Source organism: Halobaculum sp. MBLA0147 (assembly GCF_041361345.1).
Lineage (GTDB): Archaea > Halobacteriota > Halobacteria > Halobacteriales > Haloferacaceae > JAHENP01.
This window is the reverse complement of the sequence record NZ_JBGKAD010000003.1, coordinates 57672-115342: the sequence shown is the minus strand read 5'-3', so window position 1 is coordinate 115342 and position 57671 is coordinate 57672. Positions and strand designations below refer to the sequence as shown.

Here is a 57671-nt window from a genome sequence, read left to right as displayed (position 1 = left end):
AGTTCGCCGCGTAGCTCTTGTAGTGGTGGCCGTCCGGGTCCAGCTCCTGGCGGTCCTCGACGAACTCCACGTCCTCGAGCTGTTCCAGCCGGCGGTAGATCGTCGACCGGTCGGCTCCGCAGTCGTCGCTGATCGTCTTCACCGACTTCGCCTCCTCGCGGGTGGCCTCGAGGATCGCCCAGACGTAGTCGTCGCTCAACAGGTCGACGACCGCCTTCTCCTCGTCGCCACCGTCGTCTGCCATCGTCACACTCGTCCGATCCAGCGGACAAGAAGGTGGTGATCCGACCACTCCACGGCGAGAGCACGTAGACGACGGCACCGGCGACTCGAACGAGACGGGCGCGACGGACGCAGCGTGCTGGAGGTGGTACACACGAGTCGCCGTTCGGGCCCCCAGTACCTGACCCTCCTGGCCGTGTGTCGGGACGACAGATCGCCACCAACGTTTATTACGAGCCACGGGCCACACCGAGACAGATGCGTACCGTCGACGCCCGTCCGGGGGCCCTCCTCCGCTCCGTGGTGAGCGCACCGGTCCGTCCGCAGACGTACAAGAACCTCCTCTACCTCGCGTTGGCGTTCCCGCTGGGGATCGCGTACCTGGTGTTCGCCTCAGTCGGGTACACGCTGGGAGCCACCGCCGCGATCTTCGTCGTCGGGATTCCGGTGCTGGCGCTGGTGGTTCTCTGTTCGCTGGCACTGGCCGGGTTCGAGCGACGACTCGCACGACTCCTCCTGGGTGTGGACCTCCCGGACGGACCGGGGCTGGAGGGTGACACGCGCCGCGAACAGGTGAAGACGGTCGCGACGGACCTCCGAACGTGGCTCTCGGTGCTGTACCTACCGACGAAGTTCGTCGTCGGGACGGCCGCCTTCGTCGTCATCGTCACCGTGTTCACCACGGGGTTGGCGATGTTGTTCACGCCGTTCTACTACGACACACCCGGGCTGTACGTCGGGTTCGTCACCGACCGGCCGGTCGAACTCCACCCGGCGCTGTACGTCGGCTGGAACAACCTCCTCGTCGGCGTCGAGACGGTGGTCAGTGTCGGGAGTTACCGCGTCACGACGCTCGCGGAGTCGCTCGTCGTCGCGGCCGGCGGCCTCGTCTTGTGTCTGTTCGGGTTGGCGATCGTCAACGCGATGGCGTGGGTGACCGGGTGGTACACGACGCTGATGCTCCGCGACGGGTTCGACGTAGTCAGAGCCGTTCGCGGGAGTTGAGACCCCGGACGGCTCTCACCGTCGGCGAAGAGGAGGTGGGAGAGAGAAGAGCCACCCTCAGTCGTCCGTCCCCGCCACCGCAGTCGTGCCGCCGCTCGCGACCGCCTCGTGGTCGCCGGTGTCGAACGCGGCGGTCAGTTCCTCCAGTTCTGCCGCCCGAGCGGCGAGCCGTTCCACCTCGTCACCGACGGCGGACAAGGAAGCCGACTGTTCCTCTGCCGCCGCGGAGACCGACTGTGCCTCCGCGGCGGTCTGCTCGCTGACTGCGGCCACGTCCTCGGCCGTCGCCACGACCCCCTCGGCGGTGCGCGCCTGCTGGTCGGCCGCGGAGGCGATCGACTGGAGCCCGTCGTCGACGGTCTCGACGCTCTCGACGACACCCTCCACGGCCTCGGCGGCGTCGGCGACGGTGTCGCGACCCGTCGCGACCCGCTCGCGTGTCTCGACCACGTCCTCGACGGCCGTCTCCGTCGAGTCGCGCACGTCGGCGATCAACTCTGCCGCGCGGCTCGTCGCCTCGGTCGTCTCCGTCGCGAGCGCCTTCACCTCCTCCGCGATGACGGCGAACCCGTCGCCGGCACCGCCCGTCCCGGTCGCACGAGCGGCCTCGACGGAGGCGTTCAGCGCGAGCACGTTCGTCTGTTCGGCTACGTCGTCGATCAGATCGACGATCTCGCCGATCCGATCCACGTCGTCGGCGAGGTCCCGGATCGCCGTCTCCGTCGCCCGCGTCTGATCGGCGACGGCGTCCATCTCCGCGACGGCGTCCGTCGCCAACCCCGCCACGCGTTCCCCTTCCTCGGCCGCGTCCTGCGACCGGCCCGCCATCTCGCGAGTGGTGCTGGTCACCTCCTCGACGGTCGCGGAGAGACTCGCCATCTCGTCGGTGAGCCCGTCCAGATCCGCCGACTGCTCGGCGGCACCGGCGGAGATCTCCGTCGTCGAGTCGGCCACGTCCTCGGCGGCCGTCTCGACCTGTGCGACGCCCGCCGCGGCGTCGTCGCTCGCGGTCGCCACCTCGTCGGCGACTGCGTCGACGCGGCCCACGGTGGCTTGCAGGCGGTTGAGCGTGTCGTCGACCGCGTCCGCGACCGCCGCCATCGACTCGTCTTCGACCGCGTCGCGTGGGTCGAGTCTGACGGTCAGATCCCCGCCCTTCACGCGGTCGAGGCGCGCGGCAAACTGGTCGGCGATGTCGGTGAGGCGGCGACTCCGCCGGTCGGCCGCCTCTCGTTCCTCGGCGGCCTCCTCGCGGGCCGTCTCCGCCTCCGCGAGACTCGAGGCGACGGTATCTGCCATCCCGACGAAGGCGTCGAACAGGTCGCCGATCTCGTCGGGGCGCTCCACGTCGAACGCCACGTCGTACTCGCCCGCCTCGACGCTGTCGACCCCCTCGGTGAGACGGATGAGCACCCAGTACATCTCACAGTAGGCGAGGAAGCCCGTGAGGATCGTCACCGTCGAGAAGACGACCGCGGCGGCCGCGACGCTGTCGAGGAACACCACCGCCGCGCCCGGACCGACGACGATCACCATCCCCGCGAGGACGAACAGTCGGAACGCGAAGTTCCGTCTGATGACCGCGGGGTAGAACTGTTCGATCCGCACCGCGAACCGTCCGATGGCGACGAGGAGCCGCCTGAAGAACCCGGCGCGTCGTCGCGCCCCGGCTCCAGTTACGTCTGACATGTCGTGTGCCTCTCCGAGATTGTTGTGTGTCTCACGCTCACACGGTTTACGATTGGCGGTCCCTCTCGCCGTCCGGTGACGAGCACCCCAGCCACCTTGAGACGGTCACTCCTGTGTCGTCCGCCGTGCCAACCCCCGCACGAGGTCCCGGGTCTCGCGGCGGTGGCGCTCCGGCTCGACCGCGGGAACGGCTTCGTCGGTCGCCAGGGCTTCCGGGAGCGTCGTCGGGAACGCAGTCCCGGCGAGCAGGAATGTCCGGTCGGTGGGCCACAACGTCGCCCTGACGCGACACGACACGTCGCCGCGCTCGTGAGGGTACGTCGTCTCGTACACGAGCGTCCGGCCCTCACAGGTCGGGAGCCGCGCACGCTGGCGGTCCACCTGCCGGACGCCTCGGAGTCCGTCCTCGCGGAGGCCGTCCGCGAACTCCTCGCCGGCGTACGTGGCGGCGGGGCCGACGACGGCCGAGGGGACACCGACACCCGGCACGTCCGTGATCGGCGGATCGAAGGCCAACTTCGTCGCGAACGCCGAGCGCGGGGGCTTGGCGGGACCGGCACCGTCGAGCACCGGTCGCCAGGCGGGGTGTTCGTACAGCCGCGTCAGCGCCGTGACCGTGACGACCGGCGCGGAGACGGCGACCTCGCGGTCGGTGCCCGCGTGTTCGAGTCCGGTGTCGGCGAGCGACGACTCGTCGTACCGCGGCGCCGAGACGTTCCGTGACACGCACGTCCGTTCTGGCTGCGACTTCGTGAACGGTGTGTGTCGACCCGTCGCGTGGGGACGGCTGGACGGAAGACCAGTCGACGGGTGGCGTGACGACGCGGAGGACTGCTCGACGAGTGGTGTGACCGACGAGTACTGTCGAGAGGTGACGGGGCTGCAAAGAGTTATGTGGTGTCCGGTTCCGGATTCCGAGCGTGCCTATCCAGAAACGGTGGACGAAGGCGACCGTCGAGAACGTCGAGAGCCGTGTGCCCGAGGGGAAGGGAGTCTACGAGTTGAAGTCGTTCGGCGAACTCGTCTTCGTCGGCTACAGTCGGTTCCTGCGGCGCGACCTCGCGGAGGTCGTCGGTCGACAGACGCCCAACTACTTCCGGTTCCAGCGGGTCGAGTACCCCGAGGAGGCGCGTCGGGTGGCTGCGCGTCACTTCGACCGGTTCGTCGAGACGAACGGGTCGCGACCACGCTGGAACACCGAACGGCCCTGACACGGCGGGTCGTCCGACGAGTCCGTCGTGCGGGGGTTCGTCCGAGCACTCGTGCGGCGACCCCTTCGGACGACTCAGGCGGCGACCTCGTCCGACGGCTCCGTCGCACGCGGGAGTTCGATCTCGACGGTGGTCCCACGCTCGCCCGGCGACGCGACGGACACGGAGCCGCCGTAGTCGTCGACCAGCGTGTCGACGAGGTACAGCCCCATCCCGGAGCCCTCGCCGACCTCGGGGTTCAGCACCTCGGGGAGCAGCCGGTCCGGAATCCCCGGTCCGTCGTCGGTGACGACCAACGTCACGGTGTGGTCGTCGAGCGTCGCAGTCACGTCGATCGCGACGGTGTCGCGGTCGTGGTGTCTGACGGCGTTCGACAGGACGTTCTCGACGACGTTCGAGAGCAGTTCGTCGGCCCGGACGACCGCCGTCTCCGGCACCGAGACACTCACCTCCACACCGCGGTAGCTGTCGTCGAGTGCCGCCACCGCCTCGTCGACGACACGCGACACCGACACCGGCTCTCGGGAACGGTCCGCCGTGACGGCTTCGACGGCGACCTCCACGTCCGCCAACAGGGTGAGAATCTCGTCGGTCTGTCTGTCGATGGCTGCCAAGTGCGGGTCGTCGTCCACCTCGAGTTCGTCGAGCAACAGGTCGAGGCGGCCCGAGAGCACGTTCACACTGTTGCGAACGTCGTGTCTGACGAGCGAGTGGAGGGTCCGGAGTCGTTCGACCGTCTCGTCCGGTGTCACAGGTTCGTCTCCCGCCGGCGATCCCACTCTTCTCGTCGCCTCCTCGGTGGCTGTCGGGGGCTCCTCGGCAACCCCGTGCTCCGTCCCCAGTCGGGCCGGGTCCACCGGCTCGGTGCGGGCCGAGTCCACCGGCTCGGTGCGGGCCGAGTCCGGTGTCGGGAGCCGAGGCGGCGCAGACTCGTCGCGAGTGGCGCCGGTGGTTCGGTGGTCGGTGCCAGAGCCGTCGCCCACCGTCACGGACGGCGGGCCACGCCGACCCAACGGGACCGCGGGGAGCCACACCGCGGCCCCGAGTGCACCGAGTAACGCACCCTCGGTCCCGGTCGCGACGAGCAGGAACAGTCCCGTGTCGAGCGTCGCGTCACCGATCACCAGCGGGAGTACCACCAGCGTCGTCGTCACGCCGACGACCGCACCCGTCGCCGCGACGACGCCGATCCGCCACACGACCTCGTCGTCTAGCCCCGCGGTCTCGAGCCAGTACCCCGTGACGGCGTGGCCCACCGCCGGGACACCGAGCAGCGCCACCTCCCACGCGACCTCCGGCACGCCTCCCCGCGTCGACACCGTCGCCGTCGCCAGCGCGTACAGACAGTAGAGACCGGTGGCTACGCCGACCGCGGTGAACACACGCGGCGAGATCAGTCGACGGCCGGGAGCCAGACGCGTACCGGTTGTCACACTGGTGTACACCCCCCGGCGAACTTACTTGTAACCTTCGGTCCGCTAATTGCCTCGCATGTTAGAATTGACAGTAGTTTCGAGTTTCAAACCAGAATTGCGGCGAAATCACCCAGCGACCCTCGTTGCGGGCCGAACGCCGTCCGGACCGGGAGAGTAGACGAGCCGGCGGAGGCTGTCGACACCACTCGGGGAGTCACTCCGAGCGCTGCTCGGACATCGTCTCCCAGACCTCGGCACAGCCGCAGCCGGGATCGACGTCGTCGAGGTGTGAGCCGACGTCGTCACGCTCCGCGGGCTCCTCGTCGGCGTCACCGTCGGCAGTCTCTTCACCGTCGTTGGCGGTCGCCCCTTCGCCGTCGTTGGCGGCGATCTCGGCGGTGTCGCCGGGACTCGGACTCTCGGCACTCGTCTCGGCGGTCACTCCGTCGTCCGGCCCTCCCGTCATCCGTCCCACTCCCAGTCACGGTCTCTCGACGACCCGGCGTCGAACAGCTCCGGTGCCACGTCGGCCGAGACGTGCTCTCGCGGTCGGGTGTCTCCGTTCACGGAGGGTCACACGAGTGGTACCACTATCAACGTACGGACGGACACAAGCGTCTCCGTGGAACGGGGGTACGGGAAATCGTTGCTGGTTCTCGTGACTGCCGAGAACCCGGACAATCGCAGTACGTGGAGGTTTCGAGTGCCGAATCGAGTGTCACCGGTTCCGTTTACCGTTGTCGAGACCACCGAGTGAAAGTGCCTGGACACCGAAATGTGTCGCGTGACGGTCTCCGTACGTATCCTCGACGACGGCGCGTGGCTCTCCGTCGACGACGACCGCACCGTCGGTGTCGGCGGGCTCTGGCGGCTCGGCGGCTTCTGCGACTGTGCGACGGCGGACTTCGTGCTGGAGGGGTTCACTCGTGTCGGGGTCACCGGTCGGACGGTCGAGGTCCGCGCGTACGGAACCTGTATCCAGTGTGACGAGAGTGCGACCACCGACTGGTTGCCGGTCGGTCGGATCGTCGCGGACCCAGACCCGGACGCCTCGGTGGACCGACGGGACGGCGAGACAGACGAGCCGAACTCTCACACACCCGAATCGCGGGTGTTCCGCGAGGTCGCACCCGACGCACCCGCCTCTGGTCTCGGGTCGCGGCGGCCCGGCAAGTAACCGGCGACTGTTGCCGATTCTGTGTAGAACCCGTAACGATTGGTCGGGTGAGACCCGTTTAGGCGCCGTCGGTCGTGAGGTGGTGTATGCCCACCGACGTGGAGGAGTGGAAGTCAGAGGTCTACGGTCAGGAGATCCGCGAGCACTTGATGGAGTTCGCAGAACGGGGGTGGGAGTCGATCCCCGAAGACGAACACGACGCCTGGTTCGAGCGCTTCAAGTGGTGGGGGTTGTACCACCAGCGCGCCGGGCAAGAGAGCTACTTCATGATGCGGATCGGGACGCCGAACGGAATCTTGGAGCCGGGGCAGCTGGAAGTCGTCGGCGAGATCGCCGACGAGTACGCCCGCGGTCCGGCGGAGAACCCCGAGTTCGGCGCCGCCTACGCCGACTTCACGACGCGGCAGTCGATCCAACTCCACTGGATCAGACTCGAAGACGTCCCCGAGATCTTCGACAAACTGGAGTCGAACGGCCTGACGACCCAGCAGGCCTGTGGCGACTCCTGGCGCAACATCGTCGGCTGTCCGGTCGCCGGGAAGGACGCGAACGAGGTCGTCGACGCGCTCCCGGTCGCCGAGAACCTCAACGAGACGTTCAAAGGCGACGAGGATCACGCGAACCTCCCGCGGAAGTGGAAGGTGTCCGTCACCGGTTGCCGCGAGGGGTGTGGACAGGGTGACATCAACGACCTCGCCTTGGAGCCCGCCGAGAAGGACGGTCGGATGGGGTTCAACGTCCGCGTCGGCGGCGGCCTCTCGCGCAACGAGCCGCGGCTCGCTCGCGACATCGACGTGTTCGTCACGCCGGAGCAGGCCGAGGCCGTCTCGGGTGGCCTCTCGCTGTTGTTCGACGAGTACGGCGACCGCGAGGACCGCTACAACGCCCGAATGAAGTTCCTCGTCGACGAGTGGGGCCCGGAGGAGATCCGCCAGACACTCCAGGAGGAGTTCGTCGACTTCGAGTTGGAGCGGGCCGGCGAGGACCTGCGCGACCAGTACACCTACAACGCCGGCGACGGGCCGGGCGCCGGCGGCCACGACCACGCCGACGGCGCGGCCGCCGACGGCGGCGTCGCCGCGCAGTACCCCGGCGGCGACCATGACCACGTCGGCGTCCACCGGCAGGACGACGGCAACTTCTACGTCGGACTGAACGTCCTGGTCGGGCGGATGGGTGCCGCGGACGTACTGGAGTTGGCCAAGTTGGCCGACGAGTACGGCAGCGGCGAGGCGCGTCTCACCCAGCGGCAGAACGTGATCGTCACCGACGTGCCCGAGAGCGACCTGGAGGCGTTCCTCGACGAGCCGCTGTTGGACGACTACGCCCCGGACCCGAACCCGTTCATGCGCGGGTCGGTCGCGTGCACCGGGACGGAGTTCTGCTCGTTGTCCATCGTGGAGACGAAGAACCGGCAGGTGCGGTACGCGCGGTGGCTCAAGGAGAACGTCGAGTTGCCCGAGAGTGTCGAGGAGTTCCACGTCCACCTCTCGGGGTGTACGGCGTCGTGTGCCCAGCCGCAGATCGCCGACGTGAGTCTCCGCGGGATGAAGACGCGGAAGGACGGCGAGGCCGTCGAGGCGCTCGACGTGGGACTCGGCGGCGGTCTCGGCGAGGACCCGCGGTTCGCCGACTGGGTCGCCCAGCGCATTCCGGCCGACGAGGTGCCGGGTGCCATCGAGAACCTCCTCGACGGGTTCGCCGAGGCACGCGAGGACGGCGAGAGCTTCCGCGAGTTCGTCGAAGAGCGCGACGAGGAAGCCCTCGCGGAGTTGGTCGAGCCCGAGGAGACCAGCTACGAGGACCCGTACATGCACAACACGAAGACGACGTGGTACCCCTACGCCGAGGAGGACGGGATGGACGACGGGCCGGCGCCGGTCCACTCCGACGAGTACCCCGCCGAGGCGGACGACTGACGGATGCCGGACCGACTGCTCCGCGTCAACGCCTACACGACCAACGACGTGGCGGACGTGACGACACTCCGTCGTGTCGACCCGTCTGGGGGCGCAGCCACTGCAGAGTCCGCGGCTGCCGCAGAGTCGCGTGGTGACGACGGTGGGAGTGGGGGACCGACGGCGACCCGCGGCACCGACACCGAGGCGGGCGCGAACTACGACGAGACCGGTACCGAGGCGGTGCGGACGCTCGGTGTGTTGAACGTGACCGCCGACAGGACCGACCCCGACGAGGTGCGACTGGAGGTCGAGGCGGACCACACCGAGACCGGCCTGCCCGCACACGCCGAACGGGTCCACCTCGACCCCGACGAGGCCAAGGCGGTCGCCGCGGCACTCGAACGCCACGCCGAACGTGTTCGGGCCGCCGACGGCGAGTGAGACGGGTCACGTCCGACCGCGCGAGTCCCGCGTGGTTTCCGACCGACTTCTCCGACGGTGAGACGCTCTCGGCGGAGAGCCGACCCGCCCGTGAGACGGTGCCGCAGTGACCAGTGTGTCCGGTGCCCGACGATCCGTGTTGGCTCGGTGACACGGTGGCGTAGACACCGGGGTGAACCACCGCCAGTTACGGTGGGAGTCACCCGAACGACGGACGGGTCTCACCACCACACTCGCGGGTGAGAAGTCTGTAACGGTCGACTATCGGTGATTCGCGAGACTCGGCGACGGAGCCGTGGCTGAAATTCGAATTTCAGCCATTACAACCGCTCACTGGCGGAGTGGATCAAAGAGATTATATACGGCAAGGTGGAGCATACGAGTGGATGACACTCCCACACAGACGTGGTGACGACAGAAGTATCAATCGCCGGAAGTGGCTCGGCGCCATGGGAATCGGCGGAGCAGCCGCACTCGCCGGCTGTTCCGGTGGTGGCAGCGAGGCGACCGAGACCGGTACGGCAACCGAGACCGATGGCGATGCCCTCGGGACGGAGACGGACACGCCGACCCCACGAAGTGACCTTCCGGAAGTCGGTGGGACGTACACTTCGGTTATCTCGAGCCCGATCGAGACCCTGAACGGGATCTACAACACGGAGAACACGGCAGCCGGTGCCATCGCCCAGACGCTGCTCACGACGTACGGCTTCAAACCGGGGACTCGGTACCTCGGACAGGCCTGGGAGTCGCTCGAGACCGACGACGGTGGGAAGGTCTGGGTCGCGTCGGTGCGCGACAACATGAAGTTCAGTGACCCGTACGGCGAAGTCACCGCCGAGGACTTCGTCTACCAGGTCCAAGAACTCCAGCAGGCGGAGTGGACCGCGACCTCGGACAGCGACTCCTGGGGGAGCGACACGGTCGAGTCGATCCAGCAGACCGGCGAGTACGAGATCCAGATCGAACTGCCGGAGGCGAACCTGCTGTACCCCGAGACGTACGACCCGATCCTCTACCCGGTCCCGAAGGGACTGCTGGAGCCGTACGTCAACGAGGAGGACGCCGAGGGGCTCAAGCAGGACGAGGAGCTCAACAACCTGTCGTTCACGGGGAACCTCGGGCCGTACAAGCTCGAAGAGTGGAACCGTGGTAACGAACTCCGGTTCACCCGCAACGACGAGTTCTTCATGCGGGAGGCGACCGACGAGTTCGAGCTGTTCGAGAAGGCTCCGTACTTCGACACGTACCGACTCCGCGTCGTTGAAGAGCAGTCGTCGCGACTCGGTGCGCTGGAGACGGGCGACACCGACTACGCCGCCATCCCGCCGAACCGCGTGTCGAAGTTCCGTGACCTCGACAGCGTCAACGTCGAGATCATCCCCCAGCCGTACAACGTCCCGCTCGTCTACAACATGCGGGCCAACGGGTGGAACACCGGTCCGGGCAACCTGTTCCGGAAGCGGAAGTTCCGCCGTGCACTGGGGTGTGCCGTCGACAAGAAGCGGCTCGTGAAGGGTGTCTACCGTGGGCTCGCGGAGCCGGAGTACACCTGGCAGCCCCGCTGGTCGAAGTGGTACCCCGAAGAGCCGGTCGCGGAGTTCGGGAACCCGGACGGCGACCTCTACGGCAAGGAGGCGACCCAGAGCCGGATCAAGGAGGCCATCGCCGACACGGACTACGCCTACCAGGGAGACACGCTGGTCAACCCCGAGGGCGATCAGGTGTCGCTCAACCTCTTCCACAGCGCCGGACAGAACACGGAGAAGGCGACGGCTGAGTTCGTCGCACAGGAGTTCTCGAAGAACGCCGGTATCGACGTTCGCGTCGAGGCCATTCAGGGCGCTCAGTTCGCGAACAAGTACTGGCAGCAGGAGATTCCGGACAACGCCGACTCCCTCGAGTGGAGTAACGGGAACTACAACGCCGGGCCGCGGACGAAGGCGACGAGCCAGAACGGCTGGGACATGTCGCTGGTCTACGGGCTGAACACCTACCCGCTGAACCCGACCACCGGGTCCGTGTTCTTCATCAAGGACTCCTTCTACAACCCGTACGGGTACTACCCGTCCTGGAACGCCAAGGAGCTGTTCAACCAGGCGTCCACGGCGTCCAGTGAGGAGGAGCTGAAGTCGACGTTGGCAGAGATCTTCACGAAGATCGCCGAGGATCAGCCGATGGGGATGCTGGCGTTCACTCCGGATCAGTCCGGGTACTCCAGCGACATCGTCGGTCCCGCCGAGAACTTCTTCAACGGCTGGAACGGCGACGCCTGGTACCGAGAGGAGTAACGCCTCTCGCCCCCGTCCGTATCGTTTTTCAACGACCGTCGAGAACCACTGTTTGACAGGAGATTACACACATGGGAATGGGATGGTACGTAACTAGACGTGTCGCATGGGCGTTCTTCGTGACGTTCATCATCGTCTCGATCACGTGGGGCCTGTTGGCTGCTGCGCCGAACCCGGAGGTTCGAGCAGCGTCGACACAGGCGGCACTCGAGGGCGGTAACCCGAACGAGGCGCGCGAAGACGCGAGGCAACGACTCGGGCTCGACCGACCGCCGTGGGTGCGGTACGTCGACTACGTGTCGAGTATCTACACCCTCCAGTGGGGGTGGTCCGACACACGGAGTCAACCGGTGACAGAGGCGATCCTGAACGCCCTGTTCTACACTGCGCAGTACTCCATACCGTGGACGCTGCTCACTATCCTGATCGGTCCCGTCGTCGGGCTGTACTCGGCCGCGAACCAGTACAGCTGGCGTGACCACTTAGCCACCGGCTTCGCGTTCTTCGGGTACGCCATCCCGAACTTCTTCTTCGGGATCATACTGCTGTTGGTGTTCGGGGTCGAGTTGGAGTGGATCCCGATCATCTACGACACCGACGTAGCCGTGTTCAGTTGGGACAACTTCGTCCAGTTGGTGGTCCCCGTGTTCGTGCTCGTCACGGGGTCCATCGGTGGACTCATGCGCGTGTCGCGCAACGAAGCCGCCGAGTACGTCAACGCGGACTTCGTGAAGACGGCGCGTGCGAAGGGGGTCTCGATCTACCGGATCTACTTCCGGCACGTCCTCCGGCCGACGCTGGTACCCGTCTCGACCACGCTGGTCGGGTACCTGTTGTACTTGTTCACCGGAGCGTCGCTGTTGGTCGAGGTCGTGTTCGGGATTCCCGGGCTCGGGAGGCTCCTGTTCAGCGCGCTCATCGCTCAAGACACCAACGTCGTGCTCGGATCGACACTGTTCTTCACGTTCGTCGCGACCGTGGGGAACCTGCTACAGGACCTCGTGTACACGGTCCTGGATCCGCGCATCGACTTCTCTGACAGATAGACAAGCATGGCAACTCAAGATTCCAACCAACGATTCGACGAGGTCGACTGGGAGGAGGTCAGCCAGTCGAGTGGCAGAGGGTTCTCGGTGAACTTCCTCGGGACCGTCGTCACGACGCTGGCGATTCTGGCGCTGCTCGCCTACGACTTCGTCGCACTCGGACAGTACACCCCGACCTTCGAGTTCGTCGGCTGGGGCTACGACGTGTCGCAACTCGACTACCTGTTCAGCCTCTCTCTCGTCGTCTTCGGGTTCTACGGGGTCCTCCCGTTGTACCAGAACCCACGGATGACGAAGTACTACTGGCGACAGTTCAAGAAGAACCGCCCGGCACTCGTCAGTCTCGGGTGGCTCCTGTTCATCTTCCTGGCTGGGATCGTCGGTCCCGTCTTCCTCTCGGCGCCCGAAGTGGCGCTGTTCAGGAAGTACCAGCCGCCGATGTTCATGGAGGTGAACACGAACTTCGTGATCAACTGTGTGGGTACCGTCGCGGGCGGTGCCTGCCAGGGGACGTTGGCACACCCGCTCGGGACGACCCAGCAGGGGCGTGACATCTTCAAGATCATCATCTACGGGATGCAGATCAGCATGAAGATCGGCTTCATCGCGACGCTGATCGTGATCACCATCGGGACCGCCGTCGGGACCACCGCCGCGTACGCCGGTGGGCTGGTCGACGAGATCCTGATGCGGTGGGTCGACATCCAGCAGTCGTTCCCTACGTTCATCCTCTACCTGCTGATCCTCTACATCTGGGGCGGGGGCCTGTTCCTGTTCATCGTCTTGTTCGGGCTGTTCTCCTGGGAGGGTACCTCTCGGTACGTCAGGAGTAACGCCCTCTCGAAGGTGGAAGAGGAGTACATCAAGGCGGTGAAACTGAGTGGGGCGAGCACGTACCGGATCGTTCGGCGACACATCGTCCCGAACACCGCGAGCAGTATCATCACCGACGTGACGCTGTTGGTGCCGGGGTTCATCCTGGCCGAGGCACAACTCGCGTTCCTCGGCCTGGGTGACTCCACGGTGCCCTCGTGGGGACAGTTGATCTCGACGGGCCGCGACGACCTCGGGTTCGCCCCGTGGATCACGCTGGCTCCGGGGATCTTCCTGTTCCTCACGATCCTGGCGTTCAACTTCCTCGGTGACGCACTGCTCGACGCACTGAACCCCGAAGCGAGCGCGGAGAACGAATCATGAGCGGGACACCCCCACTACTCGAGGTCGAAGACCTCACGACGACGTTCGACACGGACGGTGGCACAGTGACGGCAGTCGACGGCGTCGACTTCACCGTCGCGGAGGAGGAGACGGTGTGTATCGTCGGCGAGTCCGGCTCCGGGAAGACGGTCGCGACGGAGTCCGTCTCGCGAATCGTCAAGAGCCCGCCGGGCCACATCGAGGGCTCGATCCGGTTCCGTGGCGAGGAGGTCACGGAGATGGACGACGAGTCGCTCCAGGACCTCCGTGGCGGAAAGATCGCACACATCTTCCAGAACCCGCAAGACGCCCTGAACCACTGTTACACCGTCGGGTGGCAGATCGTCGAGGCGGTCCAGATGCACGAGGACGTGTCCCGCGAGGCGGCGCGCGAGCGTGGGATCGAACTCCTCTCGGAGTGTGGGATCGCCAACGCCGCCGCGCGGTTCGACGACTACCCGCACGAGTTCTCCGGTGGCCAGAAACAGCGCGTGATGATCGCGATGGCGCTGGTGACGAACCCGGACCTGTTGATCGCCGACGAGCCGACGACGGCACTGGACGTGACCGTCCAGGCGGAGATCCTCGACCTGCTCGACCGGCTGCAAGACGACTACGGGATGGGTGTGCTCTTCGTCACGCACGACCTCGGTGTGGTCGCGGAGATCGCCGACCACGTGGTCGTGATGTACGCCGGGAAGGTGATGGAACGTGGCGACGTGTTCGAGGTGTTCGAGAACCCCTCGCACCCGTACACGAAGGCGCTGATGGAGTGTCTCCCCGGCAGGAGCAAGGCGGTCGAGGGGATCGGCGGGTCGCTCCCGAGTCCGGTGAACGTGCCGGACGGCTGTCGGTTCGCCCCCAGGTGTGACTACGCAGTCGACGCCTGTCACACGGGCGAGCACCCGCCGGAGCACGAGGTCGCGGACGACCACAGTGCCTCCTGCATCTACTACGGGCCGGGGTACGACGAGTCCGTGATCACCGGCGACGACAGTGGTGCGGCTCGCAGCGGAGGTGTCGCGGATGACTGAGGAACCGATCGTCTCCGTGCGGAACCTGAAGAAGCACTACCCGATCAAGAAGGGGATCCTCAACCGGCAGGTCGGCGCGGCGAAGGCGGTCGACGGAATCTCCTTCGACATCCAGCCGGGCGAGACGCTCGGGCTCGTCGGCGAGTCCGGGTGTGGGAAGTCGACGGCGGCCTCCTCGATCATCCGCCTGGAGGACCCGACCGACGGGGAAGTGATCTTCAACGGCGGCGGTCGCGGCGGCAAGAGTCGCAACGCCGACGGCACGCACCCGAACGACATCACGGAGTTCGACGACCAGGAACTGAAGCGGTTCCGTCGGGACGCACAGATGATCTTCCAGGACCCGTCGTCGAGTTTCGACCCACGGATGAAGGTCGGGAAGTCGGTGGCGGAGCTGCTGGAGGTCCACGGGATGACCGACAGACACCGTCGCCGAGCCATCGTCGAGGACCTGCTGGAGCGGGTCGGACTGATGGCGAGCGACTACGACCGGTACCCTCACGAGTTCTCCGGCGGGCAGAAACAGCGTATCGCGCTGGCTCGGGCACTCGTGTTGAACCCGGACTTCATCGTGGCGGACGAGCCCGTGTCCGCGCTGGACGTGTCGATCCGCGCGGAGATCCTTTCTCTCATCAACGAGATTCAAGAGGAGTTCGGGCTGTCGATGCTGTTCATCAGCCACGACATGTCGGTCATCCGCGAGGTGTGTGACAGGGTCGCGGTGATGTACCTCGGCGAGATCGTCGAGTTGGGGCCGACCGACCAGGTGTTCGCGGACCCACAGCACCCGTACACGGAGGCGCTGCTGTCGGCGATTCCCCAGCCCGATCCGCGTGCCGGTCGCGAGAACATCGAGTTGAACGGGACGGTCCCGAGTCCGACGGCGCCGCCGGACGGCTGTCGGTTCCACACCCGGTGTCACCGCGTCATCATGCCCGACGAGTACGATTTGGACCAGGAGGACTGGCGGGCGCTGTTGACGTTCCGCGACAAGGTCCGAACGGGCGAGATCGACGTCGAGAGCACCCGTGCGGGGCTGGCCGCGGAGAGCGAGAGCGCCGAGGCGGTGTCCGACGAGGCCGTCGAGACGGAGATCCGCGAGGAGTTCGAGCTCCCGACGAGCGCCGACGACCCGACGGTCGCCGAGGCACTCGACGAGACGTTCGAGCAGTTGCTCGCGGACGACCAGCCCGGGGCCGCGGAGACGATGATGCAGTTCTCGACGCCGTGTGAGGAGACGAACCCCGAGTACACCGATCACGGCGACGACCACAAGTCGGCGTGTCTCCTCCACGACCGCGCCGGCGAACAGGACCTGCAGACGGCACCCGCAGACGACTGAGGACGCGGGCGCTTTTTCAACTTCGGCCGTCGGTTCCGGCGCGACTCCGCCGAGGCGACACGTCGCCGAAGAGCGTGGGGTTTTGTCGGTCCAAGTCGTAAGTCGTTCCGTGACACGAATCGGAGTCATCGGAGCCGGCGCGGCGTCCGCGGCGGCAGTGTTCCAACTCGCAACGTCGGGTGTCGACGCCGAGGTGACGGTGTTGGAGAAGTCTGGCGGCCTGTGTGGGCGTGCGGCCACGCGCCGGCACGAGGCGTTGACCTACGACTACGGCGCGAACTACGTGAAGTCCGCCGACGACCGCGTCGTCGACCTGTTGACCGAGCGCCTCGACGACGAAGGGCTGGTGGACGCGAGCGAACCAATCTACACATTCGACGCCGAGGGCGACGTCTCGCCGGGGCGCGACGCCGACGACCACAAGTGGTCCTACGAGGCCGGACTCACACAGATCGCCAAGCGACTGTTCGGCCGGACGGACGCGACGGTCCACCGGCGAACGCGCGTCGAGACGATCGGACACGACGCCGAGGCGGAGACGTGGTCGCTGGTCGACACCGACGGAGACCGACACGGCCCGTTCGACGTGCTGTTGGCGAACCCGCCCGCACCTCAGACTGCCGAACTGCTGGAGACGGCCGAGTGGGACTCGCCGGCTCGCGAGCGACTCGTCGACGCCGCGAGCGACGTGTCCTACCGGACGATCTGGACCGCGGTGCTCCACTACGAGTTCCCACTGGACGTGCCGTACTACGGGCTCGTCGACACGACGAAAGAGCACGCGGTCGGCTGGATCTCCCGCGAGGAGTGTAAGGCGGGCCACGTCCCCGATGGCGAGTCGCTGTTGATCGTCCAGGCGAACCACGAGTGGTCTGTCGAGCACTACGACGACGACCCCGACGAGAACGTCGACCGGCTCGCGGATCACGCCGCCGACATCGTCGGCGACGACCGACTCCGAGACCCCGACTGGACCGACAACCAAGGGTGGCGCTACGCGCTGCCGGAGGACGAACTCCCGACTGCGGCCCGCGAGGCCGCCGAAGAGGAGGGGCTGTGGGTACTGGGCGACTGGGTCGGCGGCGAGGCACGACTCCACACGGCGCTGCGCAATGGGTTAGAGACGGGAGACCGGCTGGCGGACCGTCTCTGAGCGGACAGGTCGGTCCCGGTCGTCTCGGATCGGTCTGATCCGTCTCGGATCGGTCTCGGTTGTCTCGGATCGATCTCGCCGCTTTCAGTTCGACTCCTCGCCGGCGAGCGCCTCGTCGCGGAGGGCACGACAGCGTTCCCCCTCGACGGTCAACTCGGGGACCTCCGTCGGGAGCATCTCGTCGTCGACGGCGACGAAGACGAAGTACGAGTCCGTCGTCTGTTCGCGCTCGCCGGTACGGGGCGACTCGCGGAACGCCCGGAGACGGACGCGGACGCTCGTCCGCCCGGTGGCGTAGGCGTACGACTCGACGACACAGGTGTCTCCCTGCGGGATCGGCCGTTCGAAGCTCAGACTGTCGATCCGGGCCGTGACACAGGTCGTGCCGGCGAGTCGCATCGCCGACAGCGCCCCCACCTCGTCCATCCACTTGACGACGTTGCCCCCGTGTGCGGAGCCGTAGTTGTTCGCGTCGTCCGGCTGGACGCGCTCTCTGTTCTCGATGTAGGTGTCGCTGACACTCGGCACGTGGTCACTGTGTCCCCGGCGGGGATAGCCCTGGCGGCGTGGTCGAGTCGCCGACTGCGGGCCACCGACTACGACGAGACTGGACCGACGTGAACGCGCCGGAGAACCGACTTTCACCGACAGAGACGTGACCCGAACATACTTGCCCGCCGCCACACTCCGGGTATCACGATGAGTGACGACGGCGACGACTTCGATGTCGACGTGAACCCGTCGGGGTCCAGTGGCGGTGGCGCGCGTGGACTCGTCGGCCCGGCGGTGCTGCTGGTCGTACTGCTCGGCGTCGGCTACTTCGTCAGACCGTGGCTCCACGGGATCGTGATGGGGGTGTACACGACGCCGGAACTGCTCGTCGCGGTCGCGGTGGGCGGCGTCGTGCTGTACCGCCTCCGCGGCCGGTTGTCCGGCGAGGTGGGCGTACAGTTCGCCGGTGGTGTCGCCGTCGTGGTGTTGCTCGCGGCGTTGACACTCGGCGGGTACTACAGCGCCGCGGCGCTGGGTGCCGACACGGTGGCGGACGCCGAACGACGCGCGAGTCTGCCGGAGATCGACGCCGACCACCCGCGGATCGTCCCGCGTGCGGTCGCGAACCGCTACGCGAGCAACTCGCTGCAGACCTCGCGGTTCAAGGCGACCGGCGGCGACGTGAGCGTGGTGAACGGCACCACCTACTGGAGTTACGCGCTGGCACCCGACGGGACGCGCAACACCTTCCTCGAGAGACAGAACGGCACCGTCCTCGTCAACATGGAGACGAAGGGGAAGGACGTGCGCGTCGTCGAAGGTGAACTCGACACCGGGATCGGGATGGGCGTCACGGACTCGTACGGCTGGCAACTCCGCAAGTCCGGTCCGTACCTCGTGGAGTACCAGGACCCGTTCATGGTCGTCCACGAGGGCGACCAGTACATCGCCGTCCCGTACACTGAGCCCGTGTTCGAGTTCCGGTTCCCGATCCCGTTCACGCGGCCGTCGTGGGGTGGCGTCGCCCTGATCGACTCCGACGGGAACATCCAGCACCTCTCACCGGAGGCCGCACGGGAGAACGAGGTGTTGTCCGACCAGCGACTCTACCCGTTCGGACTGGCGCGCCAGCGGGTGGCGGCGACGCGGTACCGCAACGGGATCGTGAACACGCTACCCGTCGTCGGCGCCCACGAGGACGAGATCGAACTCGCCCCGCTGCCGGGTGAGGGGAACGAGCAGCCGTTCCTCGTGCGGACGGACGAGGGGTTGACCTACTTCGTCGCCGCGGAACCGTTCGGGGAGACGCAGGGGCTCCGCGAGGTGTGGGTGATCGACCCCAGATCCGGCGAGTTCGAGTCGTTCCGGACGGCCTCTGGCGATACGTTGCTCGGCCCGCGGAAGGCACCGGACTTCGTGCGGCAGGCCGCACGGACGACCGACTGGAACCGGTTCACCCCGAGTGAGCCGATTCCGGCGGTCGTGAACGGGACGCTGTACTGGGAGTTGCGGATCGTCCCGACGGACGCCTCCGGGATCAGCTACGTCGCGTTCGTGAACGCGCAGTCCTCGGACGTGACCGAAGCGGAGACGACCGGTGCGATCCGGGCGTTCCTCCGCGGGAACACCACCGCGGCGGCGCCCGACAGAGCCGGTGACGGGGCGGACGACGACGGCCGCGAGCCGACGCTGGTGATCGTCAAGCGCAACGACCGCGGCGAGGTCGTCGAACGGCTGTTCGTCTACGGCAACGAGACGGTGGAGATCCAGCAGGGTAACGCCACCGCCGGAGGCGGCGGGAACGAGACGAGCGGGGCGATCGGCGGCTGACCTCGCCCGGTGGCCGTCTCACGCAGGTCGTCAGCTCCCGGGGTGGGACACGTCGTGTCCGGGCAACCGGGGGAGACGTTTTTCCGGACAGCGACCCCACGAGTGTGTATGCGAGTCGTCTCGCTGCTGCCGTCGGCGACGGAGACCGTCTGTGCACTCGGTGTCGACCCGGTCGGCGTCACTCACGAGTGCGACTACCCGCCACGCGTCGCGGCCCTGCCTGACGTGGTCCACTCGCGGATCGACACGAGCGGCACCAGCGGCGAGGTCGACGACGCCGTCCAGTCGGTACAGTCCGAGGGAGGTGTCTACGAGTTGGACCGCGACCGGCTCCGCGAGTTGGACCCGGACGTGGTCGTCACGCAGGGGATCTGTGACGTGTGTGCCGTCGACGAGAGCGTCGTCCGCGACACCGTCGCCGAGTTAGAGTTGGACGCGGAGATCGTCACCAGTCACCCACACACGCTTGACGACGTGTTCGACGACGTGGAGCGGTTGGGTGCGGTGCTGGGTCGCGAGGAGACCGCGACGGAACTGCGCGCGGAGTTGGCCGAGCGCGTGGAACGCGTTCGCGAGCGTGTGGCGGAGGCGGACGAGACGCCGACGGTGACGGTGCTCGACTGGCTCGAGCCGCCGATGGTGAGCGGCCACTGGGTGCCGGAGTTGGTCGAGATCGCCGGCGGCGAGTTCCTGCTCGCGGAGCCGGGCGAGCGGTCCGGCCCCGTCGAGTGGGCGCGACTCCGCGAGGCGGACCCGGACGTGCTCGTCGCCGCGCCGTGTGGGTTCGACGTGAAACGGACGGTCGGGGAGCTCCCCGCGCTCGCCGATCGCGAGGGGTTCGCGACGTTGTCGGCAGTTCGCGAGGACCGCGTGGCGGTACTCGACGGGAACCACTACGTGAACCGACCGGGACCGCGACTCGTCGAGACGCTGGAGTACCTGGCCAGTGTGCTCCACCCGGAGCTGTTCTCGGAGCCACCGGCCGACGCCGTGCGGCGGGACCCGCTCCCGGCGACGCCCGTCACCGCCGACGACTGAGCAGTGTCGCCGCTCGTGTGGGTGTCACCCCTCCTGTGGGTGTCACTGCTCGTACGGGTGGTATCACTCCTCTCGCCCGGTCGGCCCGTCGGACTCCGTCGCGTCGCGCACCAGTCCGCGAGCGACGGCGTCGATCACGAGGTTCCGCGTGTCGTGGTACAGTTCCTCCCCGAGATCCGCGCGGTGGAGCGTGAGGAACGTCACCGCGCGGACGGCGTTGGCGACGGTCTCTGGGTCCGGCCCCCGGACGCGACCGGCTTCGTACCACGCCTCGACGTACGGGAGCAGGTACCCGAGTGACTGCTCGCGTTCGGCCGCGACACCCTCGACGCCGTGGAACTCGCGCAGCCGCTGCATCTCGTCGGTGTCGACCAACAGCCGCTCGATCAGTGGGTTCGTCTCGATCTCGTCCATCACCGTGCGGAGGAACGCCGCGATCGCCGGTTCCGGGTCGTCGTGTACCTCCAGCGGGGCGAGCAACTCCGGGGCCAGTCGCTCCCCTTCGCGGTCCAGCACGTCGGCGTACAGCGCCAGCTTGGAGTCGTAGAAGCGGTAGAAGGTGCCGTCCGCGATCCCGGCCGCGTCGGTCAACTCCGCGATGGTGGTCTTCTCGCGACCGTACCGGGCGAACTGCTCGCGACCGGCCTCAAGCAGCGCCTCGCGGACCCGCTCGCGCTCCTCGTCGCTGAATCCGTCTGGCATCGACTCACTGCACGTCCTTGCGACGGAAGAGCGTCGTGCTCGTCGTCGGGAATCAGTCTCCGCGACCCGCGACGGAGCCACCCGGGCCGTGGCGCCTCAGTGTTCGGCCTCCGCGTGTTCCCGAAGTGCTTCGAGTGTGTCGAACGTCTCGCCACAGTCACAGACGTGGTCCTCGTCTTCTCCGTCGGACATACCACTCGGTCGTCCGGCCGCGAGTGGTCTCAAGCCACGGCGTGTGTGTTCTTCACGCACACGAACGGACGGGTCGGCAGGAGATGACCGCGCAGGTGCCGCCGTGTGCGCGGTGCGATCACGAGAGAGCCGTCAAGCGGACTGGCTCCGGTCGTCGCGACGGGCGTCTCGTTCTCGGTGTGGAGAACTGCGGGCCAAGCGTTTTCACTGCCCCTGCGCCACCGACGCACGATGGACGCCAACGAGTCGACGGACGGGAGTCGTGGCGAGAGAGACGTGGGCGACGGCGAGCGGACGGCCGGCGTCACCGACGGCGGGGTCAGTGCGGGTGACGTAGCCACGCTGGCCGAGGACCACGCCGAGTTACTGTCGCGGGTCGGCACGGAGTTGAGCGACGCGGAGGACGTGATCGATCAGCTGTCGCGCAGTGCCACCGATGCCAACGACAGCAGTACGGCGGTCGTCGAGCGTGCCGACGCCGCACGCGAGACTGCCGACGACGCACAGTCCGACATCGAGACGGCCGCCGAGTCGGTCGCCGCCGCTCGCGAGGAGTTGACCACACTCTCGGAGACGGTGGGCCGGATCGAGGAGATCACCCGCGTCATCGGCGACATCGCGGACCAGACGAACATGCTCGCGTTGAACGCGTCCATCGAGGCCGCCCGCGCCGGCGGCGACGCGGGCGACGCGGGCGACGGGTTCGCCGTCGTCGCCGACGAGGTGAAGGAACTGGCCGGCGAGGTCCAAGACCAGGCGGGCGAGATCGAGTCCGTCGTCGCGGAGGTGCAAGCCGCCGTCGACGACACCGCCGCCCACGTCTCGACGGCCGAGGAACACACCAACGGTGCCGCGGCGTCGATCGACGACGCCGTCGCGGAGATCGACGACATCGCGGAGCGAGCGAGCGAGACCTCCGAGAGCGTCGACGACGTGGCCGACGCGACGCAGCGACACGCCGACGACGTGGAGGTACTCGCCGACGACCTGATGGACGCGATCAGTCAGGCCCGCGAACTCCGCGATCGGGTTTGATCCCGTCACCAGAAAGTACACCACAGAGACGTTCCTGTGTCGGTCCGTGACCGACCAGCCGTTCGGGGGCGCACTGAGTGCGCTGACACACGAGATTCGTGTCGACATTCTCCGAGAACTCGCAGCCGCCGGCGAGCCGGTCCCGTTCAGCGACCTCCGGGACCGCGTCGGCGTCGCCGATCCCGGCCGGTTCAACTACCACCTCCGGGAGGTCGCGCGGCACTTCCTCACCGACACCGGCGAGGGGTACACCCTGAACTACCGCAGCGAGTCGCTGTGGGTCGTCGCCGAGGACGGGGCGAGTGTCGAGTCCGCCGACGGGGAAGCGGCCGACCGCGTCCGTCTCGAGACCGACGAGTGTCCCGTCTGTGGGGAGTCGGAGTGTGACCGGTTGGTCCACGTCCACCTCGACGGGGTCTGACGCCGTCGCCGCCACCCGAAGAGTCGTTACCTGTCCCTCCGGCTCGTGACGCATGTCGACAGAGCCGACGTTCGAGGTCGTCGTTGAGCCGGATACAGAGACGGGCGACAGACTGGTGGTCGGGCTCGCGAACCCCGGCGTGGTCGGACTCACGGTGCTCGACCACGTCGTCCGCGAGTTCGACGCCGACCAGATCGGACACGTTTGGACGCGGAACGTCGCCACGGTGACGCCGTTCGCTGACGGACGGCCGCGGCGGCCGATCCGACTGTACGCTGTCCCGGAGTTGGACGCGACGGTCGTCCTCGCAGAGATCGCCGTCTCGCCCGTCGCGGCGGAGGCGTTCGCCGAGGCGCTGTTCGGGTTCGCGGACGACGCCGATCTCGGAGAGGTCACTGCGATCAACGCCGTCCCGTACCCCCACGGGCCGGCTGACCACGCCGTGTTCGGCGTCGCGACGGACGACTACCGCGACCGGCACCCGGCGGTGGTGTCAGCCCCCTCGGACGGCGGGGTGAGCGGAGACGAGACGGACGCAAAGACGAGTGGTGACGAGACGGGCGGCGAGACGAGCGGTGAGGAGACGGATGTCGACGGAGCGGACACAGAGGAGACGGTGATTCGGCCGCTCCAGCGCGGGTTCTTCGACGGCATCGTCGGGGTGCTCGCCGGGCGCGGGCTCGACCGAGACACCCCACCCGTCGGCGTACTCGTCACGCCCGCACACCCACCGGGGCCGGACTTCGAGGCGTCGCTGCTCGTCATCGAGGCGCTGGAAGCGCTGTACGGGGTTGCAGTCGACGAGTCACGGCTGCGCGAGCAGTTCGCCGAGCAGCAGGAGTACTACGCCAGACTCTCCGCGGAGTTGGCCGAGTTGGGTGACGGCGAGTTCGAGGGACGCGAGTACGCGGAGAGTGGCGGGATGTATATGTGAAACGGTGGTGAACCGTCAGCAGTGACGAGTTCGAACAAAACATCTTGCTTGTTGGTGACGATACTGAAACGTCAACAAAAGTGGTTATACCCTCCTACAACTCGATAGAGGCCACCACTTGTTGTGAAGTCGTGTCGATGACCCTGATTGTGACCTCATCACCGAAACTGCTTATAGTGCCAGCCTCAGTGAGTTCGAAAGAACCTCCCCAACCCAATCCCGAAGCTTCGCTGTTACCCAGGTCAAACTCCAGTGAATCACCGGCACTGAACTCAGTGTTACTTGGGAGGTCCTCCTCAATGGTCACCGAATCACCTCCACTCTGAACGACAATTCGTGTCTCGCTGCTGGCAAGGGTTTCACCGCCGTTGTGTGAAAGGGTGAAGTTTGCATCCGCACTACTGTTCAATTCCGCGTCCAGCGAAGCCTGCGGCGCGGCCTGGTTAGTCTGGTTGCTGAGGTTCAGTACGAACGAGCCGATGACGGCCGCGAGGATGACCGTGATGGCCACCATCAGGACGACCCCGATGACGGGGCTGACTGCACGGTCGTCGTCTGTGAACAGGTTGTCGAGTTTCATGATTGTGTCTGCAAACGCGGCGGGTGGACCGCACCCGCGTGCCGCTTCCCACACGACACCCGATCTGTGTGCCCCCCTACAGCCGGTTTACACACCGTACTCGGTCGCGACCGTATATAAGCTTGGGGCTACGCGTATCAGTCTCGAATACGTGGCGTGTGGCGGTGTGAGTCGGTGTGACAAGCGGTGGCCGAACCGTACGCTCCGCCTACCGGGTGGTACGGATCCTCCGTGTCGGGTGCACAGGCGCCACGAGACGAGACGCGCCCCCTCCCGAGTCGGGAACGAGTCTCAGTCGGCGTACGTCGGCCGTTCGGCGTACTCGATCGGGTCCCGGAGGTCGTTCTCCTGGAACGACTTCAGCCGGTACGCGCAGGCGTCACAGGTGCCACAGGCCGGCTCGTGGTCGCGGTAACAGCTCCACGTGATCTCGTAGGGCACGCCGAGTTCGTCGCCGCGGGCGGCGATGTCCGTCTTACTCCAGTCCGTGAACGGCGCCTCGACGGCGATCTCGGTGTCCGGTTTCGTCCCCACGTCGACGACCGTCTGGAACGCCTCGAAGAACTCCGGGCGACAGTCTGGGTAGCCGGAGTAGTCCTCGCTGTGGGCACCCACGAACACCGCCTCGCAGTCGTTCGCCTCGGCGTAGGAGACGGCCATCGAGAGGAGGTTGGCGTTCCTGAACGGGACGTACGAGTCCGGAATCTCGTCGTCGTCCAAGTCTGCGTCACCGATCTCGATCCCGTCGTCCGTTAGACTCGACGCGCCGATCCGCGAGAGGTGACTCGTCTCCACGTGGAGGAAGTCTGCCACGTCCAGCTCCTCGGCCAACGCCTCCGCACAGGCGAGTTCCGTCGTCTCCGTCTCCTGTCCGTAGGAGGTGTGCAGGAAGTAGAGGTCGTACCCCCGCTCGCGTGCCTCGTAGGCCGCCGTCGCGCTGTCCATCCCGCCGGAGACCAAGACGACCGCACCGGGGCTGTCGTCGGCTACCGAGTCCGTCGCCTCGGTCGTGGCGGGACTGTCGTCGGCTGTCTGGTCCGTCGTGTCGCTCGTGTCGTCGGTGTGCATCTGTGGTGTCGGTGTGTCTCGTCAGTCGGTCGTGTCGGTGCCTCGTCGGTCGTGTCGGTACCCCGTCGGTCGTGTCGATCCGGTTCGGTGGTGTAGAGGCGGTGCGTCTGCGACTCGTCACGTCCCCGGTGCGTCGTTCCACACGTCGACGTGGATGCGAGGTGTGTAGCGGTAGCCGTGCTCGGCCGCCAACTCCGCGACGATCCGGCGCGTCTCGTCGAGTTCCTCGCGGGTCGTTCCCTCCGGCATCAACAGCACCTCCGAGTCCGGAACGGGGACGCTCGCCCGCTCGCGGACACGCTCCACGAGTCGCTCGATCTCCGGGAGGTCGTCCGGTCCCGTGACGACGAACTTCAGTTGGCTCTCGTACTCCTCGACGAGCCGAGCGAGCGCGTCGAGGTCGATCCGCTCGCGCTCGTGCCGCTCCGCCCACTCCCCGTCACCCTTCGGGTCGCGGTCGGCGGTCGGTGTCGAGGAGGCGAGCTTCGGACTCACGCTCGCCAGGTCGATCGCCACGTCGCGGTGGATCGTCCCGTTCGTCTCGACGGTGGTGTGGTAGCCCGCGTCGTCGAGTCGCGCGAGCAACACCTCGACGTCGTCGTGGATCATCGGCTCCCCGCCGGTGACGACGACGTGCTCGGCGTCGTGGCTCTCGACTTCGGCGACGATCTCGTCGACCGCCATCGTCGCGTGTGTCGGCTCCCACGACGTGTGGTAGGAGTCACAGAACCAACACCGGAGGTTACAGCCGCTCGTCCGGACGAAGACGGTCGGCACGCCCGCCAGCTTCCCCTCGCCCTGCAGCGAGTGGAACAACTCGTTGATCGGGAGTGCCGGTCCCGCCGGTGTCTCGTCGGCGGCCGGATCTGCACCGGACGCGTCGGTAGTGGCTCCCACACTGGCCGGATCGGTGACCGTCTCGGCGTCGTCGTTAACCGGCACGGTGATCACTCCAGCGAGCCGGCGGCGCCGAGTTCGTGCGTCTCGCGGACGGTGACGGCGACCTCCGAGACCGTGTCCGGGACCCGCTCGGCGATCTTCCGTTCGAGGACGGCGCTCATGACCTCGGCGGTGGGGGGCGCTTCGAGCACGACGACGGCCTCCTCGTCGCCACTCTCGGCGAACGCCTCGATCAGCGGGTCGCCGCGTTCGAGGAGGAACCGGTGGTCCCACTCGTCGATCACCTCCGTGACCGTCCCCTTGTCTGCAACCCACCCGTCGTCGGTCAGTTCGCCACGGAGCCGGACGAACACCTCGTAGTTGTGGCCGTGTGGTCGGGAACACTTCCCGTCGTGGTGTCGGATTCGGTGCCCCGAACTGATCCGTACGGGGCGCTGTCCCCCGACAGTGAGCGTCCGCGCCCCGGCCGTCGCTCGGAGGTCGGCGTTCGGCGTCTCCTCGTCACTCCCGGTGGCACCCGCGTCCGAGTCGGGGTCACCCTCGGGTGACTGTATTCTCTCGTTCACACTGCGGTATTCTCTGGGCACTACTTCACTCACACGGTCGTCGTCGCGACGCGAGAGTCGCGTGTCCTCACCGGCGTGAGAACGTGTCGAGCCACCGTCGCGGCGTCGAGTGAGACGGTCGAACCCCATCGATCCGGTCGGTCGCGCCGCTCTGTGGCCGCTACCCATATACACGTCCGGCACTTTCGTCCACACGAGTTCGGATGACAGAGTCGGACGCCATCGTCGCGATCATCACCGTCGTGATGCTGGCCTTCTTCGCCGCGACCACGCTGATTGCCCTCCAGTGAGCCACCGACTGGCGACGACAGGTGAGTCGGAACGTCGCGAGAGCTACCGAAGTCCGGCGATTCGGTCGGTGGTGACATCGAGCGAGCGGAAGCCCACCGCTTCAGCGGTGGGTGTGAGCGACACCACAACTGACCGTTCCACTGTCGGTTGTCGCCTACATCTCCCAAGACTTAGTATTCTAGACCTTCTACGAAAGGGTACGCAAGACGGCGAAACGCTGGCAGTTGGGTTGGGGTCTGCCCGCCGGACGAGAGGCTACCATACCGTTCCCGCGAGGGCGTCCACGCGGCCCGCGAGGGCAATCAAAAAGCGACCCTACGCCGGCTTGGGACGCACCGCCACACCGCGTGGCGGTGCGTCGGGTCGATGGCCTGGCCCGCGGCCCGGTGCATACCCGGGGACTACGGTCGCTGGGAGTGGATACGGCCCGTGAGGGCGAACACGCCAGACCCCAGAGGGGGCCAACCCAGAGTCCCGCAAACCGGAGTACCTGTGAGGGGAAATTTGCCACTGGGTGTGGCATCACCGGGATGCCCACCGCGTGTGGAATCCCACGGCTGAAACCGTGGGAGGAGGTCAACTCGGGTCGTCTAGTCTCGGCGGTCGACATCCACTCACGTCTCCCGGTCTCCAGCGTGCGGTCGAGAGATCGAAACTGACCGGACGTTCACCCAACAGAGAGTCACAACCCGCCCACACAGCCAGTGATTCTATAATCCTAGAGACGGAATCTTCTCGCAAATGTACGCGTACGGAGACGACGGGATGCTCCACCGTGTGGAGTGTTCGCGGGTTCCGGACGACGCCACGGTCCACGTCGCCGCGCCGGGCGAACCGAACAGAGAGTGCTCCTGCTGGACGGTGAAGTGCCCACCGCCGTGAGCGACGGGTTGCGGCGAGTCGGTTCACGCGGTCCACGAGTGACGATACGTGTCGAGTCGCGGCTCGACGTCCACACGGTGACCGTGTGACGGTGTAACTAACGGTCGCGTTTCAGCTACACAAGGTTTATTCCGGGCGTTACGCTCGTCTCGTACGAATGTCACGCTCAACACCGAGTTCGGGAGGGTCCGTCTACGTCCTCGCAGTCGTAGTCGGGCTCCTCGCGAGTGCAGTCCTCGCTCCGGTCGCCTTCCAGGCGACCCAACCCGCCGAACCCGACCGCGTCATGGTGCTCACCTACGACGGTGGCATCAGGGGGACGCAGGTCGACGAGGCGGTCGACTCCCTCCGCGAGGCACGGACGAACGAGTCGATCAGAGGCGTCGTAATCGAGATGAACAGCCCCGGTGGCGGTGTGACCGCCTCCGAACGACTGTACAAGGCGGTGAAACACACTAGCAACGAACTGCCGGTTGCCGTCGCGATCAAAGCACAGGCGGCCTCGGGCGGCTACTACGGCTCCATCGCCGCAGACCGGATCTTCACCCAACCCTCGGCGATCGTCGGGAGCGTCGGCGTGTTCACCTCGAAGGACATCGCGGCTCCGAGTTCCATCGTCCGCAGTAGCCCGGACAAGGCTCAGAACCGCGACGAGACTACGCGACGGACCGTCGAGGAACTCCAGGGGACGTTCGTCGCGAGCGTCCTGAAGGAGCGCGGGCCGAACTCCGACCACGGCGGGACCACGATCCAGGTCGACCGGTCGGAAGTCGAGATGGCACACACATACCTCGGATCGCGGGCCGTGGAGAACGGCTTCGCCGACGAACTCGGCGACACCCGCGACGCGACCGCCTGGGTCGCAGATCAGGCCGGGCTCGACTCGTACGAAGTCGTCCGGAAGGACACGAACCCCTTCGGCGGGTTCTTCCTCCTCCAGACCAGCGAGGGGACACAGGTCGTCGTGAAGGACGGGCAGACGCTCCGCACGACGCAGACGCAGTACTACGCGTTGGCTCCCGAACGCGTCCCGACCATCGTCGCCAGCGAGTACGACGGTGCCGGGACTGCGGCGGCGAGCGACGACAGCGACTCGGAGTCCGACGAGGCGGCCCCGTCTGCGCGTGACGGGGCCCCCGCACTCGGAGGTGTCGACGCATGAGTGATACACTCAAGGCCGCCGGTCTGACGGTGGCCATCGTGGTCGTGGTGGTCGGCGCGGCAGCCGTCCTCCCGATGGTACAGGGTCAGTCGACCGGCACGCCCGAGCAGCCGGCGGAGTTGGACACCTCGCAGTACGAGCCGGACAACGCACTGATCGAACCCGGCCCGGAGAGCGGGCAGATCGAGATGTCCGCCGACGCGGAGCCGAAGACGATCGTCTTCGACGTGGGCCACGAGAACGACGTCGAGCGGAGTGAGATCGCACCGCTTGTTGACACGCTCGTCGCCAACGGGCACACGGTTCGATTCTTCGACCCGCGTGCCGACCCGCGCGTTGACCTAAACACGTCGCTGTCGAAGGCGGACGCCTTCGTCACCGTGAACCCACGGTCGCGGTTCTCGGCGAGTCAGCGCCGGGGGCTCCGTAACTTCACCGACAACGGTGGGCGGATGATGGTGATGATGGATCCTACCAGTACCGGTGGAGTCGGGGGCATTCTCGGTGCTGCCTTCGGCTTCGGTGGTGCCTCACAGGCTAGTTCGAGCGCGACGGGCGTCACCTCGGAGTACGGCGTCTCGACCGGTCCGAGCGAGTTGTTCAACATCTCGGCCGACGGGCGTCACTACTCCCGGATCGCGACGACCGGTGCCGGCGGCGCTCTCGGTGAGGGTGTCGACCGCGTGGTGATGGACGACGCCGTCCCGGTCGCGGTGGGTGGCGACGCGACGGTCGCCGTCCGCACGGCCGGCGAGGTGACGATCGAGTCCAACCGCCGCAGCGGACGGTACCCGGTGGCGGCGACGAACGGCAACGTCTCCGTGATCGGCGACGCGACGTTCCTGCAGCCGGACGACGCGTACGTCGCCGACAACGAGGTGCTGATCGGCAACGTCGCCGACTACCTCGTCTCCGGCGAGAAGATCGACGAGAACGCACCGGTGAAAGACGCCGACGGCGAGGGGCGTCGCGGTCCCCCGCGCCGCTGAGTCGGAGCAGAGAGACGACAGACGACCCCACAAACTCTTCTTCGAAGCGATCGACAGCAGACGGACTGTACGGCGCTCTCCTCGACCGGTCGGTGTGGACCGACCGACTTCGAGACACCGGTCGGTCCGAGACCACTACGGGACGCACCCTCGAAATCCGAAGCACCGACACCGGGTGGCTGCCCGAGTGATCGGCCGTGTCACTCCCGAGAGGTACCACCCGGAGTCGACGCCAGTTCGGGCACCGAAGTCCGTTCCCCGGTGTGGACCTGCCACAACTCGGCGTACAGTCCGTCTCGCTTGACCAGTGTCTCGTGGTCGCCACGTTCGACAATCCGGCCGTCGTCGAACACGACGATCTCGTCGGCGTCACGGATCGTGGAGAGTCGGTGTGCGACCGCGACGGTCGTCCGGTCGGCGGTCAACTCCGAGAGCCCCTCCTGAATCAGGAGTTCGGTCCGGTTGTCGACGTGGCTCGTCGCCTCGTAGAGGAGCAGCACGTCGGGATCACTGAGGATCGCCCGTGCGATGGCGATGCGCTGTCGTTGGCCGCCGGAGAGTCGTGTCCCGCGTTCGCCCACCTCCGTCTCGTAGCCGTCCTCGAGCTCCGTGACGAACCGGTGTGCGTTCGCGCGTTCGGCCGCCCGTCGCACCGCTTCGTCGGACACCGCCTCGTCGTGGCCGTACGCGACGTTCTCTCTGACGGTCGCACTCATGATGGTCGCGTCCTGACCGACGTAGCCGACGGCCCCTCTGAGACTGTCGAGTGTGATCTCGCTCACGTCGATCCCGTCGAGTGAGATCCGGCCCGCCTCGGGCTCGTAGAACCGCAAGAGGAGCTTCAACAGCGTCGACTTCCCGGCACCGGTCGGGCCGACGAGACCGACGTAGTCGTTCGCGTCGATGTCGACGGTCACGTCCTCGACCGCCGGCTCCGACTCGCCCGGGTAGATGAAGGTCACGCCGTCGAAGACGATCTCACCACGCACGTCGTCGAGCGTCACCGCGTCCGGGTCGTCGGTCACGGACACTGGGTAGTCGAGCAGTCCGAACACCCGCTTCGCAGAGGCTGCCGCGTCCGTGTACGTGTCCGTGATGTCGCCGAGTCGCGACGACTGACTGACGAACATCTGTCCGAAGAAGTAGAAGGTGACGAACGTCCCGGGCGAGAGGGGTCTCGTGAAGATCAACGGCGGTCCGACGACGACCCACCAGCCACCGACGGTGATCGTCGTCAGCATCACGAGCGAGGAGACGAGTTCTCGGCCGGGGAAGAACACCGCCGTGAGTTTCGCCGCGTTCCAGTCTGCACGCCAGAACCGTCGCGAGTTGGTCGCGAGTCGCTCACGCTCCTGTGACTCGTTGGTGGACGCCTTGACCGTCTGGATGCCGCCGACGACCGTCTGGAGGTGTGCGTTCAGTCGACCGACGGCGGCACGCCTGTCGTCGTACCACGGCTCGATCAGTCGCTTGTAGCCGTAGACGAGCCCGAGCATCACCGGAACGAATCCGACGAGCACGAGCGTCAGTTGCCAGTGGAGTCCGAGCATGATCGCCAGCGTGACCAGGAAGAAGGAGGCGGTCTGGAGGATCTGCTGTGCGCCGTCGTTCAGGAACGTCTGGAGTCGGTTCACGTCGTTGTTCAACACGCTCATCACGTCGCCGGTACGCTCGGTCTCGAAGACTGCGAGATCGAGCCGTTGGACGGCGTCGTACGCCGCCACGCGTAGGTCGTGGAGGACGGACTGTTGGAGCCACCGCCACGACAGGTGGCGTGCCACGTCGGCCACGACGCGCGTGACGACGACCGTGCCGAACAGACCCACCAAGAGGAGGTACTGGCCCGCTCGCTCCTCCGGGACGACCGACTGTGGGAGGAGTGCGACGGCGAGGTCCTCGTCGGCCGGACCCACGAAGGCGTCGATCCCGACGCCCAGCAGATACGGCGGCACGAGGTTCGCGAGCCGCCAACACACGGTCACGACTGCCGCGGTCGCGACGAGCAGTGTCCGATCGGTCAGGGAGCGACCGAGGGCGAACAGCGGCCGCGTGGTGTCCGAGTGACGGTCGAACGCGTCCGACAGTGGTGGAGGGTCCTCGCGAGACATGCGCTGCGGAACCCAGTCGTCTCGAACGAGGGTAATAAAATTTCTCTTTTTCGTCGGCAGCGATACTCGTGTCGCCGATCACTGCGACGTGCTCGTCGGCGAGTCGAAGCGTCGCCAGAGGACGGCGGTACCGACCAGCCAGATCCCGACCTCGAGGACGAACGACGGCGAGCCGAGGTAGTACCAGAAGAACTCTCCCGGTGGGATACCCAGCGGCGTCGGCGGTCGAGTGAGTGGCCACGCCAACGAGTAAGCGTCCGTCGGGCGGCCGTTGACCACGACGTGGAGCGTGTCGAGTGCGAGGTGCGAGAGCCACCCGACTGCGACCGCGCGGCTACGCGCCCCCCGCGTCGCCAGCGCGAGTGCGACCGGCACCGCGACGAGTGCAGAGTGGCCGACTGTGTGGAACAGCTCGAACACGCCCAGCGACGCGAGCGGTTTGTCGAGCAGGTCGGGCACGGCCGCGCCGACGACCAGCCACCACGGGGAGAGTCGGGTGACACGGTCCAACAGCGCGGCGGCCAGGAGGTGGGTCGGAAACAACACGGACGGAGTCTCGTAGGCGCCGCGTGTACTTGGCCGTGCTGTCGACCGGGTCGGCCACGGACTGTCCGTGTGGACCGCCTCTTCGACCACAAACTACTCGCTTCCGTCGACCGAATCGACTGCCGTGCGACGCAGAGCCCTCCTCACCCGTCTCGGCACGGCGGTCGGCAGCGGTCTCCTCGCGGGATGTGTCGGCATCGGTCGCCCGACGGTACGCGTGTCACGGGGAACGTCGACGATCCACCCGGGCGACGAGCAGTGGATCGACGGCGGCCTCGACCCGAGCGGCGACCGGGAGACGTTCGCGACGCTGGTCCCGGATCGAGCGCCCGAGTGGATCGGAGCGGACGCAGACACCGGGATCGCCGACACGCTCCGGAACGCCGGCGTCGCGGAACAGTTCCACCTCGTCGTGGAACACCAGACCGACCCGAGAGAGCCACGGAGCGTCGTACCCACACACGGGGACGATCCGGAGTGGGACGGCCGAGACGAACTGGTCGTCCCGGTGACCCACGACCCGTGGGGTGGTGACTCCTTCGCCGACGACGAGGTACCCGAGTCCGCAGTCGCGACCGGCGTCTGGACGCTGGAACCGGGTTTCGACGACCTCCCGGACGAGGTGCGACTCCGGTTCGACGGCGAGTGACCGGGGCGACCCCTTCTCACCAGAGGAGTGCGGAAGCTACTCGTATCTGCCCGACGGAGTGCGGGTGTGAGACGCAGAGCTTTCCTCGGCGGTGTCGGTGCCGCCACGCTGGCCGCGACGGCGGGGTGTCTCAACACGACGCCGCGGCTGTCCGTCGAGGGCGCGACACAGTCGGTCCACCCGGCACGAGAGCGGTGGATCGACGGTGGACTCGAGTCCGACGGCGACGCGACCGTCTACGCCCGAGCGGTGGGTGACGAGGCACCGAAGCTGCTCGGTCCCGACGCGACGGGAACCGTCGCCGACAGACTCCGGAATCCCGGAGGCGACCAGTTCCACGTCGTGATCCAACACCGAGCACCCGTGGACGCACCGGTGTCGATGCGGGTTCCCCCGGCCGGGCCGACGTGGTCGGGCACGGACACGGAGACGCTCCGGGTAGCGGTCGAACGCGCCGTCTTCGCGACGGCCCCGGAGTCACTCGCGGACGCGGACGCTGCCGTCACCACCGGCGTCTGGACGCTCTCGCCGGCCGTCGAGCGTCCGCCGCAGACGGTCGACGTGGAGTTCGCGGAGACCGCGACGCCGACACCGCCGGAGTGACGGAGCGGCGGTCACGCTGGGTGCGTTCGATCGCCAGTCGGTCCGACGCCACCGGCTAAGTGCGTCCCGCCCGTACGGTGGTCCGATGGAGTACGCCACGCTCGCGGAGTACTGTCGCCGGCTGGAGGCGGCCGACGCCGACGAGACGCTCGTCGAGACGCTGGCGGAGTTGTTCCGGACGGCCGACGCCGACCACCTCCCGCTCGTCGTGACGATGGTCCGCGGGAAGGTCGCGCCGCGGTGGGAGCAGGTGGAGTTGGGTGTCTCGTCGTCGTTGACGCGCGAGGCCATCGTCCGGGCGACCGGCGTGGACGGCGACGCGCTGGAGACGGAGTGGCGCGACCGTGGCGACCTGGGGGCCGCGGCGGAGTGGGCCGTCGGCGAGAGTCCACAGACGACGCTGGTCTCGGAGACGCTCACGGTCGCCGGCGTCCACGAGCAGATCCGGGCACTCGCCGACCTCAAGGGTGCCGGGAGCGAGTCGAAGCGCGTCGAGACGGTCGCCGGGTTGCTCGCCGACGCCGACCCCGAGGAGGCGCGGTACCTCGTCCGCACCGTGTTGGGGTACATGCGCGTCGGTGTCGGCGACGGGACGATCCGCGACGCCGTCGCCGAGGCGTTCCTCGACGCCGACGGCGAGCCCGCACCGGGGACGCCGACCGCGACACAGCCCGCGGTCGACGCGGTCGAGGCCGCGTTCCAGGTGACGAACGACTACCGCGAGGTGGCGGCGACCGCTCGGGACCGCGGGATCGACGGGCTCCGCGAGTTGGACGTGCGGCTCGGCCGGCCGGTCGAGTCGATGCTCGCGCAGAAGGCCGAGGGGCTCGCCGCCGGGCTGGCGAACGTGGCACGTGGTGACGATAGAACGGCCACCGTATCGGAGGGACGAACGGGGACGGAGGTGTCGGAGTCCACCGACGAGACGTCGCCGTGGGCTGGACGGGTGCTCGCGGAGGTGAAGTACGACGGCGTCCGCGTGCAAGCCCACGTCGACGGCGACGACGTGTGGCTGTTCACGCGCCGGCTCGTCGACGTGACCGAGCAGTTCCCGGAAGTCGTCGCCGCGCTCCGCGGACGGGTCACGACGGACCGGGCCCTCCTCGACGGGGAGTTGGTCGGCTACGACCCCGAGAGCGGCGCGCCGGTCCCGTTCCAAGAGTTCTCGCGACGTATCCGCCAGGAGGAGGATGTGGCGGGGCTCGCGGCAGAGATTCCCGCCGTCTGTCACCTCTTTGACTGTCTGGTGGCCGACGAGGAGACGCTGCTCGACGCGCCGCTGCGCGAACGGTTGGACCTGCTCGACGAGACCGTCGCGTTTCCCGACCCCACCGACGAGCCCGTGGGGACGAGGGACCTCGCACCTGGCGACCGCGACGGGCGTGTGACGCCGGACGACGAGGCGGCGGTGAGTGACGAGACACTACCCAGCGACGCCGCTCCGGGTGACGACGAGCACCCGACGCTCAGGCGGGCCGCGTGGTGCGTACCGAGCGACGAGGCGGCGGCGCGGTCGTTCTACCGCGCGGCGGTTGAGGCGGGCCACGAGGGTGTGATGGTGAAGAACCTCGCGGCGAGCTACCAGCCGGGGCGTCGCGTCGGCCAGATGCTCAAACACAAGCCCGTGATGGAGCCGCTGGATCTGGTCGTCACACGTGCGACGTACAGCGAGGGTCGGCGCTCGGAACTGCTGGGCCGGCTCTTCCTCGGGGCGTACGACCCCGACGCGGAGTCGTTCCATGAGGTCGGCCGGCTCTCGACGGGCTACACCGACGAGGAACTGGAACGGCTCACGGAGCGACTGGAGGAGTTGGTCGTGTCCCGCGACGGCCGCGACGTGGACCTCCAGCCCGAGGTGGTGCTGGAGGTGGAGTACGAGGAGATCCAGTCGAGTCCGGAGTACGCCTCCGGCTACGCCCTGCGGTTCCCGCGGTTCCTCGGCGTCCGCGGGGATCTGGACCCGAGCGACGCCGACACCGTCGCCCGCGTCGAGTCGCTGTACGACGAACAGTGAGGCGGTGGGGACACGCTCGAGGACACCCCCGACGGGAGCGGCGGGGACGGGGAGAGAACAGAGAGGGTGAAGAGCGCGAGAAGAGGGAGAGAACAGAGAGGGTGAAGAGTATCGTCGCGTCGGTGCTGTACACGGTCAAGTGTTCCGATGGGACGTGCCACAACACTCTCGTCGTTGGGACGAATCCCATCGAGTGTCGACGGTACCGGCGGACGGCGTCGACGTGGTCGAAGACGAGACGTACTACCCGACCGACCGGACGGTGGTCAGGGTACGCGTGCTGTCGGTCACCGAGTCCGAGAAGTTCCCAGACGGAGTGAAGTACCTGCTCCACTACGGGACTCGGGACGGCGAGACTGTCGTCAGGTACGACAACTCGCACGGACACCACGAGCGACACACCGGAGCGGGATTGGACGAGGACTACGAGTTTCCGGGATACGAGGCGGTTCTCGACCGCTTCTTCAGGGAGATTCCGGATGTCGGTCGAGTGTGAGGCTCGGCCCGTCGGTGCCAGACGGGAGATCACCATGACACAACGAACACTCGTCGTGACAGTCGGGACGATCGAGGACGTCGAGGAGCGCGCACAGACGGCGTTCGAACGGGCACTCGAGGACGAACCTCCGGTCGAGGAGGGTCCGCGTCGGATCACGTTCGAGAGTACGGACGAACTCGGACGTGTGTTCTCGCCGCGTGCGATCGACCTCCTCCGAACGATCGCCCGCGAGGACCCGGCGAGCATACGGGAGGCGGCTCGACTCATCGACAGAGACATCAGAGACGTGTCGCGGAACCTCGATCGACTCGAAGAGTACGACGTGATCGAGTACGACTCCGACGGCCGATCGAAGCGGCCGGTCGTCCCGTACGACGACATCCAGATCGATCTCGGCCTCGGTGTGACGAGCGACCCCGGACGACGACAAACTGGTGTGTAGGTCGTAGAGCGTCCCGTCGACTAGCGACCCCAGTGGGTCGCTCGTCGCCGCTGCCCCGATACTCAAGTGACTCCCGTGCCTGCTGGACGTATGAGCACTGCCACCGAGTCTGGGACGTCGGACACGGCGTCGCTGGAACCGCTCCACTACGTCGGCATCGTCGCCGCGGTCGTCAGCGGTGCGGTCCACCTCTGGCTGGGTGTGAGCTTCGCACCCAGCCCACTCGGGATCTCGTTCCTCTTCGCGGGCGTGGTGTTCGTCGCGGCCGCCGTCGGCGTCGCCGCGAACTACCGGCGTGGGCTCCTCTACCGGCTCGGGGTCCCGTTCACCGCCGGGCAGATCGTCCTCTGGTACCTGTTCAACTTCGCCGGCGGAGAGAAGTCGTTCCCGGGCGACGTCGGGACGCTCGGCGCGGTCGACAAACTCGCGCAGGTCGTGTTGATCGCCGTCCTGATCGTGTTACTCCAGCGAGAGTGACGGATCGGTGACCGGGTCGTGTCGGTGGTGGCCCGTCTCACTCGACGCTCGGGGGCTCCTCGTCCGTCCGCCCGGGGATCTGGACCTCGATCTCCAGTTCCGGGTCGCCGACGCCGTCGAAGTCGACCTCCAACTCGACCGGGTCGCCGAAGGCGAACGGGAGTTCCCACCCCTCCTCCTCGTCGGTGATGGTCACTTCCTCGTCGTCGCGGAGCTGTTCGCCGAGTGCGACCAGGAACTCCCCAGCACCGCTCGCGTCGACCCGGTACTCGCGCTCGAACTCCCGCCCGGCGCGGATCAGTGTGAGGTCCGTCTCCTCGTCCGACTCGGCCGCTCCGTGTGTCTCTTCGGCGTCTGTCTCGCCCGTCGTCTCGGTCTCGACCTCGGTGTCGGTCTCCGACATGGGCGACGGTACGCGGTGCGAGCGCAAACCCGTTTCGACGTTGGCGAGCCCTCGGATCGTGGCGAACACACGAGACCGACGATCAGACGGAGGAGTGGTCGCCGTCCGGGTTCCACTCGGGCGGCTCGTTCAACAGCGACGCCACCCGCTCGGTGTCACGCCGTAACTCCGGCAGTGTCTCGGCGTCGAACAGCCCCGTGCCACGGGAGAGTCCGGGGTGGGCGCGCGAGACCGCCGGGTGTGTGTTCCCCTCGCGTTCGACCTGGAGACGGCCGTCCGTGCGGTGTCCTGCGAACTGCGCGAGCGGCAACGCGACGCTGTGTCCGCTCGCCCAGGTGTACTCGACCCGTCGTGTGTACACCAACTCGGTGAGTTCGATTTCGGCGCCGGTCTCCTCGCGGGCCTCGGCGCGGGCCGTCTCCTCGGGGGTCTGGTCCGGTTCGATCCGTCCGCCGGGTGGCTCCCACCCGCCGCCCGGGTTGTAGACGAGCACCGTCTCGCGCCGCTCGTCGGTGTAGAAGACGTAGACGGAGGCGATCCCGGCCATCGTCTCCAGTTGCTCGGCGACGGACGCGGGTGGCCCGTCGGGGTCGACGGGACTGGGACCGTACTGGAGCGGCTCGCGTCGCTCGTGGTCACCCCACCGCTCGTCCAACTCCGAGAGCACTCGGTCTGTACGGCGTTCGATCTCCTCGGCCATCGACTCCCAGTCGCTCATCGTCGCCACGATAGTGTCTCGGCACTTCACTGTTCGGTGTCGAGTCGTCGAGTCGTCGCGGAGACCACACCGCGAGGGTCGCTCTCGTCCGAGAGACGACCCGACCGCTCCGACGGCACGGTGTCGTTTTTGCGGCTCCGGCCCGTGGGACACACGGAGACGGATGGCCGAGTCGAGACGACGCGTCCGCGGCCCGCTGCGGACCGCCGCGGCGGTGCTCGTGGTGCCACACGAACTCGCACACGTGCTCCCGGCGGCAGCGGCGGGACTCACCTACCGCCTGACACTGCTCCCGGAGTGGGAGGGGTCGGCCGACCCGCTGTGGCGGTTCGATGCCGACTTGGACGAGGAGAGTCCCTTGTGGCTCGTCCGACTCGTCGCCGTCGCCCCGACGCCGGTGTTCCTCGGCGTCGCCCTCGCGCTCCGACTCTCCGGGACGGTCTCGGGGACCACCGCGCTCGTCGCGGCGATGCTGTGTGCGCTGTGGGGCACGCTCTCGGCGGGCGACCTGGCCGTCGCACTCGCCCCGAGCGAGGCACGCGACGCGGGCGAGTTCCTCGTCCGCGGTCGGCCGGGCACCCAGCAGGCCGCCGACGCGCTGGCGGTGCTGACGACGCTGATCGTCGCTGGGGTGTTGTTGCTCTAGTCGCTCGTGGGAGAGTGGTCGGGGGTTCGGTGTACAGCAGAGACGGACGGCACGCCGAACCGACACGTTGGAACCGCTGGCGCGACGAGAGGCCGCCGTGCGACTCGACGCGCTGCTCCGGTACGTGACGGTGGTGGGTATCTGCTCGGGACTTGCACACCTGCTCGTCCCGGATCGACTGCTGGCGACCGCGGCGTGGGGGTACGACCGCGTCCTGGCGGTGGAGTTCGACCCGCGACCGAACGCGACGCGACGCGTCCGTCTGCTCGGACTCCTCGCGCTCGGCGTCGCGGTCGCAGCACACCGTCTTCGCGGGGTGTTGGCGGCCGTCCGTTCGCCACCGGGTCGAGAGTGACGGCGAGACCGGCGTCCGAGGACCGCCCGAAGGTTGAAGCGTACGGGGTCGGTAGCACCGCCGTCTGCACCCGGTCCGGTACCGTATCCGACACCGCACTGGCAGTCTGCGGCAGAGACGCGCGACACGGGGCGCGACGGCGGGTGCAACGCCCCGGATCGGCGGATGAGCTGCCGTTCACCACACCAGCTATGAGTCCGACACACAACGTCCTCGTCCCGTTCGAACTGCCCGACGCCGAGCCGGTGCCACCGGTGTTGGTCGACACACTCGCCACGATGGAGGTGGTCGTTCTCGGCCACTACGGGTTGCCGGAACAGACGCCGCCGTCGGCGGGACGCGCCCAGTTCGAGGCGGACGCGACCGCCGAACTGGAGACCCTCGCCCAGCCGTTCGAGCGCGCCGGCATCACGACGACCACGCGTCTCGTGTTCGGCAAGGCCCGCGAGAAGACGGTCGACAGGGTCGCGGTCGAGGAGGGGTGTGACGTGATCCTGTCGCCGGGACGAGCCGACTCTGTCGACCGGATCGCCGTCCCACTCCGTGGGGAGGCGAACCTCGACCGGATCGTCTCGTTCGTCGGCGACCTCCTCGCTGCGAGCGACGCGTCGGTCACGCTGTTCCACACGGCCCAGTCGTCCGACCGCCGCCCCGGCGAGGAACTCCTCGCGGACGCGACCGACCGACTCGTCGACAGCGCTGTCGCCGCCGACCGAATCGACAGTCGACTGTCCACGGACGACGACGTGGGGCGCAGCATCGTCGAGCTCGGTGCGGACTTCGACGTGCTCGTGCTCGGCGAGACGGAGCCGTCACTGCGCGAGCGAATCCTCGGGACCGTCCCGGCACAGGTGACCGCCGACACGAACGACCCCGCCTTCGTCGTCCGGAACGTCGAGGGGGCAGAGCCCTGACACCGATCCACACGGCGAGCGAGCGGTGTCGGAGGCCACGCGGGCAGCGTCGGTCACGACCCCGCTCGCGGACGGGACGGACGACGCACGACACGGCGGCCGGGTCGGGAGGTGCCGTCGCGTGACGGACGATCTAGAGCGAGACCTGGGGCTGTACGCGACGGTCACGATCAGTATGGGTGCGATGATCGGGAGCGGTATCTTCGTGTTGCCCGCACTCGGACTGAAAGAGGCCGGGCCTGCGGTGATCGTCGCGTACGTGCTGGCGGGACTGGTCGTGCTGCCGGCGGCGCTCTCGAAGGCCGAGATGGCCACCGCGATGCCGGAGTCCGGCGGCACGTACCTCTACATCGACCGGGCGATGGGCCCGTTGGCCGGCACCGTCGCCGGACTCGGTGCGTGGTTCTCGCTCGTGTTCAAGAGCTCCTTCGCACTGGTCGGGTTGGGGGCGTACCTCCTGTTGCTGGTCCCGCTGTCGGACGGACTGGTGAAGGCCGTCGCACTGGGGCTGGCGGCGCTGATCGTCGTGCTCAACGTCGTCGGTACCGAACAGAGTGGGAAGGCGCAGTCGATCGTCGTCACAGCCGTGGTGGTGGCACTGGTGGCGTACGTCGTCGACGCCGGCTTCGCCGTCGACACGGCTCGGTTCAGCGGGTTCGCCGCAGAGGGAGCCGACGGCGTCGTCACCGCGGCGGCGTTCGTGTTCGTCTCCTACGCCGGGGTGACGAAGATCGCCAGCGTCGCCGAGGAGATCGAGAACCCCGACCGGAACCTCCCGCTGGGGATCCTCGTCTCGATGGGCGCGATGGTGGTGTTGTACACGCTGGTCGTCGCGGCGGTGGTCGGGCTCAACGATCCGACGACGTTGACCACCAGCGGGCCGGGTGGCGGGCCGTCGTTGACGCCGATGGCCGACGGCGCCGGTCGACTGTTCGGTGGAGTCGGCGTCGTGGTGATCTCCGTGGTCGCGATTCTGGCACTGACCAGCATGGCGAACGCCGGTGTGCTCGCGTCCTCGCGGTTCCCGCTGGCGATGAGTCGCGACTCGTTGGCACCTGAGACGCTCGCCGGGGTCAGCGAGCGGTTCAAGACACCCGCGACCGCCATCCTCGTGACCGGCGGGCTCCTGCTCGCACTGATCGCGTTCGTCGACGTGGTCGACCTCGCGAAGTTGGCGAGCGCGTTCCAGATCCTCGTGTTCTCGATCGTCAACGTCGCGCTGATCGTGTTCCGCACGAGCGACGTCGACTCGTACCAGCCGTCGTTCCGAGCACCGGGCTACCCGGTCGTCCAGGTCGTCGGACTCGTCGGTGGGCTCGCGCTGCTCACACAGATGGGGACCGTGCCGATCCTCGGCGCGGCTGGAATCGTCGTCGGCGGCGTCGCGTGGTACCTCGTCTACGGCCGGTCGCGAACCGACCGCGAGGGCGCACTCGCCGTCGTCCTCGCGCGGTACCGCGACGGCGGGACCGAAGCACACGAGTGAGTCGAGGGAGTTGGTGCTGCTCGGTCGTCGGATCTCGGAGGGTCACCGTCGTCGGGGACTGCGGCCGGACACTGCCCGCCACGCACGGGTCCCGGTCCCGGCCGCCGCTACCCGCCCCCGCGGCAGAGTGGTATCGAACTGTACTTGTGTGAGTGGGACTCAGTAGGCGGTATTAACAGATCGGAGATGAGAACGAAAATCGATAGCGGGCGGTCACTTCGCGTCCTCCACGTCGACGACGACGAGGCGTTCGGATCGTTGGTCGCAGACGCCCTGGAACGCGAGTCGGAGTCGGCGACCGTCGAGAGCGTCACGAGTCCGGCGGCGGCACTGGATCGGCTCGCCGAGGAGACGTACGACTGTGTCGTCTCGGACTACGACATGCCGGAGCGCGACGGGATCGAGTTCCTGCGAGCCGTGCGCGAGCGGTTCGGCGACCTGCCGTTCGTCTTGTTCACCGGTCGCGGCAGCGAGGAGGTCGCCAGCGAGGCGATCTCGGCGGGCGTGACCGACTACGTCCAGAAGGACCCGGGGAGTACCCAGTTCACGGTGTTGTGGAATCGCGTCGAGAACGCAGTCGAGGGGTACCGCGCGGAACGAGCGGTCGAGCGCACGGAAGAGCAGTACCGCCGGCTGATCGAGGCGTCGACGGACGTGGTCGCCACGGTCGACGGCGACGGCGTGGTCGGCTACTGCAGCCCCGCCGTCGAGCGCGTGCTGGGGTACGATCCGGAGGCCGTCGTCGGCCACTCCTTCGACGAGTTCCTCCACCCGGACGCCGCCGACACGGTCGCTCGTGCCTTCGACCGGTTCCTGGGACGGGGTGGCGAGAACGGCACGGAGACGGACACTGACGGGTCGGGCGACCGCGACACGAGCGGCCCCGATGCGAGTGACATCGACGGCCAGGTCACGAACTCGGGCGGTGTCGACGGCCGGGTCGTGAACCGGATCGACCACGCAGAGACCGGCGACGGCGTCGAGACGTTCACCGTCGAGTGTCGTGTCCAGCACGCGGACGGGCAGTGGCGGTGGGCCGAACTCAGAGTGCGCGACCTCCGCGACGATCCACTGGTCGACGCACTGGTCGTGTACGCCAGAGACGTGACGAGTCGCCGACGACGCGAGCGGCGACTCGCCGCGCTGTTCGAGCGGACACGAGACGTAGTCCGCAGCGACGATCGGACGGAACTCGCCGCGTCCGTGGTCGACGCCGCCGCCGACGTGGTCGGACTCTCCGTCGCCGCCGTGTACGTTCCAGACGGCGACGTGCTGGACCCAGTCGTGACCACGGACGCGGCCGAAGACCTGTTGGACCCCGTCCCGCCGTTGTCCGTCGACGACTCCGTCGTCGGTCACGTCCACCGCACCGGAGAGGCGGTGTTCAGGGACGACGTGCGGGACCACGAGGCCGTCGCGAACCCGGAGACACCGATCAGGAGCGAACTCGTGCTCCCCGTCGACGGACTCGGTGTCTTCGTCGCCGGGTCTCCCGATGCGACGGCGATTGGCGAAACCGAGCGGGTCCTAGCACGGTTGCTCGTTTCCACTGCAGAGGCGGTCGTCGATCGCTTCGAGCGTGAAGCGACGATTCGCGAACGTGAAGAGAAACTCGCTGAGCTTCAACGACGTACAGAGCAGTTCCTCAACGCCGACGACCCGAGGGAAGCAGCGAGTGTCGCCGTCGATGCCGCTCGGGAGGCAGTTGGACTGCCACTGACCGGTGTCCACCTTCTAGACGCGGAGGGTAACCGACTTATGCCGACCGCGGTTGACGATGCTGTCGTCGAGAAACTCGGTAGTAAGCCGGTTCACGAACGGAATGCCGAACCAGGAACGGCGTCCGCACTCATCTGGGAGCACTTCGATTCTGGTGAATCACTCGTCGTCTCCGACTTACGTGAACATGTGGAAGCAGATACGACGCTGGCAACGACGTCGACCCCGTCGGTGATGCTCCAACCGCTCGGCGACCACGGGGTCGCCATCGTCTCCAGTACCGAGCCGGACGCGTACGACGAGACGGACAGACTCCTCTTCGAGTTGCTCGCGGACACGTTGACGGCGACACTCGACCGACTGGAACGGGAGCGTGAACTCGCAGAGCGGAACCGTCGGCTCGAACGCCAGCACGACCGGCTCGACGAGTTCGTCTCCATCGTCGGTCACGACCTCCGGACGCCGTTGGAGACGATCCGCGGCTCGCTCGAACTCGTGGCGGAGACCGACGACCCCGACGACCTCCGCCGGGCGCGGGCGGCGGCAGACAGAGCGGGCCGGCTCGTCGACGACCTGACGGAGTTGGCGGTACGCGGCGACCGCGTCGACGACCGAGAGCCGACCCCAGTCCTCGAGTTGGCCGAGCAGTGTTGGCTCACGGTCGGCGACGGCGAGGCGACGCTGGAGACGCACGGATCGGTGACGGTCGCCGCCGCTCCGGACCGCCTGCGGCGGCTGTTGGAGAACCTCATCGGGAACGCGGTCGAACACGCGGGCGAGGCACCGACGGTGACGGTCGGCGCGCTCGATTCGGCGGACGAGACGGACGGCGGATCTGTCCCGGCGGACGGGGCGGACACAGCGACGGGGTTCTACGTCGCCGACGACGGTGACGGCATCGAGGGAGACCCGGACACCGTCTTCGAGCGTGGGTACACGACCGCCGACGAGGGGACCGGACTCGGGCTCACCATCGTCCGCGAGATCGCCGCCGCACACGGCTGGCAGGTCCGAGCGACGGAGAGCACGTCGGGGGGCGCTCGGTTCGAGGTGTGGTTCGATCCGACCGAGTCCGTCGAGTCGGCAGACGAGGACTGAGTTCGCGGCGGGGAAGTGCCGGAGGGGGAGGCCGGACGAGTGCCGGAGGGAGACACCGGGCGAGGGCGAGAGGGTGTCGACGCCGTGACCTCACCGTCGGCGTCCGGCCAGCCGGGTCAGACGGCGTCGGGCCGGCCGGACTCGGAGAAGTCGTCGTAGCTCGGCGCGTCGTCGTCCACGTCGCCGAGTCGGGCGAGTTCGGTCGTCGCGACGGCGAGCCGGTCGTAGGCGTCCGACAACAGTCGGCTGTGGAACTCGACGAGCAGGCCGCCGATCGAGCCGTCGGCGATCTCGTCCGGAACCACCTCGCTGAACAGCACACACGGCGTGTCCGGCGCCTCCGCGCGGAGTGTCTCGACGACGTCGTACCAACTGCCGTCGGCGAGCTCGTTCCCCGTGACCACGCAGTCGACCCGCCGCTCGGACAACACCGAGCGCGCGTCCGCGACACTGGTCACGCCGACCGTCGTCGTCTGCGGGTGCTCGGCGATGGCGGTCTCGGTCAGTTCCAACGCCTCCGGGGCGTCGACACACAGCACGGTTCGCGGGGACCCGTTCGTCGTCATGGCTCACTTCGAGGAAGTCCCCCGTCGGGCATGGATTGTCCGTCTCACTAGAACGAACGGTCAGTTCGGTCGAACCCTCACTACACAGAGTCGGTGGTCGAGGTCCGGCGTAGCACACGGAGCGACGCCCCCTGTCCGAGGAAGACGACCGGTCTACTGGCGGCACACGATACGGACGACCCGTGCGAGAGCCGGTACGCCTCCACCACGTCAGCTGCAAGCTGCCGGCGCTAGACACTTGTACGCCGCCCTGATTTGGGGAGGTATGACAGACGCTAGCGGATCGACACCCCGTCGGGTCGCGCGGGGTGTCGTGGCCCGCGTCGGCGAGGCGCGCGTCCTCGTCGTCGTGAGTTGTGCGCTGTTGGCGGTGCCGCTGTACGACGTGGTCGACGACGTGGTCGCGGACGGGACGACGCTGGCGTCGACGCTGGTCGAGAACGCACTCTTCCTGCTGTTGACGATCGGGTTCGTGGTCGCCAGTTTCAGACTCGCACGCTCGGACTGGCGCGAGGAGCACGTATCGCTCGTCGCCCGGTGGTCGCTGTTCGGGACCGTGTCGGTCACGCTCGTCTACCTCGTCGTGCTCGGGATCCAGATCGGCGTCCAGGGGCGGTACAAGCCGCTGGTGATCGCCGCCGACGGGGTGGTCGTCGGGGGGCTGGTGACGTTCGTCGCCGGACTCTACCACGCACGGGGTCGCCGAGCGGCCGAAGCCGCGCGGGTGGAACGCGACCGGGCGGAGGCGCTGTTCGACAACGCCGGCGACGCGATGTTGGCCGTCAAGTTCGTCGACGGTGAGCCGGTCGTACAGCGGGCCAACCGCTCGTTCCGCGAGACGTTCGACACCGGCGAGAGGGAGTTGTCGGACACGCGAGTCGGCGAGGTGTTGGACGACCGCGTCGTCGCGCGTGCCGCCGGCGACCGCGTGAGCGGCTACGAGAACCGTCTCGACGGTGTCGCGGGAGAGAGCACGACGACAGACGGCGGGACGGCGGCGGATGGGGCGAGTGACGTGACGGTAGGCGGTGAGTCGGACCACGGACGACCAGCGGAGAGTGAGAACGGCGACGACGGGCCGACGAGTGTCCACGACCTGCCGCCGTTCGCCGGCGACCCGGAGGCGGAGACGGAGTTGCGCGTCTCGACGCCGGACGGCGTCGACGACTTCCTCGTGGACTTCGTGCCAGTGACGAGCGTGGACCCGGAGCCGGGTGTCGGCGTCTCTGACGCGGTTGTCGCCGCGGAGACCTCGGGCCGTCCGCCGGGGAGCGCCGCGGACGAGCGGGCGGCGGGTGACGAGCGCGAATCGTCGGAGGGGTACCTCGTGTTCACCGACATCGGGGAACAGAAGGAGCGCGCACGGCAGTTCGACGCGCTCGCGGAGGGTGTCGCGGCGTTGTTCGACGCCCGCGAACCCGTCGCCGTCGCGGACGCCGTGCGGAACGTCCTGACGGAACTGTTCGACGACGCCGTCGTCGGCGTGTGGGCGTTCGACCCCGACGACGAGGTGTTCCGACCCGTCACGGCGACGGCGGAGTCCTCGTCCGGCGAGCCGGTGGTCTCGTCGGTGCCGGTGGTCGACACCGCACACGACGGCTCCGGCGGTGCCGTCGACGACGAGGGGCGTAGGGAGTCACCCCTGTCGGGCGAGGAGCGCGGGACGGCGACGGCCGACGACGACGGCGTCGGCGAACTCGCCGGTGGGCGCGGCCCGCGGTTCCGGCCGGTCGACGACGGGATCACCCTCGACACGGACGAACTCGCGGCGGCACTCGCGGACCGCGGGACTCCGCCGGCAGAGACCGTGACGCGACGCCTCGGCGGCAGTCACCGCCTCGTCGTCGCACGGACGGAGGCGGAACTCGAACCCGCACACAGGCACGTCGTCGACCTGTTGGCGAACAACGCCGACGCGGCCATCGAGCGCGCCGAGCGCGAGACGGAGTTGGAACGCCGCGCCGACCAGTTGGAGTTCGTCAACAGCCTGATCCGCCACGACGTACAGAACGCGATGACCGTCGTCCGGTCGCGCGGCGAGGTGCTGGCGGAGACCTTAGACGGGCGCGAGGAGTCGTACGCCGAGACCGTCGTGGACCGCAGCGAGACCGTCATCGACCTCGTCGACCGCTTCCGGGCGCTCCTCGACGCCTTGGCGGACGAGCGCGGCGAGTCCGTCGAACCGGTGCACCTGGAAGAGCCGCTGACGGAACGTGTCGAGAATCTCCGGGCACGTCACCGGAACGTCTCCGTCGAGGTGACCGGCGAGACGGACGTGACGGTAGCGGCCGACGAGATGGTGGGCAACGTGATCGGCAACGTCCTCGACAACGCGGTCGACCACCACGACGGCGACGAGCCGTCCGTGACCGTCTCCGTCACGCCTCGCGACCAGACCGTCGCGGTCCGGATCGCCGACGACGGACCGGGCATCCCCGACGAGGAGAAGGAGGCGGTGTTCAGACGGGGGAACCGCGGCCTGAAGGACGCCGACATCGGCTCTGGGTTCGGACTGTTCTTCGTGGACGCGATGCTGGAGCGCTACGGCGGCGACGCGAGCGTCGAGGACAACGAGATGGGCGGGACGACCGTCGTCCTCCGGTTCCAGCGGCCCGACGAGTGACAGCGGCCACAGCACCCGTGATTACGACGGGGCCGAGCACAGTCTGTGTAGTGAGAGTGAACGCGTCCCACTTCCTTCGCCGGTCTTTATATACGGCCGGGGGGAGTAGTGAACGACGAGATGGCAGTCGAATGACGGACACAGACGGGCCCACGGTGCTCGCGGTCGACGACGACCAGATGGTCTTAGAGACGTACGACATCTGGCTCGGGGCCGACTACGACCTGCTGACGGCAGACACCGGGACGGCGGCTCTGGAGATCCTGGACGGCGAGGCGGACGTGGACGTGGTGTTGCTCGACCGCCTGATGCCGGAGATGGCGGGCGACGAGGTGCTCGCGGAGATCCGCGAGCGCGAGGTCGACGTGCGCGTGGCGCTGGTGACGGCCGTCGAACCGGACGCCGACATCGCGGCGTTGGACTTCGACGCCTACGTCCAGAAGGCGCTCGACCGAGAGACGGTGACCCGCGTCGTCGACGAACTGTGGGACCGCGTACAGTTCGACGAGACCCGCCGGGAGTACCGCGCCGTCGGCGAGAAGTTGGCCGCGTTGGAGGAACAGTACCGCAGCGAGGAGCTGACGACGAACGAGCGCTACCGCACGCTCTCGGACCGCTTCGAGGAACTCGGTGACCGACTCTCGAACCGCGCAGCGGAGCTCGACGGCGACGACATCGTCAGCGCCGTCGACCCGCCGGACGCCGTCGAGGAGTGAGACTCGCGCCCGACGACCCACGGCCGGGGTGCCGCCGGCCGTCGTGAACCACCGGGCCCTCTGCGGCGGGTCACGGAGACGTGTCGGGTGAGTGTCAGAAGTTCAGTTCTGAGAGCTTTCTTGTCACTCCCGTCCGTGACTGTCGACGCGATGACGGAGACGAGTCACGGACACACGACGGCGGACGGACAGTCCTCCGAGAGTGGACTCTTGCGGACACTCGGCGTGGGACTCGGGTTGTGGGTCCTCGGTGTCGGCGGCTTCTTCGGCGCCGGTGTGGGCGTGAGAGTCGCCGCCATCGTCGGGCTCGGCGTGGAGTACGGCCAGTCCCCGCCGTGGGTGACCGCCGCCGGACAGGGGCTGGCGGCGGTGGCGATGCTCGCAGTCGGCGGCGGGTACGCGGTCCGCTACCACGACGGCCTGTGGGGTGATCGCGACCTCGGAGAGCACGCCCGTGTGATCGGTGGTGGCGTTCTCGTCGCCGCGGTCGCGTACACGACCTTCCAAGTCGGCGTCGCGGTCGCCGGCGTGACGCTCCCCCAGAACGTGATCGGGAGCACCCAGGGGACGTGGGTGTACGTCGCGCTGCTCGCGTACACCGTCGTCGGTGCTCCCGTCGTCGAGGAGGTCCTGTTCCGCGGGGCGATCCAGCGGCGGCTCCGCGTGTCGCTGGGTCGCTGGCCCGCCGTGGCACTGGCCTCCGTCCCGTTCCTGAGTGTCCACGCCGGCACCTACGTCGGCGGGTCGACGCTCGGGTTGGGACTGGCGGTGGCGCTGCTGTTCGGCGTGTCGCTGTTGTTGGGGTACGTCTACGACCGGACAAACGCGCTCGTCGTGCCCGTGTTGGTCCACGCAGGGTACAACACGTTCGCCCTCACGACCGGCCTCCTCGGTGTGTGGCCGGCCTGACGGTACGCACAGGCGGCGCGACCGGTCAGACTCCGAGTCGGAGCCCGGTCATCGTGACGATGATTCCGAGCATCGCGACCGCCTCGAACAGCCCGACGACGAGGATCCGGCGCTCGACGGTCGCCAGCGCCGCCTCGTCCGGGTCGTCGCGACTCCGCAGGTAGTACTCTCTGAGGTGGAGTCGGTTCGGCACGACCAACCCGAACAGGAACAACCCCCACCCGGAGGCGAGTGCCACGGTCGGCCACGTCCCCGAGTAGCCGTACGACAGGCCCGTCCCGCCGAGGAGGATCGTCCCCGAGACCACGGTCGCCAGACTCGTCCCGAAGACGAAGAACACCACCTTCGGCGTCAGGCGTCGCGTGACCGCCCACGCCGCCTCGTCGTCCAGCCCACCCAACACCGGGCCGACCACCGCCGGGAACACCAGCGCGAACCCGAACCAGATCGCCCCCGTCACGACGTGGGTGTAGAACAGTCCCGTCGTGGAACCGAGCGCCGCCGTGAGCGCGACGGCTGCCAGCGGCACCACGACGCTCCCGGCCGCGAACGCCGGGTTCGCCTGCTCCGCGAGGTGCACCACCCGTTCGCCGAACCCACCGTCGCGCGGCACGCGCTGCTCGTCTACTGTTGCCATACCACACGGCTCGGGCGGCCTCGACTTGTAACTTGTCGCCGAGGTCGTCACCTGCGTGGCCTCCGGCGTCGCCCCGCGGGTCGGTGCGATCGACACGTAGTCGTGTCCAGTTATCACACGCGGTACTCGTATCGTAGGGACTAACGGTGTGTAGACCCTGGTACGTGTACTTACTGATGAGGCGAGTCACAGAGAGGATTCGCGGGAGTTACGCTGTGAAGCTCCTCGTCGCCTTCGGACTCATCGCGGTGTTGCTCGGTGGGTTCACGATCGCGGCGGCGGGGTCGACGAGTTCGCTGGCGCAGGACCGTGCCGAGACGCGGGCCGTAGAAGACGCCGAGCGGCGCGCACTCGCGCTGGAACGGTGGAGCGACGGCGTCGAACGACGGGCGGCACAGCTCGCGACGGCACCGGCCGTCGCGTCGGGTGACACCGACGCCGTCGCCGAGCGGCTGGCCGCCGTGGGCGACACGCTCGGGGAGGGGGTCGCCGCCGTCCACTACGTGAGCGACGGCGAGATCGCGGCGTCGACCGCCGACGGGGCGACGCTCCCCGACGCGGCGTTCGACGCCGCCACGGGCTCGACGCCGACCTACACCGACGGGTTCCGGTCGTCGAGCGTCGACGGACTCGCCGTCGCGTACGTCCACCCGACGGCGGAGGGCGCACTGGTGTACACGCTCGCACCGAACGCAGTCGTCGACGGAACCGTCGGGAGTACGGACGACGACGGGACGCAGAGCGCGACGGAGAGCTACCTGGTCGACGACGAGCGGACGGTCGTCGCGACGACGGACGCGAACGTGATCCTCGCGACACCCGACGCCGGTGTGTCCGGGGCGAGCGTCCCCACACTCGACGGCGCGGTGACGGCCGCGGCGGCCGGTGACGGTGCCGCGGGTGTCGTCGCGGTCGACGGGTTCGGCGTCGGCGAGAGCGGCGGAGCCGACGGCGGGAGCGACGGAGCGTCGACCGACGACGGGTCGGCGACTGCGGGTGACGGACGCGCACTCGTGTCGTACGCCGGCGTCGCGGGCACGCCGTGGGCGGTCGTCGTCCAGACGGACGCCGAGACCGCGTTCGCGGTGGGCGATCACGCCACCTCGGCGGTCGTCGGTGTCGCGCTGCTCGCACTGGTGAGTCTCGTCCTGTTCGGCAGTACGGTCGGCTCGACGACGGTGATCCAGACGCGGGACCTCCAGAACCGGGCGAACCGTGTCGCAGACGGAGAGCTGGACGTCCCGTTCCCGACGCGACGGACCGACGCGTTCGGCGACGTGCGCCAGAGCATGGACCAGATGCGCCGGACGCTGACCGAGGAGATCGAGGCCGCCGAGCGCGCCGAGCGCGAGGCGGAGACGACCCGACGCGAGGCGGAGGACCTGTCCCGAACCGTGACCGAGCGTGCGGCGTCGTACGCGACGGAGTTGGAGGCCGCGGCGGCGGGCGACCTGACGCGGCGCGTGGCGACCGAGAGCGACGACACCGAGTTCGAGACCGACGGTGCCGAGGCGATGCACCGCGTCGGCGTCGCGGTCAACGAGTTGCTCGCGGAGTACGAGGAGACGATCCGGGAACTGTCGGCGTTCGCAGACGACGTGACCGCTGCCGCAGACGACGTGACCGACGCCGTCGGCGAGGCGACGACCGTCTCGGAGCGCCTCTCGGAGCGGCTGACGGAGATCGAGGGCGACGCGACGACACAGCGAGACGAGGTCGCCTCGCTGGCGGACGAGATCGACCGACTGTCGGCGACGGCGGAGGAGATCGCCGCGACGACGGACGAGGTCGCCGAGGCCTCCGAGACCGCCGCGACGGCGGCCCGAGACGGGGCCGACGCCGCGGAGGCGGCCATCGACGAGATGGACGAGACGGTGGCGACGATCGACGAGACGGTCGCGGCCGTCGACGAGTTGGCCGAGCGCGTCGACCGCGTGACGGAGGTGGTCGACCTGATCTCCGACGTGGCCGACGAGACGGACATGCTGGCGATCAACGCCTCCATCGAGGCGGCCCGGGCCGGCGGCGACGGCAGCGGCGTCGACGGCGACGGGTTCGCGGTCGTCGCCGAGGAGGTGAAGGCGTTGGCGGGCGAGGCGAAGGAGTCGGCCGCGGAGGTGAACGAGCAGTTGACCGCCATCCGCGAGCAGACGGAGACCGCCGTGGACCGCGCCGACGACGCCGACGAGACGCTCGCGAGTGCCGCGGAGACGGTCGAGGACGCGCTCACGCAGCTGAGCGACATCGTCGACCACGTCGAGCGGACGGACGACAGCGTCGCCGAGATCTCGCGTGCGACGGCCGAACAGGCGGAGTCGACACAGGCCGCCTCGGAGGTCGTCGACGACGTGCGGACGATCAGCGAGCGGACGGCCGCGGACGCAGACGACCTCGTCGGGGCGGCCGACGACCAACGGCGCGTGATCGGCACCGCGGCGGACACGACGGACCGGCTCGCGGACGACGCAGAACGGCTCCGCGCCTCGCTGGCGGAGCTGACCGTCCGCGACGACGAGGGGACGGCGACCGGCGCCAGCCCACGACCGGCGACGACGGACGACTGACTACCACACGACACACATGTTCACTACGACGACCACGACCGACACGATCGACAGAGCCGACACGACCGACAGAGCCGACACGACCGACAGAGCCGACGCGACTGCCGCCGAATCGGCAGAGACGACGGGACGGGGGAGACGACCGGTGGTCCCGGTCGCACGGCTCGCGAACCGACACGTCGACGGGAGGGAGCCGTGAGCGCAGCGACGACCGTCTTCGCGCGGGAGGCCTCGTACACCGTCGGAACGTTCGCTCTGGCGATCGGAGCGGCCGTCTCGCTGGTCGCCTGGTACCTCGACGACCAGGACGAGCCGCCGTACGACGACGCGGGGTACGCGATGCTCGTCGGGATCACCGGACTGGCGACGCTGGCGTACGCCGGGATGGCGAACGACCTCTTCGTGCTCCGCGGAGCCGGCGAGATCGAGATCCAGACACTCCGGTACATCGACTGGGCCGTGACGACGCCGCTGTTGGTGGGGTACCTCGCCTACGCCGCGCAGGCCGACCGGAACACGGTGCTGGCCGTGATCGTCGCGGACCTGCTGATGATCGTGCTCGGCTTCGTCGGCGTGCTCCAGACCGGTGTCTTGGTGTACGTCTTCGGCGGACTGTCGACGGTCGCGTACGTCGCACTGGTGTACTACCTGTTCGGTCCCCTGGCGCGGAACCTGCGGGCGTCGGCCGGCGCCGACAAGTGGGCCGTCTACGCGAAGCTGCGGAACTTGATTGGACTACTCTGGTTCGTCTACCCGGTCGTGTGGGTGTTGTCGCCGCCGGCGCTCGACGTGCTCACGCGGGCGACGACGGGCGTGCTCATCACCTACATGGACGTGGCCGCGAAGCTCGGCTTCGTGTTGATCGCCACGAACACCGCCGGCGTGTTCGACGGGCTGTTGATCGGTGAGTCCGACTACGAGACCGAGTTGGAGGCCGAAGGCGAGCGCGCGACGCCCGGTGCGGTCGGCACGGAGACCGACGACTGAACGCGCAGTCGCGGACACGCTCTCTCTTCGACGGGTCGGACTACTCCACTCGTCCGTCTCTCGTCCGCTCGCCGCCGCCGAGGCCACCGATCTCGGCGGCGAGCAGCACCGCAGTCTCTCTGATGGCGGCCGGCGTCCCCCAGACGGCGACGGTGTCGCCGGACGCGAGTGACACGTCCGCCAACGGTGGGAGACTCTGGCTCCCGTCGCCGTGCCAGACGGCGAGCACCCGTGCCGGACACGCCGACGGCGTGACGGCAGTTCTGTCGCCGGTCTCCCGAACGCCGTCGTCGACCACTCCGTCGACAGACGGCGCCGAGTCAACGCCGCCTCCGACACCGGCGGTCCCCGTGTCGCCGACACCGCTGTCGACGGGTGCGTCCGGGTCCGCCTCGCGGCCGTCCCCGACGACCAGTGTGGTGAGTGTCTCGTCGGCCGCGCTCGCCAGCGCGACGAACTCGCGGTCCGCCGGGGGATCGTACGGGAGCGTGACGAGCCGGTAGCGCCCACCGGCCACCCGCGGCGCGACCGTCTCGTCGACGACCAGCGTCACCACGTCGCCGACGACTGCACGCACTTCACCGGTCGCCACGCGGGTGGGGGACGACGCCGCACCGCCGTCCCTACGCTCGACGTCGGCCTCGTCGGGCAGTTCCCACAACTGGACGAGATCGCCGGCGCTGGCGGCGTTGGCGGGGTCCGCACGGACCGCGACGGCCGCCGTCTCGGGTGGGAGACTCTGGCCGAGTCCGACCGGCTGGCGGCCGATGGCGAGGTACGTCACCGTGCCCGAGGCGTCGAGCGTCACGTCGACGACACCCACGTCGTAGTCGTCGCGGAGCCGCGTCGCCAGGCGCTCCTGTAGGTCGCCGACCCGGAGACGCCGCGGGAACAGGAACGTCTTCCCCGTCAACGCCGCCTTCGTCTCCGCCGACACCGGCTCGTAGCCGACCACGTCGTCGATCTCGCGGGCGTGGTCTGGCAGCGTCACGACGACCACGCGACCGACGGCCTTCACGAGGCGCCCCACCTCGGCGTCGACCTCGACGGCGCCGGTGACGGCCGCGACCGCCACCGCGACGCGGTCCCCGACACGGCGTCCGACCGGCGCGAGCAGGGTCGCCACGACGAAGGCGGCGCCGTTGAACCCCACAGCCGCGAGCGCCAGCGGGTCGTCCACGCCGGTCAAGACCTGGCCGAACGCCGCGGTCGTGTTCAACACGAGCGCGACCGCACACAGCCCCAGCAGCGTCGTCACGCCACGCGGGGCCGCGTCGGCGACGATCCACCGGTAGATCGCCGCGATCACCGCCGCGACGGCCGCCGCGAGTACGCCGAGGCCGACGACGTTCGCGACACCGGCGACGAGGTCGACTGCCACCCCGTTCTGGAGCAGGAGGTCGCCGACTCCGGGAACGAGACCACGACCGCCGAGTAGCGAATCGACACCGGACCCTTCGAGGCTCGGATCGAGACCATGACCGTCGACCACCGACGGCGGGAGCGCCGCAGCGAGCAGGTGTCGGGTCACGACGCCCCCCGCGAGAGGTCGGTCCAGGCGCGGCGTGTCGCGAGGAGGAACACGTCCTCGCCGGCCGTCAGCCGCCGGTCCCCGTCCGGCGCGAACGTCCAGTCACCCGACTCGCGGATCGCGAGCACGACCACGGGCGTCGTCTCGTCCGTCGCCAGATCGTCGATCCGAGCGCCGACGAGTCGACTCTCGGCCCGCAGTTGGAGTCGGCGGAGTCGGAGCCCCGACCGACGGAGCCGAGACAACACCTCGTACCCGCGGCCGTCTCCACGCGGTCGGACGACGGTGTCGGCCGCCGAGACACTCAACAGGCGGTCTACGTCGTCGCCACCGACCGCGACGGTCAGTCGCCCTGGACCGCCGACGGTCGTCCCCGTCCGACGCGACTCGCCGGTGTCGGTCGGAGCCTCTGCGGCGACACTGCCCGTCGGCTGTGCGGTCGAGACGGTGTCCGCGGGCCGACCGCCGGCGGCGGCACTGCCCGCGGTCGAGCCACCCGTCGCGGCGGGGCCGGTCGCGGTCGACACCGAGTGTCCCACGCCGCCGAGTCCGCGGTCCGCCCGGACGTCGTCGAGGCCACGACCGAACGGGACGCCGTCGGCGTAGCTACCGGCGCTGACGACCGTCCCGCGGACGGTGTCGTCGCCGGTCGCCACGGTCACCTCGTCGCCGCGGGCGAGGCCGGTCGGCAGCAGCGTCGAGATCGAGGGTGCCCGGCGGCCGGTCCCGACGCGTCGCGAGACACCCGACGACGGCGGGGCGGCCGCCACCGTCGCGGCGGCCCGATCGTCCACGTCGACACGCACCTCGGCCAGGTCGAACGTCGTCCGGAGTCGGTCGGCGACGCGTGTCTCCAGTTCCACCAGCGGGAGGTCCGCCGGCAGCGACACCTCCCAGGCCGCGATCTCGGCGCGCAGCTCCGCCGGGAGCGGCGGGTAGCCGGGCACGTCCTCGACCGCACCGACGACGCGCACCGTCACCTGCCCGCGACTGCCGACGAGGTCGACCACCTCGCGCGACAGCGTCGCGGAGCCGAGCCTGTCGAGCCCGAACCGGCGGGGCAGCGCCGCGCCGAGTGCGTCGCCGCGGCCGTGTGCGTACAGCGCCAGCATCATCACGACCAACAGCGCCGTGACGAGCGTCGGCGCGTCCGCGGACTGCTGGATCGCGGGGTCGATCACGGCGAGCAAGCCGCCGTTGGCTCCCGCGAGCGCGACCGCGAGCACGACGACACCGAACGCCGGGATCGAGACGTTCGTGACGTACTTGAACAGGAACCCCATCGCCCACGCGATCGTCGCCGGGATCACACCCGTCAACAGTCCGAGGTAGAGGCCGCGCAACACGCCGACCGCCAGCGTCCTGACCCCCGCGTCGACCACCTGCGTCACCTGCCCGGCCGTCGGAGCGCTCGCACCGAACGAACCCGTCGTGAGTGTCTCGACCACCGCGAGTTCGAGTGTCGTCTGTGTGCCGACCGTCGCCAGCGTGAGTGTCACTCCGGCGGGGTACGACGGGTGGGGAGGAAACACTGACGGCTACACGGACGGCAGATCACACGAGGAAAACAGTTCGCCGACGGGCGCTCACACCACGGAGACTGTCCGTCGTGCGCTCGCCACGCCGGTCGTCGTCGCGTCATCCGGGTCGCCCGCGGCGACGACGACCGTGTTGCGGCCGTCACCCAGCTCCACGTCGACCGAGAAGCTGCCGTCCGACACGTCGACCAGCCGTGCGTCGCCGTCGACGGCGACCGCGACCGTCCCGGCGTCCGTCGTCCCGGAGACCGTCACCGTGGTCGACTCGACGGTCGTGTCCGGGAGCGAGGCGTCCAACGTCGGCGACGCCGGTGGGCCTCCAGCGTAGCGCTCGCGGATCACGGGTGGCGTCCCGAGCGGTTCACCGGCGTCGATGCCGGCCGCGAGGCGGAGGAACGTCGCGTGACTCCACGACAACGGCGTCGCCGAGCCGGTCCCCTCGCCGAAGGTCCAGTCGAACGCCGTCGACTCCTCGCGGTCCCACACCTGCTCCGGGAGGAGGTCCCCCTCGTTGGCGAACCCCGCGAGCGTCCGCAGCAACGCCTCCGGGGAGTCGTCCGTGCCCAGGGACGCGCCGGTGTCGGATCCGCCGTCCTCGTCGCTGCCGTCTCCACCCTGGGTGTCACTCGCCGCACGTGCCGCGAGTTCGTACTCGGCGCGTTCGGCGGTGAGAAGCGGCCACAGTCGGCCGACGGAGTTCGCGACGACCGGGTACGG

At 68.3% G+C, this 57671-nt stretch carries 55 protein-coding genes (2 of these 55 cut by a window edge); 35 read left to right on the top strand and 20 right to left on the bottom strand.

What is annotated here, in order from left to right:
* Positions 1-244, bottom strand: the 5' portion of a protein-coding gene (locus RYH80_RS16985) for an ArsR/SmtB family transcription factor (protein ID WP_370905276.1). It extends 110 nt beyond the left edge of the window; the window shows 244 of its 354 coding nt (coding positions 1-244); it begins with the start codon at positions 242-244; its stop codon lies off the left edge, out of view.
* Between the two features lie 236 nt (positions 245-480).
* Here RYH80_RS16985 and RYH80_RS16980 point away from each other — a divergent pair, with 236 nt between their 5' ends.
* Positions 481-1227 (top strand): sensor domain-containing protein, encoded by a 747-nt coding sequence (locus RYH80_RS16980; protein WP_370905275.1) that lies wholly within the window; start codon positions 481-483, stop codon positions 1225-1227.
* Positions 1228-1284: 57 nt separating this feature from the next.
* Here the strand turns inward: RYH80_RS16980 and RYH80_RS16975 are convergent, their stop codons facing one another.
* A complete protein-coding gene (locus RYH80_RS16975) occupies positions 1285-2916 on the bottom strand; it encodes a methyl-accepting chemotaxis protein (protein ID WP_370905274.1) in 1632 nt (543 codons plus the stop codon).
* A 105-nt stretch (positions 2917-3021) separates the two neighbouring features.
* Positions 3022-3642 (bottom strand): DUF6517 family protein, encoded by a 621-nt coding sequence (locus tag RYH80_RS16970; protein WP_370905273.1) that lies wholly within the window; start codon positions 3640-3642, stop codon positions 3022-3024.
* A gap of 194 nt (positions 3643-3836) precedes the next feature.
* Here RYH80_RS16970 and RYH80_RS16965 point away from each other — a divergent pair, with 194 nt between their 5' ends.
* Positions 3837-4127 (top strand): DUF7508 domain-containing protein, encoded by a 291-nt coding sequence (locus RYH80_RS16965; RefSeq protein ID WP_370905272.1) that lies wholly within the window; start codon positions 3837-3839, stop codon positions 4125-4127.
* Positions 4128-4201: 74 nt separating this feature from the next.
* Here the strand turns inward: RYH80_RS16965 and RYH80_RS16960 are convergent, their stop codons facing one another.
* Positions 4202-5560: a sensor histidine kinase gene (locus tag RYH80_RS16960; protein WP_370905271.1), complete on the bottom strand. Its 1359-nt coding sequence runs from the start codon at positions 5558-5560 to the stop codon at positions 4202-4204.
* A 196-nt stretch (positions 5561-5756) separates the two neighbouring features.
* A complete protein-coding gene (locus RYH80_RS16955; protein ID WP_370905270.1) occupies positions 5757-6008 on the bottom strand; it encodes a DUF8595 family protein in 252 nt (83 codons plus the stop codon).
* A gap of 318 nt (positions 6009-6326) precedes the next feature.
* Here RYH80_RS16955 and RYH80_RS16950 point away from each other — a divergent pair, with 318 nt between their 5' ends.
* The 9 genes from RYH80_RS16950 (at position 6327) to RYH80_RS16910 (ending at position 17124) form a co-directional block, all read left to right on the top strand.
* A complete protein-coding gene (locus tag RYH80_RS16950) occupies positions 6327-6719 on the top strand; it encodes a DUF8134 family protein (protein WP_370905269.1) in 393 nt (130 codons plus the stop codon).
* Between the two features lie 86 nt (positions 6720-6805).
* Positions 6806-8638: a nitrite/sulfite reductase gene (locus RYH80_RS16945; RefSeq protein WP_370905268.1), complete on the top strand. Its 1833-nt coding sequence runs from the start codon at positions 6806-6808 to the stop codon at positions 8636-8638.
* A gap of 3 nt (positions 8639-8641) precedes the next feature.
* Positions 8642-9061 (top strand): DUF6360 family protein, encoded by a 420-nt coding sequence (locus RYH80_RS16940; protein ID WP_370905267.1) that lies wholly within the window; start codon positions 8642-8644, stop codon positions 9059-9061.
* 449 nt (positions 9062-9510) lie between these two features.
* Positions 9511-11352: an ABC transporter substrate-binding protein gene (locus tag RYH80_RS16935; RefSeq protein WP_370905266.1), complete on the top strand. Its 1842-nt coding sequence runs from the start codon at positions 9511-9513 to the stop codon at positions 11350-11352.
* 71 nt (positions 11353-11423) lie between these two features.
* Positions 11424-12398 (top strand): ABC transporter permease, encoded by a 975-nt coding sequence (locus RYH80_RS16930; protein WP_370905265.1) that lies wholly within the window; start codon positions 11424-11426, stop codon positions 12396-12398.
* A gap of 6 nt (positions 12399-12404) precedes the next feature.
* Positions 12405-13595 carry an ABC transporter permease gene (locus tag RYH80_RS16925; RefSeq protein ID WP_370905264.1) on the top strand — a complete coding sequence of 397 codons (1191 nt, stop codon included), beginning with the start codon at positions 12405-12407 and terminating at the stop codon, positions 13593-13595.
* Complete coding sequence (locus tag RYH80_RS16920; protein ID WP_370905263.1) at positions 13592-14629, top strand: ABC transporter ATP-binding protein; 1038 nt, start codon at positions 13592-13594, stop codon at positions 14627-14629. The genes RYH80_RS16925 and RYH80_RS16920 overlap by 4 nt, the downstream gene beginning before the upstream one ends.
* Positions 14622-15971 carry an ABC transporter ATP-binding protein gene (locus tag RYH80_RS16915; protein WP_370905262.1) on the top strand — a complete coding sequence of 450 codons (1350 nt, stop codon included), beginning with the start codon at positions 14622-14624 and terminating at the stop codon, positions 15969-15971. Before RYH80_RS16920 ends, RYH80_RS16915 begins: the two co-directional genes overlap by 8 nt.
* 109 nt (positions 15972-16080) lie before the next feature.
* The gene (locus tag RYH80_RS16910) at positions 16081-17124 is read left to right on the top strand and encodes an NAD(P)/FAD-dependent oxidoreductase (RefSeq protein WP_370905261.1); all 1044 of its coding nucleotides are present in this window, start codon (positions 16081-16083) and stop codon (positions 17122-17124) included.
* An 84-nt stretch (positions 17125-17208) separates the two neighbouring features.
* On the opposite strand, the gene RYH80_RS16905 is transcribed toward RYH80_RS16910, so the two are convergent.
* Positions 17209-17652, bottom strand: a complete 444-nt coding sequence (locus RYH80_RS16905) for an acyl-CoA thioesterase (RefSeq protein ID WP_370905260.1) — start codon at positions 17650-17652, stop codon at positions 17209-17211.
* A 171-nt stretch (positions 17653-17823) separates the two neighbouring features.
* On the opposite strand from RYH80_RS16905, the gene RYH80_RS16900 reads away from it, so the two are divergent.
* Positions 17824-19446 carry an ABC transporter permease gene (locus RYH80_RS16900; RefSeq protein ID WP_370905259.1) on the top strand — a complete coding sequence of 541 codons (1623 nt, stop codon included), beginning with the start codon at positions 17824-17826 and terminating at the stop codon, positions 19444-19446.
* A gap of 108 nt (positions 19447-19554) precedes the next feature.
* On the top strand, positions 19555-20484 hold the full coding sequence (locus RYH80_RS16895; RefSeq protein WP_370905258.1) for an ABC transporter substrate-binding protein: 930 nt from the start codon (positions 19555-19557) through the stop codon (positions 20482-20484).
* Positions 20485-20547: 63 nt separating this feature from the next.
* Here RYH80_RS16895 and RYH80_RS16890 read toward each other — a convergent pair whose 3' ends face one another.
* The gene (locus RYH80_RS16890) at positions 20548-21186 is read right to left on the bottom strand and encodes a TetR/AcrR family transcriptional regulator (protein WP_370905257.1); all 639 of its coding nucleotides are present in this window, start codon (positions 21184-21186) and stop codon (positions 20548-20550) included.
* A 423-nt stretch (positions 21187-21609) separates the two neighbouring features.
* Here RYH80_RS16890 and RYH80_RS16885 point away from each other — a divergent pair, with 423 nt between their 5' ends.
* From RYH80_RS16885 to RYH80_RS16875, 3 genes are read left to right on the top strand one after another with little or no spacing between them, the layout of a single operon-like run.
* Positions 21610-22413, top strand: a complete 804-nt coding sequence (locus RYH80_RS16885) for a methyl-accepting chemotaxis protein (RefSeq protein WP_370905256.1) — start codon at positions 21610-21612, stop codon at positions 22411-22413.
* Positions 22414-22459: 46 nt separating this feature from the next.
* On the top strand, positions 22460-22834 hold the full coding sequence (locus RYH80_RS16880) for a winged helix-turn-helix domain-containing protein (protein ID WP_370905255.1): 375 nt from the start codon (positions 22460-22462) through the stop codon (positions 22832-22834).
* Between the two features lie 52 nt (positions 22835-22886).
* A complete protein-coding gene (locus RYH80_RS16875) occupies positions 22887-23768 on the top strand; it encodes a proteasome assembly chaperone family protein (protein WP_370905254.1) in 882 nt (293 codons plus the stop codon).
* Positions 23769-23862: 94 nt separating this feature from the next.
* Here the strand turns inward: RYH80_RS16875 and RYH80_RS16870 are convergent, their stop codons facing one another.
* The 4 genes from RYH80_RS16870 to RYH80_RS16855 form a co-directional block, all read right to left on the bottom strand.
* Complete coding sequence (locus RYH80_RS16870; RefSeq protein WP_370905253.1) at positions 23863-24348, bottom strand: type IV pilin domain-containing protein; 486 nt, start codon at positions 24346-24348, stop codon at positions 23863-23865.
* A gap of 291 nt (positions 24349-24639) precedes the next feature.
* Positions 24640-25416 carry a 7-cyano-7-deazaguanine synthase QueC gene (gene queC, locus RYH80_RS16865; RefSeq protein ID WP_370905251.1) on the bottom strand — a complete coding sequence of 259 codons (777 nt, stop codon included), beginning with the start codon at positions 25414-25416 and terminating at the stop codon, positions 24640-24642.
* A 117-nt stretch (positions 25417-25533) separates the two neighbouring features.
* A complete protein-coding gene (locus RYH80_RS16860; protein WP_370905249.1) occupies positions 25534-26358 on the bottom strand; it encodes a 7-carboxy-7-deazaguanine synthase QueE in 825 nt (274 codons plus the stop codon).
* A 5-nt stretch (positions 26359-26363) separates the two neighbouring features.
* Positions 26364-26882 carry a 6-pyruvoyl trahydropterin synthase family protein gene (locus RYH80_RS16855; protein ID WP_370905247.1) on the bottom strand — a complete coding sequence of 173 codons (519 nt, stop codon included), beginning with the start codon at positions 26880-26882 and terminating at the stop codon, positions 26364-26366.
* 1330 nt (positions 26883-28212) lie between these two features.
* On the opposite strand from RYH80_RS16855, the gene RYH80_RS16850 reads away from it, so the two are divergent.
* Entirely contained in the window at positions 28213-29217 is a 1005-nt protein-coding gene (locus RYH80_RS16850) for a S49 family peptidase (protein WP_370905246.1), read from the top strand.
* Complete coding sequence (locus tag RYH80_RS16845) at positions 29214-30206, top strand: hypothetical protein (protein WP_370905245.1); 993 nt, start codon at positions 29214-29216, stop codon at positions 30204-30206. The genes RYH80_RS16850 and RYH80_RS16845 overlap by 4 nt, the downstream gene beginning before the upstream one ends.
* 200 nt (positions 30207-30406) lie before the next feature.
* On the opposite strand, the gene RYH80_RS16840 is transcribed toward RYH80_RS16845, so the two are convergent.
* A complete protein-coding gene (locus RYH80_RS16840; protein WP_370905244.1) occupies positions 30407-32314 on the bottom strand; it encodes an ABC transporter ATP-binding protein in 1908 nt (635 codons plus the stop codon).
* Positions 32315-32392: 78 nt separating this feature from the next.
* Entirely contained in the window at positions 32393-32860 is a 468-nt protein-coding gene (locus RYH80_RS16835) for a metal-dependent hydrolase (protein WP_370905242.1), read from the bottom strand.
* A 124-nt stretch (positions 32861-32984) separates the two neighbouring features.
* Here RYH80_RS16835 and RYH80_RS16830 point away from each other — a divergent pair, with 124 nt between their 5' ends.
* The 6 genes from RYH80_RS16830 to RYH80_RS16805 all read left to right on the top strand — a co-directional run bounded on the left by RYH80_RS16830 (position 32985) and on the right by RYH80_RS16805 (position 37544).
* A complete protein-coding gene (locus tag RYH80_RS16830) occupies positions 32985-33509 on the top strand; it encodes a hypothetical protein (RefSeq protein ID WP_370905241.1) in 525 nt (174 codons plus the stop codon).
* Positions 33510-33575: 66 nt separating this feature from the next.
* Positions 33576-34112, top strand: coding sequence for a hypothetical protein (locus RYH80_RS16825; protein WP_370905240.1), 537 nt, complete (start codon positions 33576-33578; stop codon positions 34110-34112).
* An 85-nt stretch (positions 34113-34197) separates the two neighbouring features.
* Complete coding sequence (locus RYH80_RS16820; protein WP_370905239.1) at positions 34198-36126, top strand: ATP-dependent DNA ligase; 1929 nt, start codon at positions 34198-34200, stop codon at positions 36124-36126.
* 193 nt (positions 36127-36319) lie between these two features.
* Complete coding sequence (locus RYH80_RS16815) at positions 36320-36622, top strand: toxin-antitoxin system TumE family protein (RefSeq protein WP_370905237.1); 303 nt, start codon at positions 36320-36322, stop codon at positions 36620-36622.
* 34 nt (positions 36623-36656) lie between these two features.
* Entirely contained in the window at positions 36657-37067 is a 411-nt protein-coding gene (locus RYH80_RS16810; protein ID WP_370905236.1) for an HVO_A0114 family putative DNA-binding protein, read from the top strand.
* Between the two features lie 90 nt (positions 37068-37157).
* Positions 37158-37544, top strand: a complete 387-nt coding sequence (locus RYH80_RS16805; RefSeq protein WP_370905235.1) for a DUF7475 family protein — start codon at positions 37158-37160, stop codon at positions 37542-37544.
* A gap of 37 nt (positions 37545-37581) precedes the next feature.
* On the opposite strand, the gene RYH80_RS16800 is transcribed toward RYH80_RS16805, so the two are convergent.
* Both RYH80_RS16800 and RYH80_RS16795 read right to left on the bottom strand, forming a co-directional pair.
* A complete protein-coding gene (locus RYH80_RS16800; protein WP_370905234.1) occupies positions 37582-37947 on the bottom strand; it encodes an amphi-Trp domain-containing protein in 366 nt (121 codons plus the stop codon).
* Between the two features lie 82 nt (positions 37948-38029).
* Positions 38030-38665, bottom strand: a complete 636-nt coding sequence (locus RYH80_RS16795; protein ID WP_370905232.1) for an NUDIX hydrolase — start codon at positions 38663-38665, stop codon at positions 38030-38032.
* 163 nt (positions 38666-38828) lie between these two features.
* Between RYH80_RS16795 and RYH80_RS16790 the strand changes: the two genes are divergently transcribed.
* The 5 genes from RYH80_RS16790 (at position 38829) to RYH80_RS16770 (ending at position 44883) form a co-directional block, all read left to right on the top strand.
* A complete protein-coding gene (locus RYH80_RS16790; protein WP_370905230.1) occupies positions 38829-39311 on the top strand; it encodes a hypothetical protein in 483 nt (160 codons plus the stop codon).
* 97 nt (positions 39312-39408) lie between these two features.
* On the top strand, positions 39409-39666 hold the full coding sequence (locus RYH80_RS16785; RefSeq protein ID WP_370905229.1) for a hypothetical protein: 258 nt from the start codon (positions 39409-39411) through the stop codon (positions 39664-39666).
* Positions 39667-39857: 191 nt separating this feature from the next.
* On the top strand, positions 39858-40580 hold the full coding sequence (locus RYH80_RS16780) for a universal stress protein (protein WP_370905228.1): 723 nt from the start codon (positions 39858-39860) through the stop codon (positions 40578-40580).
* A 121-nt stretch (positions 40581-40701) separates the two neighbouring features.
* On the top strand, positions 40702-42066 hold the full coding sequence (locus RYH80_RS16775) for an APC family permease (protein WP_370905226.1): 1365 nt from the start codon (positions 40702-40704) through the stop codon (positions 42064-42066).
* A gap of 186 nt (positions 42067-42252) precedes the next feature.
* Positions 42253-44883, top strand: a complete 2631-nt coding sequence (locus RYH80_RS16770; RefSeq protein ID WP_370905225.1) for a response regulator — start codon at positions 42253-42255, stop codon at positions 44881-44883.
* Positions 44884-44999: 116 nt separating this feature from the next.
* Here RYH80_RS16770 and RYH80_RS16765 read toward each other — a convergent pair whose 3' ends face one another.
* Entirely contained in the window at positions 45000-45449 is a 450-nt protein-coding gene (locus tag RYH80_RS16765) for a response regulator (protein WP_370905224.1), read from the bottom strand.
* 265 nt (positions 45450-45714) lie between these two features.
* Here RYH80_RS16765 and RYH80_RS16760 point away from each other — a divergent pair, with 265 nt between their 5' ends.
* The 3 genes from RYH80_RS16760 (at position 45715) to RYH80_RS16750 (ending at position 49697) form a co-directional block, all read left to right on the top strand.
* The gene (locus RYH80_RS16760; RefSeq protein WP_370905222.1) at positions 45715-48072 is read left to right on the top strand and encodes a sensor histidine kinase; all 2358 of its coding nucleotides are present in this window, start codon (positions 45715-45717) and stop codon (positions 48070-48072) included.
* Between the two features lie 131 nt (positions 48073-48203).
* Positions 48204-48788: a response regulator gene (locus RYH80_RS16755; RefSeq protein ID WP_370905221.1), complete on the top strand. Its 585-nt coding sequence runs from the start codon at positions 48204-48206 to the stop codon at positions 48786-48788.
* Between the two features lie 150 nt (positions 48789-48938).
* Positions 48939-49697, top strand: a complete 759-nt coding sequence (locus tag RYH80_RS16750; RefSeq protein ID WP_370905219.1) for a CPBP family intramembrane glutamic endopeptidase — start codon at positions 48939-48941, stop codon at positions 49695-49697.
* A gap of 25 nt (positions 49698-49722) precedes the next feature.
* On the opposite strand, the gene RYH80_RS16745 is transcribed toward RYH80_RS16750, so the two are convergent.
* Positions 49723-50334: a hypothetical protein gene (locus RYH80_RS16745; RefSeq protein ID WP_370905218.1), complete on the bottom strand. Its 612-nt coding sequence runs from the start codon at positions 50332-50334 to the stop codon at positions 49723-49725.
* 215 nt (positions 50335-50549) lie between these two features.
* Here RYH80_RS16745 and RYH80_RS16740 point away from each other — a divergent pair, with 215 nt between their 5' ends.
* The 3 genes from RYH80_RS16740 to RYH80_RS16730 are packed head-to-tail and all read left to right on the top strand — an operon-like array spanning position 50550 to position 53885.
* Positions 50550-52898: a methyl-accepting chemotaxis protein gene (locus RYH80_RS16740; protein ID WP_370905217.1), complete on the top strand. Its 2349-nt coding sequence runs from the start codon at positions 50550-50552 to the stop codon at positions 52896-52898.
* A gap of 16 nt (positions 52899-52914) precedes the next feature.
* Positions 52915-53097, top strand: coding sequence for a hypothetical protein (locus RYH80_RS16735; RefSeq protein WP_370905216.1), 183 nt, complete (start codon positions 52915-52917; stop codon positions 53095-53097).
* Positions 53094-53885 (top strand): bacteriorhodopsin, encoded by a 792-nt coding sequence (locus tag RYH80_RS16730; RefSeq protein WP_370905215.1) that lies wholly within the window; start codon positions 53094-53096, stop codon positions 53883-53885. Before RYH80_RS16735 ends, RYH80_RS16730 begins: the two co-directional genes overlap by 4 nt.
* Positions 53886-53925: 40 nt before the next feature.
* Here RYH80_RS16730 and RYH80_RS16725 read toward each other — a convergent pair whose 3' ends face one another.
* The 3 genes from RYH80_RS16725 to RYH80_RS16715 form a co-directional block, all read right to left on the bottom strand.
* Complete coding sequence (locus RYH80_RS16725) at positions 53926-55416, bottom strand: DUF8167 domain-containing protein (protein ID WP_370905213.1); 1491 nt, start codon at positions 55414-55416, stop codon at positions 53926-53928.
* The gene (locus RYH80_RS16720; RefSeq protein ID WP_370905212.1) at positions 55413-56915 is read right to left on the bottom strand and encodes a DUF8167 domain-containing protein; all 1503 of its coding nucleotides are present in this window, start codon (positions 56913-56915) and stop codon (positions 55413-55415) included. The genes RYH80_RS16725 and RYH80_RS16720 overlap by 4 nt, the downstream gene beginning before the upstream one ends.
* A gap of 87 nt (positions 56916-57002) precedes the next feature.
* On the bottom strand, positions 57003-57671 hold the 3' end of the coding sequence (locus RYH80_RS16715; protein WP_370905211.1) for a glycoside hydrolase family 15 protein. Its footprint extends 2250 nt past the window's final position; the window shows 669 of its 2919 coding nt (coding positions 2251-2919); its start codon lies beyond the right edge, outside the window; the stop codon is at positions 57003-57005.

Excerpts from the sequence above, each read along its gene's own strand:
- RYH80_RS16945 (WP_370905268.1), top strand. The coding sequence starts at position 6,806 with ATGCCCACCGACGTGGAGGAGTGGAAGTCAGAGGTCTACGGTCAGGAG.
- RYH80_RS16915 (WP_370905262.1), top strand. The coding sequence starts at position 14,622 with ATGACTGAGGAACCGATCGTCTCCGTGCGGAACCTGAAGAAGCACTAC.
- RYH80_RS16765 (WP_370905224.1), bottom strand. The coding sequence starts at position 45,449 with ATGACGACGAACGGGTCCCCGCGAACCGTGCTGTGTGTCGACGCCCCG.
- RYH80_RS16800 (WP_370905234.1), bottom strand. The coding sequence starts at position 37,947 with ATGTCGGAGACCGACACCGAGGTCGAGACCGAGACGACGGGCGAGACA.
- RYH80_RS16760 (WP_370905222.1), top strand. The coding sequence starts at position 45,715 with ATGACAGACGCTAGCGGATCGACACCCCGTCGGGTCGCGCGGGGTGTC.
- RYH80_RS16935 (WP_370905266.1), top strand. The coding sequence starts at position 9,511 with ATGGGAATCGGCGGAGCAGCCGCACTCGCCGGCTGTTCCGGTGGTGGC.
- RYH80_RS16900 (WP_370905259.1), top strand. The coding sequence starts at position 17,824 with ATGAGTGACGACGGCGACGACTTCGATGTCGACGTGAACCCGTCGGGG.
- RYH80_RS16895 (WP_370905258.1), top strand. The coding sequence starts at position 19,555 with ATGCGAGTCGTCTCGCTGCTGCCGTCGGCGACGGAGACCGTCTGTGCA.
- RYH80_RS16810 (WP_370905236.1), top strand. The coding sequence starts at position 36,657 with ATGACACAACGAACACTCGTCGTGACAGTCGGGACGATCGAGGACGTC.
- RYH80_RS16845 (WP_370905245.1), top strand. The coding sequence starts at position 29,214 with ATGAGTGATACACTCAAGGCCGCCGGTCTGACGGTGGCCATCGTGGTC.
- RYH80_RS16755 (WP_370905221.1), top strand. The coding sequence starts at position 48,204 with ATGACGGACACAGACGGGCCCACGGTGCTCGCGGTCGACGACGACCAG.
- RYH80_RS16790 (WP_370905230.1), top strand. The coding sequence starts at position 38,829 with ATGGCCGAGTCGAGACGACGCGTCCGCGGCCCGCTGCGGACCGCCGCG.
- RYH80_RS16930 (WP_370905265.1), top strand. The coding sequence starts at position 11,424 with ATGGGAATGGGATGGTACGTAACTAGACGTGTCGCATGGGCGTTCTTC.
- RYH80_RS16770 (WP_370905225.1), top strand. The coding sequence starts at position 42,253 with ATGAGAACGAAAATCGATAGCGGGCGGTCACTTCGCGTCCTCCACGTC.
- RYH80_RS16745 (WP_370905218.1), bottom strand. The coding sequence starts at position 50,334 with ATGGCAACAGTAGACGAGCAGCGCGTGCCGCGCGACGGTGGGTTCGGC.
- RYH80_RS16975 (WP_370905274.1), bottom strand. The coding sequence starts at position 2,916 with ATGTCAGACGTAACTGGAGCCGGGGCGCGACGACGCGCCGGGTTCTTC.
- RYH80_RS16920 (WP_370905263.1), top strand. The coding sequence starts at position 13,592 with ATGAGCGGGACACCCCCACTACTCGAGGTCGAAGACCTCACGACGACG.
- RYH80_RS16955 (WP_370905270.1), bottom strand. The coding sequence starts at position 6,008 with ATGACGGGAGGGCCGGACGACGGAGTGACCGCCGAGACGAGTGCCGAG.
- RYH80_RS16750 (WP_370905219.1), top strand. The coding sequence starts at position 48,939 with ATGACGGAGACGAGTCACGGACACACGACGGCGGACGGACAGTCCTCC.
- RYH80_RS16850 (WP_370905246.1), top strand. The coding sequence starts at position 28,213 with ATGTCACGCTCAACACCGAGTTCGGGAGGGTCCGTCTACGTCCTCGCA.
- RYH80_RS16780 (WP_370905228.1), top strand. The coding sequence starts at position 39,858 with ATGAGTCCGACACACAACGTCCTCGTCCCGTTCGAACTGCCCGACGCC.
- RYH80_RS16820 (WP_370905239.1), top strand. The coding sequence starts at position 34,198 with ATGGAGTACGCCACGCTCGCGGAGTACTGTCGCCGGCTGGAGGCGGCC.
- RYH80_RS16870 (WP_370905253.1), bottom strand. The coding sequence starts at position 24,348 with ATGAAACTCGACAACCTGTTCACAGACGACGACCGTGCAGTCAGCCCC.
- RYH80_RS16885 (WP_370905256.1), top strand. The coding sequence starts at position 21,610 with ATGGACGCCAACGAGTCGACGGACGGGAGTCGTGGCGAGAGAGACGTG.
- RYH80_RS16735 (WP_370905216.1), top strand. The coding sequence starts at position 52,915 with ATGTTCACTACGACGACCACGACCGACACGATCGACAGAGCCGACACG.
- RYH80_RS16795 (WP_370905232.1), bottom strand. The coding sequence starts at position 38,665 with ATGAGCGACTGGGAGTCGATGGCCGAGGAGATCGAACGCCGTACAGAC.
- RYH80_RS16805 (WP_370905235.1), top strand. The coding sequence starts at position 37,158 with ATGAGCACTGCCACCGAGTCTGGGACGTCGGACACGGCGTCGCTGGAA.
- RYH80_RS16875 (WP_370905254.1), top strand. The coding sequence starts at position 22,887 with ATGTCGACAGAGCCGACGTTCGAGGTCGTCGTTGAGCCGGATACAGAG.
- queC (WP_370905251.1), bottom strand. The coding sequence starts at position 25,416 with ATGCACACCGACGACACGAGCGACACGACGGACCAGACAGCCGACGAC.
- RYH80_RS16980 (WP_370905275.1), top strand. The coding sequence starts at position 481 with ATGCGTACCGTCGACGCCCGTCCGGGGGCCCTCCTCCGCTCCGTGGTG.
- RYH80_RS16840 (WP_370905244.1), bottom strand. The coding sequence starts at position 32,314 with ATGTCTCGCGAGGACCCTCCACCACTGTCGGACGCGTTCGACCGTCAC.
- RYH80_RS16925 (WP_370905264.1), top strand. The coding sequence starts at position 12,405 with ATGGCAACTCAAGATTCCAACCAACGATTCGACGAGGTCGACTGGGAG.
- RYH80_RS16890 (WP_370905257.1), bottom strand. The coding sequence starts at position 21,186 with ATGCCAGACGGATTCAGCGACGAGGAGCGCGAGCGGGTCCGCGAGGCG.
- RYH80_RS16940 (WP_370905267.1), top strand. The coding sequence starts at position 8,642 with ATGCCGGACCGACTGCTCCGCGTCAACGCCTACACGACCAACGACGTG.